The organism is Kitasatospora sp. NPDC058048, assembly GCF_042885555.1.
Lineage (GTDB): Bacteria > Actinomycetota > Actinomycetes > Streptomycetales > Streptomycetaceae > Kitasatospora > Kitasatospora lactacystinica.
This window is the reverse complement of the sequence record NZ_JBHVRT010000053.1, coordinates 1-57,671: the sequence shown is the minus strand read 5'-3', so window position 1 is coordinate 57,671 and position 57,671 is coordinate 1. Positions and strand designations below refer to the sequence as shown.

General features: G+C 75.4%; 42 protein-coding genes and 1 pseudogene. 18 read left to right on the top strand and 25 right to left on the bottom strand.

The features are described 5' to 3' along the window. The first annotated feature begins 140 nt into the window (after positions 1-140). From ACFVVA_RS37370 to ACFVVA_RS37355, 4 genes are all read left to right on the top strand, one after another. Entirely contained in the window at positions 141-1,634 is a 1,494-nt protein-coding gene (locus ACFVVA_RS37370) for an SDR family oxidoreductase (protein ID WP_387695160.1), read from the top strand. Between the two features lie 203 nt (positions 1,635-1,837). Beyond that, on the top strand, positions 1,838-2,257 hold the full coding sequence (locus ACFVVA_RS37365) for a YciI family protein (protein ID WP_380552160.1): 420 nt from the start codon (positions 1,838-1,840) through the stop codon (positions 2,255-2,257). Next, a complete protein-coding gene (locus ACFVVA_RS37360; protein WP_387695159.1) occupies positions 2,230-3,561 on the top strand; it encodes an RNA polymerase sigma factor in 1,332 nt (443 codons plus the stop codon). The genes ACFVVA_RS37365 and ACFVVA_RS37360 overlap by 28 nt, the downstream gene beginning before the upstream one ends. A 143-nt stretch (positions 3,562-3,704) precedes the next feature. After that, on the top strand, positions 3,705-4,787 hold the full coding sequence (locus tag ACFVVA_RS37355; protein WP_387695158.1) for a hypothetical protein: 1,083 nt from the start codon (positions 3,705-3,707) through the stop codon (positions 4,785-4,787). A 128-nt stretch (positions 4,788-4,915) separates the two neighbouring features. Here the strand turns inward: ACFVVA_RS37355 and ACFVVA_RS37350 are convergent, their stop codons facing one another. The 5 genes from ACFVVA_RS37350 to ACFVVA_RS37330 form a co-directional block, all read right to left on the bottom strand. After that, complete coding sequence (locus tag ACFVVA_RS37350) at positions 4,916-7,264, bottom strand: FtsX-like permease family protein (RefSeq protein WP_387695157.1); 2,349 nt, start codon at positions 7,262-7,264, stop codon at positions 4,916-4,918. Then, positions 7,261-7,947 (bottom strand): ABC transporter ATP-binding protein, encoded by a 687-nt coding sequence (locus tag ACFVVA_RS37345; RefSeq protein WP_387695156.1) that lies wholly within the window; start codon positions 7,945-7,947, stop codon positions 7,261-7,263. The genes ACFVVA_RS37350 and ACFVVA_RS37345 overlap by 4 nt, the downstream gene beginning before the upstream one ends. Then, positions 7,944-8,477: a PadR family transcriptional regulator gene (locus tag ACFVVA_RS37340; RefSeq protein ID WP_387695155.1), complete on the bottom strand. Its 534-nt coding sequence runs from the start codon at positions 8,475-8,477 to the stop codon at positions 7,944-7,946. The genes ACFVVA_RS37345 and ACFVVA_RS37340 overlap by 4 nt, the downstream gene beginning before the upstream one ends. 144 nt (positions 8,478-8,621) lie before the next feature. Continuing rightward, positions 8,622-9,131, bottom strand: a complete 510-nt coding sequence (locus ACFVVA_RS37335) for a hypothetical protein (RefSeq protein ID WP_387695154.1) — start codon at positions 9,129-9,131, stop codon at positions 8,622-8,624. A 155-nt stretch (positions 9,132-9,286) separates the two neighbouring features. Continuing rightward, complete coding sequence (locus ACFVVA_RS37330; protein ID WP_387695153.1) at positions 9,287-9,988, bottom strand: aspartate/glutamate racemase family protein; 702 nt, start codon at positions 9,986-9,988, stop codon at positions 9,287-9,289. Between the two features lie 134 nt (positions 9,989-10,122). Between ACFVVA_RS37330 and ACFVVA_RS37325 the strand changes: the two genes are divergently transcribed. After that, a complete protein-coding gene (locus tag ACFVVA_RS37325) occupies positions 10,123-10,425 on the top strand; it encodes a hypothetical protein (RefSeq protein WP_387695152.1) in 303 nt (100 codons plus the stop codon). Here the strand turns inward: ACFVVA_RS37325 and ACFVVA_RS37320 are convergent. The 4 genes from ACFVVA_RS37320 to ACFVVA_RS37305 all read right to left on the bottom strand — a co-directional run bounded on the left by ACFVVA_RS37320 (position 10,412) and on the right by ACFVVA_RS37305 (position 18,740). Beyond that, positions 10,412-11,224, bottom strand: a complete 813-nt coding sequence (locus tag ACFVVA_RS37320; RefSeq protein ID WP_387695151.1) for a maleylpyruvate isomerase family mycothiol-dependent enzyme — start codon at positions 11,222-11,224, stop codon at positions 10,412-10,414. The two genes, ACFVVA_RS37325 and ACFVVA_RS37320, sit on opposite strands and share 14 nt — an antisense overlap. Positions 11,225-11,363: 139 nt before the next feature. Further along, positions 11,364-12,275, bottom strand: a complete 912-nt coding sequence (locus ACFVVA_RS37315) for an ABC transporter ATP-binding protein (protein ID WP_387695173.1) — start codon at positions 12,273-12,275, stop codon at positions 11,364-11,366. A 44-nt stretch (positions 12,276-12,319) separates the two neighbouring features. After that, a complete protein-coding gene (locus ACFVVA_RS37310) occupies positions 12,320-15,154 on the bottom strand; it encodes a hypothetical protein (protein WP_387695150.1) in 2,835 nt (944 codons plus the stop codon). Between the two features lie 139 nt (positions 15,155-15,293). Continuing rightward, entirely contained in the window at positions 15,294-18,740 is a 3,447-nt protein-coding gene (locus ACFVVA_RS37305) for an FtsX-like permease family protein (RefSeq protein WP_387695149.1), read from the bottom strand. A 298-nt stretch (positions 18,741-19,038) separates the two neighbouring features. Here ACFVVA_RS37305 and ACFVVA_RS37300 point away from each other — a divergent pair, with 298 nt between their 5' ends. Continuing rightward, positions 19,039-20,067: a helix-turn-helix domain-containing protein gene (locus ACFVVA_RS37300; protein WP_387695148.1), complete on the top strand. Its 1,029-nt coding sequence runs from the start codon at positions 19,039-19,041 to the stop codon at positions 20,065-20,067. Between the two features lie 264 nt (positions 20,068-20,331). On the opposite strand, the gene ACFVVA_RS37295 is transcribed toward ACFVVA_RS37300, so the two are convergent. Then, entirely contained in the window at positions 20,332-20,634 is a 303-nt protein-coding gene (locus ACFVVA_RS37295) for a hypothetical protein (protein WP_387695147.1), read from the bottom strand. Positions 20,635-21,283: 649 nt separating this feature from the next. Here ACFVVA_RS37295 and ACFVVA_RS37290 point away from each other — a divergent pair. Together ACFVVA_RS37290 and ACFVVA_RS37285 are read left to right on the top strand one after the other, a co-directional pair. Beyond that, positions 21,284-21,541: a hypothetical protein gene (locus tag ACFVVA_RS37290; RefSeq protein WP_380357037.1), complete on the top strand. Its 258-nt coding sequence runs from the start codon at positions 21,284-21,286 to the stop codon at positions 21,539-21,541. A gap of 391 nt (positions 21,542-21,932) precedes the next feature. Then, the gene (locus ACFVVA_RS37285; protein WP_387695146.1) at positions 21,933-22,718 is read left to right on the top strand and encodes an MHYT domain-containing protein; all 786 of its coding nucleotides are present in this window, start codon (positions 21,933-21,935) and stop codon (positions 22,716-22,718) included. Between the two features lie 245 nt (positions 22,719-22,963). Here ACFVVA_RS37285 and ACFVVA_RS37280 read toward each other — a convergent pair whose 3' ends face one another. Continuing rightward, positions 22,964-25,000 (bottom strand): M4 family metallopeptidase, encoded by a 2,037-nt coding sequence (locus tag ACFVVA_RS37280; protein ID WP_387695145.1) that lies wholly within the window; start codon positions 24,998-25,000, stop codon positions 22,964-22,966. A 288-nt stretch (positions 25,001-25,288) separates the two neighbouring features. Next, on the bottom strand, positions 25,289-27,085 hold the full coding sequence (locus ACFVVA_RS37275) for a hypothetical protein (protein ID WP_387695144.1): 1,797 nt from the start codon (positions 27,083-27,085) through the stop codon (positions 25,289-25,291). A 669-nt stretch (positions 27,086-27,754) separates the two neighbouring features. On the opposite strand from ACFVVA_RS37275, the gene ACFVVA_RS37270 reads away from it, so the two are divergent. From ACFVVA_RS37270 to ACFVVA_RS37240, 7 genes are all read left to right on the top strand, one after another. Then, positions 27,755-29,140 carry a PLP-dependent aminotransferase family protein gene (locus tag ACFVVA_RS37270; RefSeq protein WP_387695143.1) on the top strand — a complete coding sequence of 462 codons (1,386 nt, stop codon included), beginning with the start codon at positions 27,755-27,757 and terminating at the stop codon, positions 29,138-29,140. Next, positions 29,137-30,252, top strand: coding sequence for a 3,5-dihydroxyphenylacetyl-CoA synthase DpgA (gene dpgA / locus ACFVVA_RS37265; protein ID WP_387695142.1), 1,116 nt, complete (start codon positions 29,137-29,139; stop codon positions 30,250-30,252). Before ACFVVA_RS37270 ends, dpgA begins: the two co-directional genes overlap by 4 nt. Positions 30,253-30,273: 21 nt before the next feature. Next, positions 30,274-30,957: an enoyl-CoA-hydratase DpgB gene (dpgB, locus tag ACFVVA_RS37260; RefSeq protein WP_380550554.1), complete on the top strand. Its 684-nt coding sequence runs from the start codon at positions 30,274-30,276 to the stop codon at positions 30,955-30,957. After that, positions 30,954-32,255 (top strand): (3,5-dihydroxyphenyl)acetyl-CoA 1,2-dioxygenase DpgC, encoded by a 1,302-nt coding sequence (gene dpgC, locus ACFVVA_RS37255; RefSeq protein WP_387695141.1) that lies wholly within the window; start codon positions 30,954-30,956, stop codon positions 32,253-32,255. Before dpgB ends, dpgC begins: the two co-directional genes overlap by 4 nt. Before the next feature lie 62 nt (positions 32,256-32,317). Beyond that, positions 32,318-32,545 carry an MbtH family protein gene (locus ACFVVA_RS37250; protein WP_387695140.1) on the top strand — a complete coding sequence of 76 codons (228 nt, stop codon included), beginning with the start codon at positions 32,318-32,320 and terminating at the stop codon, positions 32,543-32,545. Further along, positions 32,542-34,572: an ABC transporter ATP-binding protein gene (locus ACFVVA_RS37245; protein WP_387695139.1), complete on the top strand. Its 2,031-nt coding sequence runs from the start codon at positions 32,542-32,544 to the stop codon at positions 34,570-34,572. The genes ACFVVA_RS37250 and ACFVVA_RS37245 overlap by 4 nt, the downstream gene beginning before the upstream one ends. Next, positions 34,569-39,587 carry an amino acid adenylation domain-containing protein gene (locus ACFVVA_RS37240; RefSeq protein ID WP_387695138.1) on the top strand — a complete coding sequence of 1,673 codons (5,019 nt, stop codon included), beginning with the start codon at positions 34,569-34,571 and terminating at the stop codon, positions 39,585-39,587. The genes ACFVVA_RS37245 and ACFVVA_RS37240 overlap by 4 nt, the downstream gene beginning before the upstream one ends. A 48-nt stretch (positions 39,588-39,635) precedes the next feature. Here the strand turns inward: ACFVVA_RS37240 and dpgD are convergent, their stop codons facing one another. The 5 genes from dpgD to ACFVVA_RS37215 all read right to left on the bottom strand — a co-directional run bounded on the left by dpgD (position 39,636) and on the right by ACFVVA_RS37215 (position 46,416). After that, the gene (gene dpgD / locus ACFVVA_RS37235) at positions 39,636-40,502 is read right to left on the bottom strand and encodes an enoyl-CoA-hydratase DpgD (protein WP_387695137.1); all 867 of its coding nucleotides are present in this window, start codon (positions 40,500-40,502) and stop codon (positions 39,636-39,638) included. 64 nt (positions 40,503-40,566) lie between these two features. Beyond that, on the bottom strand, positions 40,567-42,117 hold the full coding sequence (locus ACFVVA_RS37230; protein WP_387695136.1) for a hypothetical protein: 1,551 nt from the start codon (positions 42,115-42,117) through the stop codon (positions 40,567-40,569). A gap of 14 nt (positions 42,118-42,131) precedes the next feature. Further along, positions 42,132-44,219 carry a hypothetical protein gene (locus tag ACFVVA_RS37225; RefSeq protein ID WP_387695135.1) on the bottom strand — a complete coding sequence of 696 codons (2,088 nt, stop codon included), beginning with the start codon at positions 44,217-44,219 and terminating at the stop codon, positions 42,132-42,134. A 225-nt stretch (positions 44,220-44,444) separates the two neighbouring features. After that, positions 44,445-45,476 (bottom strand): DUF4190 domain-containing protein, encoded by a 1,032-nt coding sequence (locus ACFVVA_RS37220; RefSeq protein ID WP_387695134.1) that lies wholly within the window; start codon positions 45,474-45,476, stop codon positions 44,445-44,447. A gap of 295 nt (positions 45,477-45,771) precedes the next feature. Then, complete coding sequence (locus tag ACFVVA_RS37215) at positions 45,772-46,416, bottom strand: hypothetical protein (RefSeq protein WP_387695133.1); 645 nt, start codon at positions 46,414-46,416, stop codon at positions 45,772-45,774. A gap of 182 nt (positions 46,417-46,598) precedes the next feature. Between ACFVVA_RS37215 and ACFVVA_RS37210 the strand changes: the two genes are divergently transcribed. Continuing rightward, positions 46,599-47,069: a helix-turn-helix domain-containing protein gene (locus tag ACFVVA_RS37210; protein ID WP_387695132.1), complete on the top strand. Its 471-nt coding sequence runs from the start codon at positions 46,599-46,601 to the stop codon at positions 47,067-47,069. Between the two features lie 72 nt (positions 47,070-47,141). Here ACFVVA_RS37210 and ACFVVA_RS37205 read toward each other — a convergent pair whose 3' ends face one another. From ACFVVA_RS37205 to ACFVVA_RS37190, 4 genes are all read right to left on the bottom strand, one after another. Further along, positions 47,142-47,744, bottom strand: a complete 603-nt coding sequence (locus tag ACFVVA_RS37205; RefSeq protein WP_387695131.1) for a ClpP family protease — start codon at positions 47,742-47,744, stop codon at positions 47,142-47,144. Position 47,745: 1 nt separating this feature from the next. Then, on the bottom strand, positions 47,746-48,384 hold the full coding sequence (locus ACFVVA_RS37200; protein WP_387695130.1) for an ATP-dependent Clp protease proteolytic subunit: 639 nt from the start codon (positions 48,382-48,384) through the stop codon (positions 47,746-47,748). A 156-nt stretch (positions 48,385-48,540) separates the two neighbouring features. Then, positions 48,541-49,557 (bottom strand): LD-carboxypeptidase, encoded by a 1,017-nt coding sequence (locus tag ACFVVA_RS37195; protein WP_387695129.1) that lies wholly within the window; start codon positions 49,555-49,557, stop codon positions 48,541-48,543. Between the two features lie 204 nt (positions 49,558-49,761). After that, positions 49,762-50,601, bottom strand: coding sequence for an arylamine N-acetyltransferase (locus ACFVVA_RS37190; RefSeq protein ID WP_387695128.1), 840 nt, complete (start codon positions 50,599-50,601; stop codon positions 49,762-49,764). Between the two features lie 215 nt (positions 50,602-50,816). Between ACFVVA_RS37190 and ACFVVA_RS37185 the strand changes: the two genes are divergently transcribed. Next, a complete protein-coding gene (locus tag ACFVVA_RS37185; RefSeq protein WP_387695127.1) occupies positions 50,817-51,788 on the top strand; it encodes a hypothetical protein in 972 nt (323 codons plus the stop codon). Between the two features lie 191 nt (positions 51,789-51,979). On the opposite strand, the gene ACFVVA_RS37180 is transcribed toward ACFVVA_RS37185, so the two are convergent. Both ACFVVA_RS37180 and ligA read right to left on the bottom strand, forming a co-directional pair. Then, a complete protein-coding gene (locus tag ACFVVA_RS37180; protein ID WP_387695126.1) occupies positions 51,980-52,993 on the bottom strand; it encodes a hypothetical protein in 1,014 nt (337 codons plus the stop codon). 197 nt (positions 52,994-53,190) lie between these two features. Further along, on the bottom strand, positions 53,191-55,257 hold the full coding sequence (gene ligA / locus ACFVVA_RS37175; protein WP_387695125.1) for an NAD-dependent DNA ligase LigA: 2,067 nt from the start codon (positions 55,255-55,257) through the stop codon (positions 53,191-53,193). Positions 55,258-55,658: 401 nt separating this feature from the next. On the opposite strand from ligA, the gene ACFVVA_RS37170 reads away from it, so the two are divergent. Further along, the gene (locus ACFVVA_RS37170; RefSeq protein ID WP_387695124.1) at positions 55,659-56,504 is read left to right on the top strand and encodes a TIGR04222 domain-containing membrane protein; all 846 of its coding nucleotides are present in this window, start codon (positions 55,659-55,661) and stop codon (positions 56,502-56,504) included. A gap of 81 nt (positions 56,505-56,585) precedes the next feature. Here the strand turns inward: ACFVVA_RS37170 and ACFVVA_RS37165 are convergent. Both ACFVVA_RS37165 and ACFVVA_RS37160 read right to left on the bottom strand, forming a co-directional pair. After that, a pseudogene (locus tag ACFVVA_RS37165) lies at positions 56,586-56,714 on the bottom strand (IS630 family transposase); the annotation flags it as partial. Positions 56,715-56,832: 118 nt separating this feature from the next. After that, the gene (locus tag ACFVVA_RS37160) at positions 56,833-57,345 is read right to left on the bottom strand and encodes a DinB family protein (RefSeq protein ID WP_387695123.1); all 513 of its coding nucleotides are present in this window, start codon (positions 57,343-57,345) and stop codon (positions 56,833-56,835) included. Between the last annotated feature and the right edge of the window lie 326 nt (positions 57,346-57,671).

Sequence of the window (57,671 nt, the reverse complement as noted above, 5' to 3'; positions counted from 1 at the left end):
AGGCCCGGCCGTGGCCCGGCTCGGGCGACCGCGGGCGCGGCAGCGGGCGCGCCGGGCCTTCCGGTGCGGGAACGTGGAACCGGACGAGGGCTTCCCGGCCCGGCGGAAGCCGCGGGTGCTGCTTCCGGAGAGGAGTCGACATGGATCCGCTGCGGCCCGGCCCGCTGCGCTGCCTGGTGACCGGGGCGACCGGCTACATCGGCGGCCGGCTCGTGCCCGAACTGCTCGCCCGCGGGCACACCGTGCGCTGCCTGGTGCGCGATCCCCGGCGGCTGCGCGACCAGCCCTGGCGGGCCCGGGTGGAGACCGCCACCGGTGACGTCACCCGCCCCGCCACCCTCGCCGGGGCCTTCGACGGCGTCGACGTCGCCTACTACCTCGTCCACTCGCTCGGCACCGGGCCGTCCTTCGAGGCGACCGACCGCGACGCCGCCCGCGCCTTCGCGGCAGCCGCGGCGGCCGCCGGCGTCACCCGGATCGTCTACCTCGGCGGCCTCGTCCCCGCCGGGGTGCCCGAGGCGGACCTCTCCCCCCACCTGCGCTCGCGCGCCGAGGTCGGCCGTGTCCTGCGCGCCGGCGGTGTCCCGACGGCCGAACTGCGCGCCGCCGTGATCATCGGCTCCGGCAGCGCCTCCTTCGAGATGCTGCGCCACCTCACCGAACGCCTGCCCGCGATGGTCACCCCGCGCTGGGTGTCCACCCGGATCCAGCCGATCGCCGTCCGGGACGTCCTGCGCTTCCTGGTCGGCGCCGCCCACCTGCCGCCCGGGCTGAACCGCACCTTCGACATCGGCGGCCCCGACGTCCTCACCTACGAGCAGATGATGCAGCGCTACGCCAGCGTCGCCGGGCTGCGCCGGCGCCTCGTCGTCCCCGTGCCGGTCCTCACCCCCCGCCTCTCCAGCTACTGGGTCGGTCTGGTGACCCCGGTGCCGGGGTCCATCGCCCGCCCCCTCGTCGAGTCCCTGCGCCACGAGGTCGTCTGCGGCGAGCACGACATCGCCCGCTGGGTGCCCGACCCGCCGGAGGGCCTGACCGGCTTCGACCGGGCCGTCACGCTCGCCCTGCGCCGGATCAAGGACGCCGACGTCGCCACCCGCTGGTCCTCCGCCTCGCTGCCCGGTGTGCCCAGCGACCCGTTGCCCACCGATCCCGACTGGGCCGGCGGCAGCCTCTACCAGGACGTCCGGGAACGCGTCGTGGCCGCGCCGCCCGCCGCCGTCTGGCGGGTGATCGAGAGCATCGGCGGCGACAACGGCTGGTACTCCTTCCCGCTCGCCTGGGCCGTGCGCGGCCGGCTGGACCGCCTGGTCGGCGGCGTCGGACTGCGCCGGGGCCGCCGCGACCCGGCCCGGCTGCGGGTCGGGGACTCCCTGGACTTCTGGCGCGTCGAGGAGATCGAACCCGGCCGGCTGCTGCGCCTGCGGGCCGAGATGCGCCTGCCCGGACCGGCCTGGCTCGAACTCTCCGTCGCACCGGACGGGGACCGCGGGACCCGGTACCGGCAGCGGGCCCTGTTCCACCCGCACGGCCTGGCCGGACACGCGTACTGGTGGGCCGCCGCGCCGTTCCACACCGTGGTGTTCGGGGGCATGGCCCGCAACATCACCGAACGCGCCCGCCGGCAGCCCTGATCCGGCCGGACGCCGGCCGGGCCCCGGCTCCCCTGCTCCCCTGCTCCCCTGCTCCCCTGCGTGCGACGCGGGCCCCCGTCGCGGGGAACACGAAGAACACGAAGAAAATGATCCGGGTCCGCCCACCGTGTCGATCCGCGACCGCGCCGTTCGACCTGGGACCGGAAGGGTCGAGAGGCGACCCCCGAACGAGGAGGCCGGAGATGGCGAAGTACATGCTGATCATGCGGGGCACCGACGAGTCCGTCGCGAAGATGATGGAGACGCCCTTCGAGGAGATGCTCGAAACGGTCGGCCGTTTCAACGAGGAGCTGATCCGGGCGGGCGTGCTCGTCGCCGCCGAGGGGCTGGACGACCCCTCGCAGGGCGTGGTGGTGGACTTCGGCGGGGAGACCCCGGTGGTCACCGACGGACCGTACGGCGAGACGAAGGAGCTGTTCGGCGGCTTCTACGTGATCGACGTCGCCTCGAAGGAGGAGGCCGTCGAGTGGGCCAAGCGCCTCCCGGCGCTGCCCGGCTCGAAGTGCGAGGTCCGCCGCGTGCCGGGCATCGAGGAGTTCCCGCAGGACAACGAGTGGATCGTCAAGGAGCGGGCGTGGCGCGAGAGGACCGGCCAGCTGTGACAGCCGGGGCCACCGACGGCCCGCCGGTCGCCGAGTCGGCGCGGCGGGCCGTCGAGGCCGTCTGGCGGATCGAGTCGGCACGGATCGTCGGGGCGCTGGCCCGCTACACCGGGGACTTCGCGCTGGCCGAGGACGTCGCGCAGGAGGCGCTGGCGGAGGCACTCGTCACCTGGACGCGCGACGGTGCGCCGGCCAACCCGGTGGGCTGGCTGCTGGCGACCGCGCGGCGGCGGGCCGTCGACGCCTTCCGCCGCAGGTCGGCCCGCGACGAGCGGTACGCCGCGCTCGCCGGCCGGCTCGCCGACGGCCAGTCCAGCTCGGGCGCGGCCGACCCGCCCGCGCCGCCCGACGATCTGCCGTGGGACCCGGACCGGGTCGACGACGACGTCCTGTCCCTCATGTTCGTCGCGTGCCACCCGGTGCTGTCGCCCGAGGCCCGGGTGGCACTCACGCTGCGCGTGGTGGGCGGCCTGTCCAGCGAGGAGATCGCCCGCGCCTTCCTCGTGCCGGTACCGACCGTGCAGGCCCGCATCACCCGGGCCAAGAAGACGATCGCCGCCGCCCACGTGCCGTTCGAGCTGCCGCCGCCCGAGGAACGGCCGGCGCGGCTCGGCGCCGTCCTGAGCGTCCTGTACGTGGTCTTCACGGAGGGCTCGACGGCGACGGCCGGCGACCACCTGCTGCGCCCCGACCTCGCCTACGAAGCCGTACGGCTGGCCCGGGTCCTGGCCGCCCTGCTGCCCGGGGAGCCCGAGGTGCACGGCCAGCTCGCGCTGTTCGAGCTCACCGCCGCGCGCTTCCCGGCCCGCACCGGGCCCGACGGCGAGGCGGTGCTCCTGGAGGACCAGGACCGGCGCCGGTGGGACCGCTCCGCGATCCGGCGCGGTCTGGCCGCGCTCGGCCGCGCCGCCGCCCTCGGGCGGGGCCTCGGACCGTACGGTCTGCAGGCCTCGATCGCCGCCTGCCACGCGACGGCGCCCTCGGTGCCGGAGACCGACTGGGACCGCATCGTGCTCCTGTACGAGGCGCTCGGCCGAGTGGCCCCCTCCCCCGTCGTCGACCTCAACCGCGCGGTGGCCGTCGCGATGGCGGGCGGACCGCGGGAGGCGCTGTCCATCGTCGACGACCTGGCCGCCTCCGGCCGCCTGTCCGGGTCGCACCTGCTCCCCGGTGTGCGCGGCGAACTGCTGCTCCGCCTCGACCGCACCGCCGAGGCCCGTGCCGAGCTGGAACTCGCCGCCCGCCTGTGCCGCAACTCCCGCGAGCGGTCGGTGCTGCTGCGCAAGGCGGCCGCGCTGGGGTGACGTCCGCCGGCCCGGCCGCCCGCGCCCGCCACCGCCACCGCCAGCGACCGCGGCCGGCGGAATTTCCGCTTCCCCCTGCTCTCCTGGCTCTGGTATGACAGCACCTGGCCCGATCGGGGCCACCTGAACAGGGGGATGTTGTCGTGCTGAGGACCACCCGCCGACGCCGGGTACGCGTCGCTTCGATGCTGGCCGCCTCGGTGGCGCTCGCCACCGTGATGACGGCCGCGCCGGCCGGGGCCGCGCCCCGCTCGACCGGGAGCGACGCCGCCCCGACGGCCGGGCTGAACCTGATGCTGCGCGCCGATCCGTGGAAGGTCGTCCAGACCCGCCGGGCACCGGACGGCACCTGGGACGCCGCCAGGGAGATCCCGCAGTTCGGCGGCTTCCGGTACTGGACGACCGTCGTCGACTCCGGGCGGCTGCGGCTGTTCGGGCTCCGGAGCTCCGGCCCGATGAGCGTGCAGTTCGTCCAGTCGACGCAGCAGCCCGACGGCAGCTGGTCCGCCCCGACCCCGATGCGGGGCCTGGCGGAACTGCCCGTCTCCAGCGAGTACTTCCAGCTGGGCACGGCCGGCGCGGCCATCGTGGACGGCCGGGTCCAGCTGGCGGCGGTCGACCCCGCGGGCCGGCTCGTCCACACCGTCGAGAACCCGGACGGGAGCTGGCAGCCCTGGGGAGCGATCAGCGCCCCTCCGGGACTCGGCTCGGACAAATACTTCAGCCTGGCGACGGCCGAGGTGAACGGCGAACTGCACATCGTGGCCACCATGTGGAACGACGGCAGCGTGCTCCACACCATCCGGCACGCGGACGGCACCTGGGCCGGCTGGGGCAACATCATGGGCGCGGCCGGGACCCCCTCCCCCTGGGGCTGGCCGCACGACGTGGTCGCGGTGGGCATCAACGGCGCGCTGCAGGTCGCCGTGGTGAACAACAGCCAGATCGCCGTCTACCACACGATCCGCAACTCCGACGGGAACTGGGCCGGTTGGGGGCCCATCGGCCAGCAGATCCTCACCCAGCCCTTCTACGTGTGCGGCGCCGACGGCGCCAATGTGAACAACGAGCTGCAGCTGCTCTTCGAGACCTGCGCCAACAACGGCTCGCTCTACCACACCATCCGTCACGCGAACGGCAGTTGGGACCGGGCCGGCTACGTCCAGAGCGCCGTCGACCTCTCCCCCTGGCGGCCCGTCGCGGACGGGTCGGCCGTCGGCGGCTGATCCCCCGGGCCGCCTCCCCGGCCGGCTCCCGTACCGCCGCCCCCAAGCCGCCGTCTCCCGCCCCGGCGCGGGAGACGGCCCCCGCGGGGACCGGCCGGGGTGCGTCGGGGCGCCGCGCGGGATCCGGGCTACTCGTAGCGCAGCGCGTCGGGCCGCATCAGCCGCAGGAGGCGCGGCAGTCCGAGGGCGGTGGTGAGGAGGACCGCGCCGGCCGCGATTCCCGACATGGCCAGCATCGAGCCCCAGTCCACGTTCCACGGGACGCCCGCCGCGTACTGCAGCACCGTTCCCATCAGCAGGCCGCCGACGGCCGCCAGCACCAGGCCCAGGGCCATCGGGAGCAGCGTCTGCCACAGCACCGACAGGCCCAGGACGCGGCGGCGGGTGCCGACGGCGTTCAGCACGCCGAGCACCCGGCGCTGTTCCCGGAAGCGCTCCAGCTGGCCGACCAGCAGGCTGAGGGAGACCAGCAGGAGGGTGATCGCCGATCCCGCCGTCAGCAGGCGCTTGACCGCGAGGTAGGTGGGGTCGAGCGTGTTGTCGAGCGGGAACCCGGTGCGGGCCTGCGGGTCGATCGCCATCACGGCTGTGGTCAGCTGCTCCTTGGGGTCCGTCAGGCCGTCGGCGAGCGACACCAGGACGGTCGCCGGCTGTCCGCGCAGCGCCTCGGCCGGCACGGCGGCGGGGGTGAGCAGCAGCAGGCCGGATCCGAGCCGCCCGTTGGGGTCCGCGCCCTCGACGGCGGTGACGGTGGCCGTCACGGCGGGCAGCGGGAAGGGGGCCGGCTCGCCGGTGCCCCGGAAGTAGGCGGCGTGGACGGTCGTCCCGGGCCGGACCGGTTCGGCGTCCGGCCGCCCGGCCGGTCCCTGGACCGCGAAGGCGTCGCCGTCCTTGCAGTCGGGCAGGGTCGCGAAGCCGCGCAGCACCGTGCAGGAGGCGATCCGGACCGAGGGCAGCTGCCAGGACCTGGCCGTCCCGCTCTCCAGGGAGAACTCGGTGTACGCCGCGGTGGCCTTGACCGCGGCGCTGTGCGCCAGGCGTTCGGCGATGCCGTCGGCGGTGGGCGCGCCGCCGGGGAAGGACACCGACTGCTGGTACGGCCCGGCGGCGGGCACGCCCCGGGTGTTGCCCTCGTACTGTGTGCTGATGCCGAGGAAGAGCGTCTGCAGGGCGATCGCCCCGGCGATCGCCACCACGACGCCGCTGACCGCCGCGGCGGCCGGTCCCGAGCCCAACTGCAGGCGGCGGGTGGCCAGTTGCCAGGAAAGCCCGCCGCCGCCGGCCCGTCGGGTGACGGCCTCCACCAGCCACGGCAGGAGGGTGCAGAGGCCGATCAGCGTCAGCATCACGCCGACGGCCACGAGGAGCGATCCGTGTGTGCCGTTCCCCGGGTCGAAGAGCGCGAGGGCGAACACCGTCAGGGCCAGGCCGGCCAGCGGCAGCATCAGGCGCCATCCGATCCGGCGCCGGCCGGGGCCGGAGCGGCGGACCACGCCGAGCGGGTCGACGGTCGCCCGGCGCATCGCGAGCAGGGTGACGCCGATGCCCATGAGCGGCACGATCACGGCGATCGCGGCAGCGACGGCGGGCTGCGGTGCGACGTCCTCGGGGTAGAAGCTGAATCCGGCGAGCCGGATCCGTCCGATCGCCTGTCGGCCGATCAGGAAGAGCGCCGCCCCGGCGGCCAGGCCCAGCACCGCGCCCACCAGGGACTCCCCGGCGGCGATCCGGGCGGTCATCCGGTGGTCCGCGCCGCCGAGCCGCAGGGCGGCGAGGCGGCGGTCGCGCCGTTCGCCGCCGAAGCGCGCGGCGGCGGCGAGGAAGACCCCGACCGGGGCCAGCATCACCGTCAGGCCCACGGCGTTGAGCAGGATCAGCTTCGGGTCCATGGATTTGGGCGGTGAGAAGTGGCCGAACTCGGTGATCCGGACGGCGCCGGTGTCCACCGAGAGGCGGTCGCCGCCGAGCACGAAGTCGGCCTGGCCGGGTCCGAGCAGTCCGGCCGGGCCGATGGTGCCGACCACGGGGTGGGGCAGGCGCTCGCGCAGCAGCTGGTTGGCGGGGTCCTTCAGCAGGTCGGCCAGGGCCGGGGAGACGGCCATCTCGCCGGGCTTCGGGTAGGCGGCCACCCCGGGCGGCAGCGCCGCGTTCGGGCCCTCGGGCTGGACGATCCGGCCGCGGACGGGCGTGCCGTGGAAGGTGGTGTCGGCGACGGCCACCAGGACCGTCCGGTCGCCGGGGGTGGGCAGGTCCTCGTCCTGGAAGGTGTCGTTCTGCGTGTACAGGCGCTGGTCGCGGTGGTGCACGATGCCGGGGAAGGAGGCGGTGAAGAGCAGCAGGGCCACTCCCAGGCCGACGCCGCAGGCGGTGAGCAGCAGCCGGCCCCAGCCGTCCTGTCCGCTGGTGACGGCCAGTCGGGCGCCGAGGGCGAGCTGGTCCAGGGCCGGCCGGCGGACCTTCGGGTCGGCGGCGCTCACCGGGCGGCCGCCAGGTCGCGGGTGCGGCCGTCGCGGACGACGACCTCGCGGTCCGCGTAGGCGGCGACCCGCGTCTCGTGGGTGACCAGGACGACGGCCGCGCCGGTCTCCCGCGCGGCGACGGTCAGCAGCTTCATGACGCGTTCGCCGTTGAGGGTGTCGAGGGCGCCGGTCGGCTCGTCGGCGAACACCGCCTTGGGGCCGGTGATCAGGGCGCGGGCGGCCCCCACCCGCTGGCCCTGGCCGCCGGACACCTCGCCGGGGCGCTTGGCGGCGACGTCGGCGACCTCCAGTCGTTCCAGCCACTCGCCGGCGCGGGCCTCGGCGGCCTTGCGGCGCATGCCGTTCAGGCGCAGCGGCAGCGCGACGTTCTCCAGGCAGGAGAGTTCCGGGACGAGCTGGCCGAACTGGAACAGGAAGCCGAACTCGGTGCGCCGCAGGGCGCTGAGCTCGGCGTCGGTGCAGGTGGTGAGGTCGCGGCCCCGGTAGCCGATGGTGCCGCGGTCGGGGCGGGTGATGCCGGCGAGGCAGTGCAGCAGGGTGGACTTCCCGGAGCCGGAGGGGCCCATGACGGCGACGAGTTCGCCGGCGGCGACGGTGAGCGAGGCGCCGGCGAGGGCCGGGGTGAGGCCGAAGGACTTGTGCAGGTCCTGGGCGGTGAGCAGGGGTCCGGCGCTGGTCAACGTGGGGTCTCCGTGAGGCGGGCGGTGAGGTCGTCGAGGCGGGCGGCGGTCAGTTCCAGCCAGCGCAGGTCGGCCTCCAGGTGGAACAGCGCGTGGTCGCAGATCAGTTCGTCGGCGAGGTCGCCGGCGAGCTTGCGGCGGGTCAGTTCGCGCATGGTCCGCAGGTGTTCGGCCCGCTGGGTGTCCAGGACGTCGGCGGCGGAGCGTCCGGTCAGGATGGCGAGCACGACCTTGTGGTAGAGGGTGCTCTGCAGGTACGGCTGCGGGTCCTCCGGCTGGTTGAGCCAGTCGGCGAGGTCGGTGACTCCGGCGTCGGTGATGGCGTACCGCTTGCGGTCCGGGCCGTCGCCGGCCTCCACACCCTCCACGACGACCAGGCCGTTCTTCAGCAGCCGGGAGAGCGTCGCGTACACCTGCCCGTAGTGCAGGGACCGGTCGCGCCCGAAGTGCTCGTCGTAGAGGCGTTTGATGTCGTATCCGTGGCGGGGCTGGGCTTCCAGGAACCCGAGGAGCATCTGTCCGAGTGACATGATCAAGGACTATACACATCATGTATACATGGCATGTATAGCGAGGCGGGCCCCGGCGGTGGGGCCGGCCCGCACCCGCTCCGTACGCCCGCCGGCCGCACCCGCGAGGGCTGCGGCCGGCGAGCGGTTCCCGCCCCGGGTCGGTCAGGCGTCCGGCTGGGTGACCGCCAGCCCCCAGTGCACGTCGGGGGCCGACGCCCTCACCCCGACGTGGAAGGACCGGCCCTGCTCGGCCGTCACCACCGCCGAGCCCCTGTCGACGGCCTCGGCCGGACAGGGCACGGTGAACTCCACCGGGGTGGTGTCGCCGTAGTACGGCGTGAAGGTGACCCGCACCTCGCCCGCGCCGCCGCTGCCGCCCCGGCAGCCGACCGTGACGGTGACGGGCGGACCGGCCGTGTAGGCGCCGCCGGTGACCGCCCCGCCGTCACCGATCCAGTCCGGGATCCAGATCAGGCCCTCCGGCCCGGGGTAGGGCAGGATCTCGCCCGTCCCCGGCGTCCCGTGCCCGGGCTCCCCGGACTCCCCGGGCTCCCCGGCCTGTCCTGCCTGTCCGGCCTGTCCGGCGGACGCCGGGGCGGCCGTCACCGCGACCGCCGCCATTGCCGCCATCGCCGCGACCGCCGTCGTCCAGGCGAAACTCGCACGCCTCATGGTCATCCCCTCCGTGGTGCCGGGCCCGGGCGTCCCGACGTACCCGCACACTGTCATCCGGCACCGACAGCGCCGCCTGAGTACGGATGCTCAAGCGGCCCGGTGCTCCCCGCCGCGGCGGGAGGGCGGTACGTCCTCGGCCGGGCGGCACTGCCCTACGCGGGCCCGCCGTCCGCCGGTGCGGCCCCCGCCGCGGGGCGTGCCACCGCGGCGGCGGCAGCGGCGGCGCGCAGCCCGAGGGCCGGGCTGGACAGGACCGGCACCGCGGTCGCGGTCCGCTGCGCGGCGTCCGCCATGGACGCCTGGGCGAGGACGACGGCGTCCGCGTCGTCCACGGCCTCGACGGCGGCCGCGATCGCCGTCAGGTAGCCGGCGCGGTCACCGCTCTCGAACCGGTCCCAGGCGCCGTCGACCACCGCGGCCGTCACCGTGACCGGCCGGCCGGATCGGGCGGCCTCCTCGTCGACGAGGGCCGTGGTCGGACCCAGAGTGCCGGCCAGTGCGGCGATCACGGCGATGCGTGTCACGGCTCGGCCGCCGCCGGGTGCGACGGCGACGGCGGCCGCCGCCATCGGACGGTCGACGCGCAGCACGGGCACTCCCAGCGCCGCGGCCCGGGCCTCCGCGACGCCCCCGATCGTCGAACAGGTGCACAGCACCGCCGCGGCCCCGGCGGCGATCGCCGGGGCGAGAGCCCGGTCGATGTCCCCCGCGACGGCCTCGGGCCCCTCGGCCAGGGCCCTGGCCAGCAACCCCTCCGACACGACGTGCCGCAGGGACAGCCCGGGGTGCTCGCGGTCCCGGAGCGCGTCGAAGACGGGGACGTGGACCGGGGAGGTGTGGAGCAGCGCCAGCATGCGCGCGATGCTAGCGGCCCCGGCCGGACCCCGTCGCCGGGAGGGCGCCGGGGCGGGGTGTCAGGGGTGGGGGTGGCTGGGCCGGATGCCACGGTGCGGGTGCAGCGGACGGGTCGGGCGGCGAGGTTGTGGAGATGGACACCGTCATCGTGCTCGAACCCGATACGCCGACCAATGTGCGGATCCTCGGCCCCGACCGCGGGCCGGCGGGCCCCGGGGACCCGGTGCGTCTGGCGCACTGCGCCCCCGCGGAGGCCTCCGGCGCCTGCGGCCCCCTGACGCTGTGCGGCCTGAGCACCTCCGACATGACCCTGGCCCCTCGCCGCTCCCCCGCGCCCGGCGGGCCCCAGTGGAACGCCTGCGGGGCGTGCCGTGAGGCCGAGGGGGGCGCCGCGGGCGATGGCGCCGGGCCGGCGCGCGGGTTCAGGGGGCTGTGAACAGTCCGGGGAAGGACGGGGCCAGCCAGGGCCGGCGGCCCCAGGCGAGCACCTTGCCGCGGGCGATGGCGCCGGTGGTGGAGCAGCGGCCCAGGGCGAGGAGGAAGAACGCCACCGGCTCGACGAGGATCGTGCAGTCGGGGCGGCGGGGCGGCTCCTGGCTGACCGCGACGGCGCCGTCGGTGAAGGTGACCGCGAATCCGCCCGCGCCGCGCAGTCGCAGCCGGTAGCAGGCGCTGTGGCCGGCCGCGGTGCGGGCGTCCGCCACCAGGGGCATGGCCGTTCGCAGGAACGGCATGGTCAGCCCGACGCGTTGCCGGTCGATCGGGTGGGGCCGGCCGAGCGCGACGGCGACGTCGTAGAGGTGGGCCAGCATGTGGGTCAGCAGGTAAGCGCCGAGGGTGTCCAGGTCCATCGGGCCGAGCGGGGTCAGCATCGGCTCGGTGCCGGTGCGCGGGCCGGCCGCTGCCGCGAACTCCCCTGCCTGGCGGGCGATTTGCTCGGCGAGTACGGCCGGGTCGCGTTCGGGTCGCGCGGCCAGCGAGACCTCGTTGGCCGCGGCCAGCGCGCCCGGGGTGCCGTCCCCGTACGGGCGTTCCTCCCCGGCGGCGAGGGCGGCCATCAGTTCGTTGGCCATCGCGAGGTGGGCGGCGGCCTCGGCGACCGTCCACTCGGCGCCGGGGATGCGGATGTCGCCGCGGCAGTCGGCGAGCAGGGGGACGGCTTCGTCGCCGACCGCGGTGACGGCCTGGAGGAGCGCTGTGCGTGTGGCGGAGGGAGAGTGTTGGGGGAACGTCATGGTGGTGAGACTGGTCGACTCCCGCACCGCTGTCCAGTTCCCTGACAGGGCCGGGAGAACGGGTGTTCCTGTCGGTCGGCGGGCGGGCGGACGGCGGGTCGGGCGGCGGACGGACGGCGCGTCGGGCGGCGGGCGGAGGTCAGCCGCCGTCCGCGGCGGGTCCGGCGCCCGGCGGGCGGTCGCGGTCGGGCCACACGGTGATGTGGTCGTGTTCGAGGACCAGCCGAACGCGGTGCGCCAGGCCGAGGGATTCCGTGAAGTCGCGAGGCAGTTGGAGCCGGCCGACCCGGTCCAGCACCGTGTACTCGACGGGTGCGCCGTCGCCGTCGCCATCACCGTCGGCGGCCGCGGGGCCCCGCAGCACTTCGGTGGAGGTGCGCCCGTCGCGGATCCGTACCGTGCGGCGGACCTGGTCGGCCACCAGGGCGTCGTGGGTGACGATCAGGACGGTGGTGCCCAGTTCGCTGTTGGCGGTGCGCAGGGCGGTGAAGATCTCCTGCGAGGTGGCGGTGTCCAGTTCGCCGGTGGGTTCGTCGGCGAGCAGCAGGCGGGGTTCGTTGGCGAGGGCGACGGCGATGGCGACCCGCTGCTGTTCGCCGCCGGAGAGCGCGGCGGGGGTGCGGTCGCCCGCCTGGGCGATGCCCATCAGGTCGAGCAGTTCGGTGGCCCGGGCGGCGCGGCGGCGGCGCGGTACGCCGGCGTAGCCCATGGGCAGTTGGACGTTCTCGCGGGCGGTCAGGTAGGGCAGCAGGTTGGCGGCGGTCTGCTGCTGGATCGTTCCGACGGTGCGGCGGCGGTAGGCGGTGCGTTCGCGCCGCTTGAGCGCGCCCAGGTCGGTGCCGTCGACGGTGGCGGTGCCGGCGCTGGGGGTGTCCAGGCCGGCGAGGATGCCGAGCAGGGTGGATTTGCCGGAGCCGGAGGCCCCGACCAGGGCGGTCAGTTCGCCCTCGCGCACGGTCAGGTCGAGTCCCTGCAGGGCCTGGACCTCGACGCCGCCGCGGGCGGTGGTGCCGGTGCGGTAGATCCGTACGAGGCTCTCGCAGTGGACCATGGGCCGGTCGGTCCCGGCGGCGGGTCGTTCGTTCTCACGGGTGGTCACAGGGCCTCCCCCAGTCGTAGGACGGCGCCCAGGGCGCGGCGGCGGGCGATCGCGGTCTCCAGGGCGCCGGCCGCCGTCACCAGCACGGTCAGGGCGAGGCCGAGCGCCGTGGTGGTGGTCCAGTCGGTGTGTGCGGCGGGTTCGAAGGGCGCTCCGGTGAGCGCCTGCAGCCGCAGGCCGGGGCCGAGCGCCCCGGGCAGCAGCAGGCCCAGGGCGGTTCCGCCGGCCGCGGCGGTCAGCAGCAGTGGCAGCGGGTGCAGCAGTTGCAGGGCGAGTACCGAGCGGCCGGTGAGCCCCAGGGTGCGCAGGTAGGAGGTGACGCGGGCGCGTTCGGTGGCGCTGAGGAGGAGGTCCAGGACGAAGGCGCCGAGGGCGAGCAGCAGGGCGAGTGCGGTGGTGACCTGGAAGGCGAGCTGGACCGAGCGGACCAGTCCGTCGGTGCGCAGGGCCTCGAACTCCGCGGCGTGGTCGAGCAGTTCGACCCGCGGGCCGGTCCTGCCGGTGGGGGCGAGCTGCGGGGTGGCCGCGGTGCGCACGGCGGCCCGGTCCAGCGGCGGGGCGCCGGCGGCGGGGTGGAGCAGGAGTGCGGAGGGGTGGCCGGGCTGTGCGGGCAGGCGTTGTGCGGAGGGGCCGGTGAACAGCAGCAGGGCGCCGGGGCGCGGCCCGTTGCCGAGGACCGGTCCGAGGACCGGGTCGCGCAGGGCGTCCTCGGGCAGGGCGCCGATCACGTGGACCAGGACGCGGCTGGTGCCCAGGGCGGACAGTTCGAAGGTGCCGTCGGGGAAGCGGGCGGCCAGGGCGGGGTCGGCCAGGGCGGTGAGCAGCGGTTCGGCGCCGTTCTCGCCGGTCTGCCGCACCGGCGCGTCGGCCCCGTCGGCGGCCAGCAGGGCGCGGGCGACCGGGGAGGAGGGGCGGGCGGCGGACAGGGCGGCGGCGTCCAGTCCGACGAGCTGGGCGCCGGGGAAGGTGGTGCCGTCGTCCTGCGAGGTGAGTTCGCCGCTCGCGCCGGTGACGGTCACCTGGTGGCCGACGGTGGGGACGTGGGAGAGGTCCTCGGGCAGCCGGTCGCGCGGTCCGACCAGGGCGAGCGGTGCTCCGCCGGTGCGCCAGTCGGCGCTCCGGGCGCGGCTGTCGGTGACGGTGCGCGAGATCCCGGCGCCGAAGACGCCGTAGCCCATGGCCAGCGTCAGGACCAGCAGGGCGAGTGCGGCCGTGCCGGTGTGCCGGCCGGCCTGGGCGAGTGCCACCAGCGGGACCGGGCCGCGCGAGCGGCGCGCCCAGTGGGCGGCCCGGCGCAGCAGCGGGGGCAGCAGGCGGAGCAGGACGAGCGCCGCGACCAGGGCCAGCAGGACCGGGGTCAGGGCGAGCGGGAGGTCGAGGCCGGAGCCGGCGAGGGCGCCGCGGGTGCGCAGCGCGGTCAGTGCGCCCGCGGCGAGCAGCAGGGCCAGGGCTTCCAGGACGAGGCGGCGCGCGCGTGCCGGGGGCCGGGTGCGCGGGGCGGTGGTGAGCAGGGTGGCGGCCGGGGCGCACCAGACCAGCAGGGCGGCGACGGCCGCCGGCAGGGCGGACCCCAGGGCGGTGCCCTGGGGCGTGGTGGCGCGGGCGATCGCCCAGCCCGCGGCGGCGCCGGCGCCGACCGCGACCGCGGCCTCGGCCAGCAGGCGGCCGGCGATCCCGGCGGTCCCGGCGCCGCGGGAGAGCTGGAGGGCGAAGGCGCCGGCCCGGCGGCGGGCGCCGAGCCGTGCGGTGGCGACGGCGGTGGCCACGACCACGGCGAGCAGTCCGACGAGCGCGAAGCCCTGGAGCTGTTGGGCGCGTCCTCGTTGGGCGGCGTAGGCGTCCAGTTCGGGCGTGAGCCGGTCGGTGACGGCGATCTTGGGCACGATCTGGCCGGCCAGTGTGCAGAGGCCGCCGGATTCGTCCCCGCAGCGCTGGGCGGTGTCGGCGGCGCGCAGCCCGGCGAGGGCGGCGCGCAGTTCGGCGGTCCCGGTGGCGGTGGCGGCGGGCCCGGACCGGTCGGTGGCCACGGGCAGGTCCCAGGCCAGTTCGAGCGGTACGGTGCCGCGGCCCGCGACCTGTTCGATCCCTTCGGCGCTGGTGAGGAGTTGGCCGACCAGTTGCTGGCCGGTCTCGGCCGGGACGGTCCAGGGGGCGACGAGCATCGGGAACTGCTGCCAGAGGCGGTCGGCGCCGTGGTCGGTGCGGAAGACGCCGACCAGGAGCACCGGGGTGGACCAGCCGGTGCCGGCCAGGCCGAATCGCTGACCCGTCGTCAGGCCGAGGCGGTCCCTGGTGGTTTCGGAGACGGCGACCTCGACGGCGGGCGGCTGTCCGGGCGGGTCGGTCGGGTCGGGTGCGGGTTGCCGGGGTGCGCGGCCCTGGACGTACTCGACCGGGCCGTGGGCGTCGTCGGGCTGGGCGTGGACCAGGCTGAGCCCCGGGGGCCGGCCGTAGGGGGTGGGGACTCCGGGCCCTTCCGCCACCGCGGAGGGGGCGCTCACGCGGCCATTCGGTGTGCCGAGCGCGGCGGCCAGTCGCGGGCCGGCGGCGGCGCGCACCGCGTGGCCGGCCCGGTCGAGGTCGCGGTCGAGGGCGCCGGGGGTGATCCGGGGCCTGGACGGCAGCGGGACGGTGGTGGACGTGGCGGTGATCAGCGGGCCGGACAGCTGGGCGCGGGCGACCCGGTCCGCGAGCGCGCCGGCGGCGAGGCGGTCGAAGCGCGGCGGCCAGCTCAGCGGGATCGCCGTGAGCAGGACGGAGAGCAGCGCCAGCCCGGCCGCCACCGGCCAGGCGATCCGCGCCTCTCGTCGGATCAGGCGCAGTGTCAGCATGCGGGGCTCCCGCCGTCGAAGCGTCCGTTGCGGGGCAGGGTGCCGGGCGCGGTGCCGGACGCGGTGCCGGGCCCGGGGGCGCGCCCGCTGCCGGGCGCGAGGCCGGACCCCGTCCCGGGCCGCCGTCCTGGCGTCGGGCTCATCCGTCCTCCCCCGCGCGCAGGGCCCGGACCAGGTCGACCCTGGCCAGCAGCCGGGTGAGGACCAGGACCGTGAGGGCCAGCAGCAGGCCGCTGGCGAGCGTGGTGAGCGCGGCGGCCGGCCGGCCCGGGGCGGTGGCCAGGGCCGGGAAGACCGGGCCGGAGCTGTCGTCCAGCACGGTGAGCGGCAGCAGCAGGGCCGTCAGCAGCAGGCCCAGCAGGCCGCCGAGCAGCACCGGGGGCACCGTCACCGCCACCTGTTCGGCGCGCAGCATCGCCGTCAGTTCGCCGGTCCGTGCGCCCAGTGCGCGCAGCACGGCGAACTCCCGTTGCCGGGAGCGGGCCGCGCCGACGGCGTGCAGGGTCAGGGCGGTCACCGCGAAGAGCGGGGCGGTGGCCATGACCAGCAGCCAGGCGCAGCGCAGTCCGGCCCGGAACGGGTCGTCGGCCAGGTCGTCGGCGAGCCGCTGTGCGCTCTGGGCGCGGCCGAACGCGCTGTGGCCGTCGACGGCGGCCCAGGTGGCGGCGGGGTCGTCGCTGGCCAGCCACCAGTGGGTGTCGACGGGCGGCGGCGCGCCGGTGAGCGCGTGGTTGGCGGCGAGCGCGGGCAGGTCCAGCAGCAGGTGGCCCTGGCCGCGGCCGTAGCCGGGCAGGGCGTCGACCTCCCCGGTGATGCGGACCTTCTGGTCGCTGTCGCGGTCGCGGTCCCAGGTGAGCCGGATGGTGTCGCCGACCTTGGCGTTCACCGCGTCGAGCAGGGTGCGGTCGGCGATCGCGGACAGGACGGGCGGGGCGCTCCCGTCCGGGGTGCCGGTCGGGGGGCCGGTCGGGGTGCCGGTCGGGGGGCGCACGGCGAAGTACGTGTCCAGGGCGGCCGGGTCCAGGGCGTTCGCGGGATTCTGGGAGCGCAGCACCGCGTGCAGGAGGCCGGGCCCGCGGCTGTGCCAGGTGCAGGCGGTGGCCCGGTCGTCCTGGGCGCCGCCGTCGAGCACCGAGGCGGGCCGGGCGTCCGGGGCCGGGTCGCCGGCGGGGCAGCCGAGTGCGGTGGGGCTGACGAAGGGCGCGCCGGAGCGGACCCAGGACCGGTCCGGTCCGAGGGCGAGGTCGGTTCGCCGGTCGCCGGTGACGGCGCTGATCCGCGGCAGGTCCAGGTCCAGGGTGGTGCGCCGGGCCAGCGGGCCGGGGAAGCGGACGCCGACGCGGGCGAGGGTCAGCGGGTAGCTGCGCCGGCCGCCGTCGGCCAGGTTCACGGTCAGCGGGTGGGGGCGGCCGTCGGCCGTCAGCGGGAGCGTCAGCTGCTCGGTCAGCCCGTCGGCGTCCTGGATCCACAGCAGCAGGCTCGGGCCCCGGTCCGGCGGTGCGGGGTCGGCGGTGGCCTGGACGGTCAGCTCCAGGGCGGTCGGCTCGCCGGGGATCGCGAGCCCCTGGGCGGGCGCGGCGGTCAGCGGGGCCAGCAGCGCCGGTGCCGGGCGGTCGGCCTGGTCGGGGCGCAGGGCCGGCAGGGCGCCGGAGGCCGCGGCGGCGGCGGTGTCGACGGCGACGGTCCGGATCACGGCGCTGCCCACGTAGGCCGACTGGTCGGCGACCGGGGTGAGGGCCGTGACGCCCGGCAGCGCGGCCAGCGCGCTGTGCCGCTGCGCCGCCGCGCCGGTCACCCCGGACAGCCGCAGGTCGGCGCCGACGGTGAAGGCGGCCCGATCGCGGTCGCCGGCCGGCAGTGCGGCCAGGACCCCGGCGGCCAGGCCGGCGCAGGCCACGGCCAGGAGCGTGACCAGGACCGGGACCGCCTGGCGGCCGGCGTCGCGGCTCAGCCGCCAGGCGCCCAGTGGCGCGACCAGTCCGCGGGAGCGGGCGGCCGCCCGTTCCAGCAGCCGTCCGGCCGGCGGCAGCACCCGCAGCGCCAGCACCGCGCCGGCCACCGCCATCGCCGCCGGGGCGAGCACCAGGACCGGGTCGACTCCGGTGTCGAAGCCCGCACCCTCATCGGGCACCACCACGCCCTGGTAGTGGCGCAGTTGGAGGAAGCCGAGGACCGCCACGGCGAGCAGCGCCAGGTCCGCTCCGGCCCGCTGCAGGCCCGGCCGAAGCGGGCGGCGCCGGCGCAGCGCCTGCCGGGCGTGCGGGTCCCAGGCCTGCCGGGCGAGCGGCAGCAGCAGGGCCGCGCCGTGCACCGCGAGCGCGAACCCGGCGGCCCACCAGGCGGTTCGGCCGTCGGCCGCGGTCAGGCCGTGCGCCCCGGCGCCGCGCAGGACGGCGGCGAGCAGCGGCTCGACCAGCAGCAGCCCGCAGGCCGCCGCCGGCACGGCGGCCACCGCCCACTCGCCGGCCGCCACCGCGAGCAGCCGCGCCAGGCCGGCTCCCCGGGAGCGCTGGAGCGCCTGCTCGACGGCGATCGCGTCGGCCAGCCGACGGGCCGTCAGAATCAGGACCACCGAGGCGAGTACGGCGAGCAGGGCGAGCGGAACGGCGATCTCGGCCCTGGCGGCCAGGGCCGGCACCGCCTGGCCGTCGACCGCGGCGGGCAGCGCGCTGCGCACCCTGGTGTCGGCCAGGGGCGGGGCTGCGCCGCGGTAGACCGAGCGGGCGGTGTCGGAGCCGGCGAGGACGGCCACCCGGTCGCGCAGCGCGGCGAGTTCGGGCAGGCTCGACCGGCCGGTGTCGGGCAGGGCCAGCCAGACGGCCTGGGTGCGGCTGCCGAACGTGGGCAGGGCCGTCAGCTGGGCGCCGTCGGCCAGCAGCAGGACGCGGTCCGCGCCGTCGGCGCCGGCCAGGCCGCTCCAGAAGGCGTCGGCGCCGGCCAGGCCGCTCCAGAAGGCGTCGGCGGCCGGGTCGGGGCGGTAGACGCCGGTCACGGTGAGCGTGAGCGGGCCGCCGGTGGCGGGGTCCGGGACGACCGCGGTGCTGCCGCTCGCCAGGCCGAGGCGGTCGGCGACGGTCTCGGGGAGGGCGACGCGCAGGGCGTTCCCGGGGGCGTCGGCAGGGGCGGCGGAGGACGCCGGGGCGGGGGCGGGGGCGGGGGCGGCGTCCGGCCAACTGCCGCTGCTCAGCCGGGCGTAGCGGCCCGGGTCGGGCAGTGCCACCGGGAGCCCGGGCAGCCCGGTCTCGGTGGCCTGCCGGCGCGCGGCGAGCGGCAGCGGCAGGTCCACGGCGATACCGGCCCGCAGCGCGGTCTCGGAGCGGAAGGGGACGCCGGCCATCGCCCGGACCAGTGCCGTGTGCACCGCCCGGTCGGCCGCGGGCAGGCCCTGCGCCGTCCAGCGCGCGGACACCTCCACCGAGCGGCCGGCGTCGGCGGCGAGGCGCTGGCGCACCCCGGCCGCGGCGGCCGACTGCGCCAGCCCGGCCACCGCGGACAGCACCGCCGTCGCCACCAGGATGCTCACGGCCACGGCCGCCAGCACCGCGCCGTGCCGCCCGATCCGGCGCCCGACCCCCGCCAGCACCATCCGCCACTCCCCTCGGCGCCCTTCGCTCGGCTCCGGGGCGCACGTCACGGGACCACTTGCGGCCCAGAGCTGAGGTTCTATCACAACGAACCAGCAGTGGTCTGTACCAATCAGATCACGGTCCTTCCCGTACAACCCGAACCGCCCCCGCCGTGTCGAACTGCCGCGAGGAGGAGGAACGACGGGGCAGGGCGGCGGCCACGCCGCCGGACTCCGAGGAGTCCGTCAAGGGCGGGGCCACGGGGAGGACCTGCCGGCCCGGCCCGGGGAAATCGCTTGAGAAGGGGCGGAGTTGTCCGTGGGGGTGGAAGTGTCCGTGGGGGTGAAGGGCGTGGCCGGAGGCGACGGTCCGTCGGCGGAGGAGCGTTTCGAGCACTGGCGGGACCTGGTCGGACGGACGCGGGTCTGCGACGCGACCAGCGCCCATGTCGACAGCTTCACGGCGCAGGTGCGTCGGGTCGAGCTGGGGCCGGTGGCGCTGCTGGGGACGTCGTTCCCGTCGGCGAGGTTCCGGCGGACCGAGCGCATGGTGCGCCAGTCGGACGAGGAGCTGTACCACCTGACGCTGCTGACGGCCGGCGGCCAGGCCCTGAGCCGCGCCGGCGACCAGCGGGAGACGATCGGGGTCGGGGACCTGACGATCGTCGACAGCTCGCACCCGTACGACGTGCGGTGCTTCGGCGCCGGCGACCCCGGCCAGGAGCGGTTCGGGGCCGCCGGCGTGGGCGTCGACCTGCCCGCCTCGCTGCTGCCGGTGCCCCCGGACCGGCTGCGCGACCTGCTCGGGCGCAGGCTGTCCCGGCGAGAGGGGACGGGGGCGCTGCTGGCGGAGTTCCTCCTCGGCCTGGACCGCCGGGCCGCCGCCCTGCAGCCGGCCGAGACGTGCCGCCTCGGGACGGTCGTGGTCGACCTGGTGGGGGCCTGGATCGCCGGGGAGCTCGACGCCGTGAACGCGCTGCCGCCGGACGCCCGGCAGCGGACCGTGGTGGAGAGCGTCCGGGCCTTCGTCCGGCACCACCTCCACGACCCCGGCCTGACCCCGCCGGTGGTCGCCGCCGCCCACCACATCTCCGTCAGCCACCTGCACCGGCTGTTCACCCGGCACTCCCAGGGCGAGACCCTCGCCGCGTTCATCCGCGGCCAGCGGCTGCGGAAGGCCCACCGCGACCTCGCCGACCCTGCCCTGCGCGCCCTGTCGATCCAGGGCGTCGCCGCACGCTGCGGCATCCCCGGCGCCTCCGAGTTCAGCCGCGCGTTCAAGGCGGCGTACGGCCTCTCGCCCCGCGAGCACCGGCAGCGGGCGTTGTCGGGGGCGGCGCGGGAGTAGCCGCGGGGCGCGGGACGGATCCCGGCCCGCGGCGGCGACCGCTGCCGGGCGGCACGGCCCGGTCGCCGAACTCTCCCCGGACTCCGCCGAGTTCGGGGAGAGTTCGGGCGACCGGGGATCATGGGCCGCGCACGTCGGCGGCTCTCGACGCGGACTGCCGGGATCCCCGCACGACGGGAATCCCGGCAGTCCTCCAGGGCTCCCTGGTGGCTGGGGGCGGCTTCTCGGCCTGCGGGCCACTCAGGGGCGAACGGTCCGGCCCGGTCAGGCCAGGGAAACCGACCCGCGGTAGAGCGAGGAACCCACGCTGGTGCAGTACGCGTAGCTCCAGGATCCGCCACCGACCCGGCGCAGGTCTCCGTACACGGTCTGGCCGCTGTTGCACAGGGCGACGGCCCGGAAGTAGGTGGCGCCCTCGGAGCAGTACGCACCGAACGTGTTGCTGTCGCTCCAGGTGGAACAGGAAGTGTTCGTCGTGGTCGCCGACGCCGGCGTGGCGGCAGCGATTCCGAGCGTGAGCGAGGCCGCGGCGACGGCCGTTGCCGCGAATTTGCGTATCTTGAGCATCGAATTCCCCTCCCGGACAGGGCAGTCCGCTTTCGGGTGAAGGCGGCTGCGTCGTGCACGAGGCTAGAACGGAACCATCCCCGGGCGGCGGTTCCTCGCGGGCCGGCGGACGCGGTGCCAAGAGCCTGCGACGCTGTGCACAGTCACGGACGGAATCCCCCCGGCGGCCTGGTCGGGGGCGCGCGGGCCGCCACCGTGCACCGGCTCGGCGCGCCCGGCAGCACCCTCGCCTACGAGCTCAAGGACGTGGCCGCCGAGCCGCCGGCCGTGCGCACGTCCCCCGTGTACGTCGCGGCCCGGCAGCGGCTCGGCATCGATCCGCGCGCGCTCTTCGACGCCGATCCCCGCCCCGACTCCGCCGCCCGACTCGCCCGCCGGGGCTGGACGGTGACCGTGCGCAGCCCGTACGACTTCACCGCCGTGCACGGCCGCGGCCCGCTGCCGGAGCCGAACGACGCGCCGGCGGCCAACCGCTGGGTCTTCGCCGCCCGCCCGGGGCCGTCGGAAGGCGGGGAGGCCCCGGGCGCCGGTCCGCGCCGGCGGACGCCGGTTCCGGGGCCCCGGCAGGGGCGGGCCTTCGAACGCCGCCGCGGGCCCGTGCGGGCCCGCCGGCGCGGACCGCCCGGGCCCGCACGGGAGAATGGGCCGGGTGACCAGCACTCAGCCGCTCCCCCGGGGCCTCACCGCCCTGATCCCCGTCGCCCCCGCACCGGCCACGCCCGGTGAGCGGGCGGCCTCCCAGCTCCTCCATCTGCGCAGTGTGGAGGTGCCCCTGCCGCTCCTGGTGGCCGCCGCGGAGCTGATCGCCCCGCAGCTGGAGAGCGAGGACCCGGTCACCCGGGAGGCCGCCGAGGCCGTTCAGGCCCGTCTGCGGGCCGTCATCGCGCAGGCCGCGCTCGGGCGGTAGCGGGCGGCCCGTCCCCGGTGTGCCGCGGGCCGGCTTTTCCGCGCGGGTGAATTCCGCGGCGTTTTCCGTGCCCCCGCCGTTCGGCGGGGGCACCCCCGCCGTCGGACGGAATTGTTCAAGGTGTTTCACAAAAGGGAAATTGACGTCCCCGTCGCGAGAACGACCTGCCCCGGCGCAATGTCGATCATGAACCGCCGCCCTCGGCGGATTCCCCTGAAAACCCCTCAGCAATTCCGTCGGCCGCCGATTTCGCGGAATCAAATTGATCGCTATACGATCCATCGGGAATCGGATCCTGATCCCCCGCCGGAACGGCAACCCCACAGTCGCCGCCCCGCCCCGGACAGGAGAGCGCTCCGCCCCCCTCCGCAAGAACGCACCCCAGGTGGCCATGCATCCCCACACCGCCCACATCGACGGGTTCCACTACGGCTGGATCAACCCGCTCCTGTCCTACCTCATCGCCTGCACCGGCGCGGCGCTCGGACTGCGCTGCACCGTACGGGCCCTGACCCTGCCGCCGGCCCGCCGCCTGGGGTGGCTGCTGCTGTCCGCGGTCGAACTCGGCTGCGGCATCTGGACCATGCACTTCATGGCGATGATGGGCTTCGCCGTCACCGGCTCGACCGTCGTCTACCGCGTCCCCGAGACCCTCGGCAGCCTGCTGCTGGCCGTCGTGGTCGTCGGCGCCGGCGTCCTGTACGTCGGCTACCGCCGCAGGACGACAACATCCCTGCTGATCGGCGGCACCGTCACCGGCTGCGGTGTCGCGGCCATGCACTACCTCGGCATGTCCGCCATGCAGGTCGAGGGCGAGGTCTCCTACGACCCCGTGCTGGTGGCCGTCTCCATCGCCATCGCCGTGGCCGCCGCCACCGCGGCGCTGTGGATGACCCTCAACATCACCGGCTTCGCGGCCTCGCTGGCCGCCTCCCTCGTCGCCGGGGTCGCGGTCACCGCCATGCACTACACCGGGATGGCCGCCGTCTCCGTCCGACTGGACGAGCGGTTCCGGGCCGACGGCCTGCCCGCCTCCCAGTTCGTCGTGCCGCTCGCCGTCGCCATCATGGCCGTCATCGCGATCGGCGGGTTCGTCCTCACCCTGTCCCCGCCGGAACCGGTCGACACCCCGGCCCGGGAGCCGCTGCGCGTCAAGCTCTTCGACCGCAGCACCTGACCACCGCAGCACCTGACCGACCGCAGCAACCGACCGACCGCCGCGCCGTGGGCACGGCGCGCCGACGCGCCCCGGGGGCGGCCCACTGTCCAGGCCGCCCCCGGGGCTTCGGTGCGCACCGCGGCATCCCGGGGCCCTCTCCCCGGGACCCCTCCGGCATCCGTCGGCGCGCACGGCCGCGCCGCGGTCCGTCCCCCTCGACGGGCCGCGGCGCAGCGGCTTCACGGGGTGTCAGCGCGAGCCGGTCACACCTGCTGCCAGAGCGCGGGGACGTTCGGCGGCTCCCAGCCGACCAGGGCGGTGTGGCCCTGGAGGCAGCGGTAGCTGACACCGTTGTAGGTCACGATGTCGCCGGCCTGGTAGGTGGTGCCGGCGGTCCAGGTGCCGCCGGGGTTGGGCGAGTCCTTGCCCACCGTCAGGCTGTACTGGGCGGTGTGGGTGGTGGTGCCGGCGGTGCCGGTGACGGTGATCTGGTAGGTCCCGTTCGCCGCGCCGGAGGAGGCGGTCAGGGTCAGGGTGGCGGAGGAGCCGGCCTGGACCGAGGAGGGGTTGAAGCTCGCGGTGACGCCGGCGGGGAGGCCGGAGGCGGTCAGGGCGACGGTCTGGGCGGTGCCGGAGGTCACCGCGGTGCTCACCGTGGCCGTGGTGGAGGCGCCGGGCTGGACGGAGCCGGAGGCCGGGCCGAGGGAGAGCGAGAAGTCGTTGCTGCCGTTGTTGGAGCAGGTGGGGTCGCCGGTCTGGGCGGGGACGCTGACGGCGTCCCAGGCGGCCTTGGCCCGGTTGAAGAAGGTGCAGGTCGGGTCGATGCTCTTGGCGGCGGTCAGGGTGGCGGTGCGGTAGCGCTTGTAGGTCATGCCGCTGGTCTTGAGGAGCATGCCGCCGTAGAAGACCCGGCCGGCGTCCTTGATGCCGATGCCGGTGACGGAGGAGTTGTTGCAGGTGGGGCTGGTGGGCTTGCCGCCGCCGGGGTTGGAGCCCTCGGCGAGCAGGTAGAACCAGTGGTTCAGCGGGCCGGCCGCGGCGTGCTCCTCGGTGTTCGGGATGGACGCCGAGTAGCAGTTGGGGTTGTTGCTCACCAGGGAGGGGTTGTACATGTTGCGGATCGGGCCGTTGCCGACCAGGTTGATCATCTCGCCGACGGTGTAGTCCGGGGTGTCGTACGGCGAGGGCTCGTTGGCGTAGGCCTCGGTGAGGGCGCCCATGATGTCGCCGGTGGCCTCGCCCAGGCCGGACTCGTTGTTGGCGCCGCCGGGGGTGTACTGGTCGATGCCGTGGCCGAACTCGTGGCCGACGACGTCGATGGAGGCGATCCACTTGTTGGCCTGGCTGTGGCCGATGGATATCGTGCTGCCGTCCCAGTAGGCGTTGACGTCACTGAGGCCGACCTTGACCGGCCAGCTGCCGCCGTTGCCGTTGTGGCCGTTGCGCCCGAGCCAGTCGCGGAGCATGTCCCATTCCTTCTGGGCCGCGAACATCGCGTCGCCGCAGCCGGTCTCCTTGCTGGAGGCGCTGCCGTTGCCCCAGGAGTCGCTCGACTTGGAGAAGACCTGGCCGGTGCCGTAGTCGGCGCAGGAGAGGCCGGGGCGGTTCGGGTCGCGCAGCGAGTAGGAGCCGCCCGAGGCGGTGGTGGCGATCGTCGGGGAGGGGCCGTTCCACTCGCTGTTCAGGGTGCCCGCGTGGACGTCGTCGTAGCTGTCGACGATTTCGCCGGTGGTGGCGTCGACGAAGACGTGCAGGCGGCTGGGGGCGGCTCCCTTGTGACCGGCCAGGACGGTCTCCCAGGCCAGGCGGCTGGTGCCGTCCTTGACCCGCACGACCAGGCGGCGGGACTCCACGGAGTCCACCGAGGCCGCCTTGGTGCGGGCGGTCCGCTCCGCCTGTTCGGCGCCGATCCGTGCGGTGGTGGAGGTGCCGACGGGGCCGGTGGCGGCGGACTGCAGGGCGCGGACCGTGCCCCGGGAGTCGGCGAGGACGACGGCGTCGCCGCCGACCACGGGCAGCCCGCGGTAGCTGCGCTCGTAGGCGACGGAGTAGAGGCCGTCCACCCAGGGGGTGACGGCCTTGCGCTCGTAGGTCTCGTCGCTGCCCTTGGCCAGTGCGTCCAGGCCGGCCGTCACGGCGGCGTCGGCGGCGCGCACCGCCGCGGCCTGCCCGTTGGGCGGGGCCGGGGTGGTGTCGGGTGCGGCGGTGGCCGGCCCCGCGGTGGCGGCGATCATGCCGGCCAGCACGGTCAGGGTGGTCGCCGCGGTCAGCAACCTTCCTGCGGAAATCCTGCGTTGCATCGGGGCTCCTCGCGTGTGGGGGTCCTCGACCGCGGACGGCAGGCTGGGGAGGCGTCGCGGGGCCGCCTCTGGAGGGGACGGCCGTGCGGGCCGTCCGCGCTCGGGTGCCCGAACCCTCACACGGCGTCATGGCCGGGTCAATGGCTGGTGCGCGTGAGGCGCCGGGTTGGCAAATTCCGTCAAGCCCGCAGGGGCGGGTCTGCGTCGAGCTGGGCTTTTCCCGAGGTGGTTGAGACCACGTCAGGGGTGACGGAGAGCGATCGGACGGGCGGTGGCGGGGCCCGGCCGTCAGGGCCGGGCGGGTGCCGGGTCCTGGACGCGCCCCTGCAGGGCCTTGGACAGTTCGGCGACGCAGGAGGCGAGTTGTCCGGTCGTCAGCTGCCCCGGGTCGCCGCCGCAGCCGGCCGCCGGTGCGGCCGGTGTCGGGGCCGCTGTCGGGGCCGGGGCCGGGCGTCCGCCGGGTGCGGTGATGTCGCCGCTCAGCGAGACCAGGTTGGGGGTCACCGTGGCGTCGCCCGACAGGTCGATGTAGTCCTGGGTCTGCCCGTTGAAGTCCACGAAGCCGCGCCACATGTCCCGGCCGAAGGGGACGATCTCCTGCAGCGCGCCGCCCTGCCCGGCGCTGATGGTGATCGAGGTCTGCTGCGCCATGTACGACACCATCCGGCTGGCCAGCACGTCCAGGTTCACCGACGGGCTGTCGTCGCCGCGCACGTACACGTGCAGGTCGTTGAGGCCGCCGCCGACCCGGTCGGCCTGCAGGACGGCGAAGGCCACCACCAGTTGCGAGGAGCTCTCCCGCGGCACCAGCGGCGTCACGTAGTACAGGTGGCCGTCCGCCCTGGAGCGCAGCAGGAACTCGCCCGGGTTGACGGCGTTGGTCGACGCCGAGGTGTGCGCGTAGCCGAAGCCGCGGTCGTCCTTCGCGCCGCGGCCGCCGAGCCACTGGATCTCGTGGATCTGCGAGCGGACCACCGAGGCCGGGTAGACGGCCCCCGGCAATTCGCCCGGGGCCACGTCCGCCCGGTACGTCATGCTCGGGCGGCCGTCGGGCGAGCCGCGCAGCACCAGCACCCCGGCGGGTTCCAGGACGGTGCGCTGGCGCCAGCCGGTCTGCCGGGCCACCGAGATCACCACCACCGGCTGGGCGGTGCGGGGGTCGGTGCCGTCGCAGTAGCCCCAGATGTCCTGGTCGCTGTGGACGAGGTCCGGGAAGCGCTCGGCGAGCAGGTTGCGCAGGCTGACGGCCCCGGTGCCGGCGAAGGCCCGGCCGAAGGCGTGCTCGCCGCGGAAGGCGCAGGTGGTGACGGAGTTGGAGCGGCCGTCCCAGACGGCGACGCCCTCCATCGGCTGCTCGCCGGAGCCGTCCAGGACGGCCGTCCAGACGCCGCCGCCCGGTGAGGCGTCGGGCAGGTAGTGCAGGCTGTGGCCCATCAGGTGGACCCCGGAGGTCAGGCCGGCACTGTCGGTGAGCGCCTTGGTGGCCGCCGCGTAGGAGGCGGTGCGGGCCTCGAAGTCGAAGTCCGGCATCAGCGCGGTCTTCACGCAGGCCGGCACGTCGGCGGTGCCGACCAGGTCGCAGCGGGTGCCGTCGCCCGCGCGGGTGTGCTCGGTCACCGGCAGGACCGAGCGCGGTGTGCCGGCCCCGCCGGCGGGGACGTCGAGCACGGTGGCCGCCGCGTAGAAGCGGCCCGCGTCCTTGTCGTCGTCCCACAGTCCGGTGCCCGTACGCACCAGCGAGCCGGCCACCGCCAGCAGCACCGCCGCCAGTGCCAGGCGCACCCGCCACCCGCCGTAGCCGGCCCCGGACTCCTGCGCGACGTACGCGACCACGCCCACCGTGCCGCACAGCCCGATCGCGACCCAGAGCCAGAACAGCGGCGCCGCGTCCAGCACGCCGCCGTGCGGGAGGAACTCCCGCTCGATCAGCAGCACGTAGCTCTGGTCCTGCTGCCCGAACCCGCCGAACACGGTGTGCTTGACCAGCCGTACCAGCAGTGCGACCAGCGGCATCCACAGCCACCAGACGGCCAGCGCCGTCAGCCCGCGCCGCACCACGCCCCGCCGGGCATCACTCTTCGTCACACGCCACCCCTGTCCCCGCCCCGGCCGGCCGCTGCCCCGCGCGCCGGTCCGCGACCTGACGGCGGGCGTCCGATGGTACGCGCCGCACCGCCCCGGCCGCCGGGATATCGCCCGGCCAACCCTGCGCCCGCCCAAGGGGTTTGCCGTCCGGCGGCCTCTCCCGGGCCGCGCTCCCGCAGCCGCCGCCGGGCCCGCCGGTAGCGGACCGTGACGGGAGGGAAACCCTCAGCACTTGACAGTCTCTTGCCCCGAGGCGCGTACTGGAACAAGGACAAACAGCAGACAGGGCCCTGTGCTCCAGGATTCCGTTCGATCTCCGCGGCCGGTGCGAAGCGGCGACAGGGCGTCGGGATGCTCCGCACCCCCGCGTCGTGCTCGGCCCGGTGCCTTCGACGGGCCCTTTCGTGTGCCGGTACCGCGCCCGCACCACCGGACGGTGCACGGGCGGTGACGCCGCCGGGGGCCGGAGCCCGTGGGCCGGGTCCGAGGGGCCGCCATGAGGTTGAAGTCGAAAACGGCCGATGTTCGAACGCGGGAGGACGCCACCGGCGCACCGCCGGTGGGACGCCGCCGCATCGCCGCTCTGCCGCGCGTCCTTCACGCGAGCCCCGGCATCCGCCCTTCCGACGGACTGCCGTCCTGCGGCTCGTCGACGGAAAGGCGGGCACCATGGTGCTCGATTCGACAACTCTGCACTCGAGCATCGAGGACCCGGTTCTCGACCGGATGACCTTCCTGAACGAGATCACGTCCAGCTATCCGGACGCGGTGTCCTTCGCGCCGGGGCGGCCCTATGACGGCTTCTTCGAGGTCGAGGAGATCCACGCCCACCTGCGCCGGTACGCGAAGTACCTGGAGAGCCGGGGCGCGGGGCCGGCCGAAGTGCGCGACGGCTTCTACCAGTACGGGCCGGCCGCGGGGCGGATCCGCGAGCTGATCGCGTACTGGCTGCGGCAGGACGAGGGGCTGGAGGTCGCGCCCGAGGCGATCGTGGTGACGGTCGGTGCGCAGGAGGCGATGTTCCTGGTGCTGCGCGCGCTGTTCGCGACGCCCGAGGACGTCCTGCTGCTGGTGACCCCCTGTTATGTCGGGATCATCGGGGCCGCGCGGCTGCTGGACATCCCGGTGGTCGCGGTGCCGGAGCGTGACGGGCGGCTGGTGGTGGCCGACGTGGACGGGGCGGTGCGGGCGCAGCGTGCGGCGGGCCGGCGGCCACGGGCGGTGTACGTGGTGCCGGACCACGCCAATCCGAGCGGGTCCACGCTGGACCTGGCGACGCGGACCGCGCTGCTGGAGCTGGCCGAGCGCCACGGGCTGCTCGTCCTGGAGGACAGTCCCTACCGGCTGAGCGGCCCGGTTCCGCGGCAGCCGATGCTCAAGGCGCTCGACCGGTCGAGGAGCGTCGTCCAGCTCGGCAGCTTCTCCAAGACGCTGTTCCCCGGCGCGCGGATCGGCTATGTCGTGGCCGACCAGGAGGTGCGGGGCGGGCGCGGCGGGGTGCGGCTGCTCGCGCGGGACCTGGCGAGGGTGAAGAGCATGGTCACGGTGAACACGTCCTCGCTCAGCCAGGCGGCCGCGGCGGGTGCGCTGCTGGGTGCGGACGGCCGGCTCTCCGTGCTGAACGCCCGGGCCGCCGAGCACTACCGCCGCAGCATGGCTTCGACGCTGGCGCAGTTGGAGCGGCGGCTGCCCGCAGGGCGGCGCCGGGAGCTGGGGGTGGGGTGGAACCGTCCCGAGGGCGGGTTCTTCCTCACGCTGCGCACCGGTTTCCGGACCGGCGCCGCGGCCCTGGAGCGTTCGGCCCGGGACTTCGGTGTGATCTGGACGCCGATGGAGTTCTTCCACCCGTACGGCGGGGGCGAGCAGGACATCCGGCTCTCGATCAGTTGTCTGACGCCCGGGCAGGTGACCGAGGGCGTCGAGCGGCTCGCGCGGTTCGTGGAGGCGCTCAGCGGCGAGCGGCGCCCGGACGGCACGCGCGGAGCCGGAGCCCGCAGAGCCGGGAGGCACGGCGGCGACGCGCCCGGCACCGGAACGGAGAGTGACGCATCATGACCGCGGCCCTGGAGCGAGCGACGGTCGTCACGGCCCCGCGCATCCTGAGCGTGGGCACTGCCGTGCCGCCCGAGCACTATTCCCAGGAGGAGCTGCTCGACCTGTTCGGGATCACCGACCGCAAGGTGCGCTCGGTCTTCCTGCTGGGCTCCATCCGGCAGCGTTCGCTGGTGCTGCCCCCGGCGGCGCCCGACGGCACGCGGGTGCGCGAGAGCCAGGGCGACCTCCTGGACAAGCACAGGACGTGGGCCGTGAGCATGGGGTCGGACGCGATGTCGGTGTGCCTCAAGCGGATCGGGGCCGACCTGTCCGAGGTGGGCTACCTGTGCTGCGTGACGTCGACCGGCTTCCTCACCCCGGGTCTGAGCGCGCTGCTGATCCGCGAGCTCGGCATGGACTGGCACACGGCGCGGGCCGACATCGTCGGCATGGGCTGCAACGCGGGGCTCAACGCGCTGGCCGTGGTGGGCAACTGGGCCGCGGCCAATCCGGGCCGGCTGGCCGTGATGGTCTGCTCGGAGGCCTGCTCGGCCGCGTACACGATGGACTCCACGATGCGCACGGCCGTGGTCAACAGCCTCTTCGGCGACGGCGCGGCGGCGGTGGCGGTGATGGCCGACCCGCGGGGCGGCGAGGGGGCCGAGGAGGAGGGGTCCGGCCCGCGCCCGGAGGGCCCGCGGATCCTGCGGACGGCGAGCGTCACGATCGTCGACGCCATCGACGCGATGCGCTACGACTGGGACCGCGACCAGGACCGCTTCAGCTTCTTCCTGGATCCGCAGATCCCCTACCTGGTGGGCGCGCACGTGGAGGGCGTCGTCGACCGGCTGCTGGCCGGCACGTCGCTGCGCCGCGACGACGTGGCGCACTGGCTGGTGCACTCGGGCGGCAAGAAGGTCATCGACGCGGTCGCCGTCAACCTCGGGCTGACCCGCCACGACCTGCGCCACACCATCACCGTGCTGCGCGACTTCGGCAACGTCTCCAGCGGCTCGTTCCTCTTCTCCTACGACCGGCTCCTGCAGGAGGGCGTGGTCCGCGACGGCGACTACGGCGTGCTCATGACCATGGGGCCGGGTTCGACGATCGAATCCGCGCTCATCCAGTGGTGAACCGACGCGAGGGAGACCGCGATGCCCGTCAACGCCCTGCCCGAAGGCCCCGTGCTGCACGTGGACGGCGGCCGGGAGATCTCGGCCGAACTGACCGAGGCCGTCGGCGCGCTGTGCGACGAGGCGGAGTCCGCCGGAGCCGACTTCGCGACCCTGTACCTCTCCGGCGCCCCGACGGGCGAGGCGGTGGCGAAGCCCGCCGACGTGGCCACCGTGACGAAGTGGGAGCGGGCCGTACGGCGCTTCGAACGGCTGCGGCTGCCCACGCTGGCGGCGGCGAGCGGGGAGTGCGGCGGCGCGGCGCTGGACCTGCTGCTCGCCACCGACGTGCGGGTGGCGGCACCCGACCTGCGGCTGCAGGTGGCCTTCCACGGGCAGGCCGTGTGGCCCGGCATGGCCGGCTTCCGGCTGGTCCAGCAGCTCGGGCCGGCCCCGGCGCGCCGCACGGTGCTCTTCGGGATGCCGATCACCGCCCGTGAGGCCCTGGAGCACTGCCTGGTGGACCGGGTGAGCACCGACCCCGGGCGCACCCTGGCGGCCGCGGCCCGGCTGCTGCGCCGGCTGTCCGGCCCCGAACTCGCGATCCGCCGCCAACTGGCCTTCGACGCCCAGTGGATGAGCTTCGAGGACGCGCTCGGCCCGCACCTGGCCGCCTGCGACCGCTCGCTGCGGCGCGCCCGGGCGGCGGACGGGGTGACGGCGTGAGCACCCCGAACGGGCGGGCACCCGCCGCCGTACGGGAGCGCCCCGCGGACGGCTTCGACCGGGCGGCCCGGCAGCTGCCGCCGTTCCCCGGGCCCGGGCCGCGCACCGGCGGCCCGCCCGCCGGCACCGAGCGGGCGCTGGAGGACGGCCGCGCCCGGCGCACCGCCTTCCTGGACCTGCACGCCGAGGCGCTGTACGACCGGCTCACCGAGGGCCGCACGCTGCGCCCGCGGCTGGAGGCCCTGGTGGAGGGCGCCGCACTCGCCGTTCCCCACCTGGTGCCCACGCCCGCGCAGCTGCGGGCGGAACGGGCCCTGCCGGTCGCACGGCGCCTGGGCTACGAGATCGACCTGGGCGTCCTCCTGCGCGGGCTGCTGCGCTGCCCGGCCGCCGGCCACCACCTGATGGACTCCATGCTGCGGCCCACCGGGCGCGCGCTGGCCCTGCTCGGGGAGTTCCGGGCCACCGGGGTGGTGCGGATGGAGAGCACCCGGCTGGAGCGGCGCGCGGGGGTGGCCCGGATCACCATGTGCGCCGGGGACCGCCTCAACGCCGAGGACGAGCAGCAGGTCGACGACATGGAGACCGCGGTCGACCTCGCGCTGCTGGACGGGCAGTGCGAGATCGGGCTCATCCGGGGCGGCGAGATGACGCACCCGCGCTACGCGGGCCGCCGGGTGTTCAGCGCCGGGATCAACCTCAAGCGCCTGCACGCGGGCGAGATCACGCTAGTCGGCTTCCTGCTGCGCCGCGAGCTCGGCTATCTCAGGAAGCTGCTGCTCGGGCTGCGCACGGACGAGGCGTCCTGGCGCTACCCGCTCACCGACATGCCGTGGGTGGCCGCGGTGGACGGCTTCGCGATCGGCGGCGGCATGCAGCTGCTGCTCGCGGTGGACCACGTCCTGGCGGCCTCCGACGCCTATCTGAGCCTGCCGGCCGCACAGGAGGGGATCGTCCCGGGCGCGGCGGACTTCCGCCTGCCCGCGGTGACCGGACCGCGGCTGGCCCGGCAGATCATCCTCGGCGGGCGGCGGGTGCGCGCGAGCGATCCGGAGGCCCGCACGCTCGTCGACCGGGTCGTCGACCCGGCGGAGCTCGACGGGGCCGTCGAGCACGCCGTGCGGCTGCTGCGCGACCCGGCCGTCACCGCCAACCGCCGCATGGTGAACCTCGCCCTGGAGCCGGCGGACGGCTTCCGCGCGTACATGGCGGAGTTCGCCGTCCAGCAGGCGCTGCGCGTCCACGCGGCGGACGTGCTCGGCAAGGCGGGCCGCTTCACGGCCCGGCCGCCCGGCTGAGGCCCCCGGGCCCCTCCCCCGCCGCCCCGGCGGGCGGCCCCCGAACGATTGAGGAGACCGAGATGACCAGCCCCTTCGACGACCCCGACGCCTCCTACCTCGTCCTGGTCAACCCCCTGGGCCAGTACTCGCTGTGGCCGGCGTTCGCGCGGACACCCGCCGGGTGGCGGATCGCCCACGGCCCGGGCGCGCGCGACGAGTGCCTGGAGTACATCGACCGGGTCTGGAGCGACCAGCGGCCGCCGGGCCCGGTCACGGCCACGAACGGCAAGGAGGTCGCCGCGCCATGATGGCCGGCCCGGGCCCGCTGATCACGGTACGGGCCACCGGTGGCGACGGGCCCGACCCGGCCCGGGGCCGGGTCAGGCCCGGCACCGCCCGGCGGATCCGGCCCTACCTGCGGCCCTACCGCCGGCAGATCGCCGCGCTGCTGAGCCTGACCGTGGTCGACGCCGTCATCACCGTCTCCACGCCGCTGCTGTTCAAGGTGCTCATCGACCACGGCATCGTGCCCCACGACCGGGGCGTGGTGGCGGCCGCCGCCGCCGCGGTGGCGGGCCTGGCGCTGCTGCAGGCGCTGGTGGGCTTCTTCGTCAGCCGCAGTTCGGCGCGCATCGGCGAGGGGCTCGTCTACGACCTGCGCACCGAGGTCTTCCGGCACGTGCAGCGCCAGCCGCTGGCGTTCTTCACCCGCACCCAGACCGGTTCGCTGGTGAGCCGGCTCAACACCGACGTGATGGAGGCCCAGCAGGCGGTGACCGTGCTGCTGTCCAACGTGCTCTCCAGCCTGGTGGTGCTGGGCCTGGTGCTCGTCACGATCTTCCTCCTGTCCTGGTTCGTGGGCCTGGTCGTCCTCGTCACGGTGCCCCTGTTCGTGCTGCCCGGCCGCGTCGTGGGGCGCCGGCTGCAGCGCAACCTGCGCACGTCGATGCAACTGGACGCCGAACTCGGCTCGTTCATGCAGGAGCGCTTCAACGTGGCCGGCGCGCTGCTGGTCAAGCTCTACGGCCGGCCGAAGGGCGAGGCCCGGCGGTTCGCCGGCACCGCGGCGCGGGTGCGGGACGTCGGCGTGGTCACCTCCGTCTACTCGCGGATGCTGCTGGTGACGGTGACGCTGCTGGCCTCGCTCGCCACCGCGGTGGTCTACGGCGTCGGCGGCGAACTGGTGATCGACGGGGCCATCCAGATCGGCTCGCTGGTGGCCCTGGCCACCCTGCTGGCACGGCTCTTCGGCCCGATCAACCAGCTCTCCAACCTGCAGTCGAACTACCTCACCGCCCTCGTCTCCTTCGACCGGCTCTTCGAGGTGCTGGATCTCGAACCGCTGATCGTGGAACGGCCCGACCCGGTCGTGCTGCCCGCCGCGGCCCGGTCCCCGGCCCCGGAGGTCGAGTTCGAGGACGTCTCCTTCCGCTACCCCTCCGCGAAGGACGTCTCCCTCCCCTCGCTGGAGACGCTGTCGCTGCCGGCCCCGGAACGCTCCGGCGACGCCGCGGCGCTGCGCGGGGTGAGCTTCCGCGCCCCGGCGGGCCGGCTGACCGCGCTCGTCGGGCCCTCCGGCGCCGGCAAGACCACGATCAGCCAGCTGGTCGCGCGGCTCTACGAACCCACCGCGGGCACCGTGCGGATCGGCGGCCACGACGTGCGCGACCTGTCCCTGGCCTCGCTGCACGACACCGTCGGCATGGTGACCCAGGACGCGCACATGTTCCACGACACCATCCGCGCCAACCTGCTCTACGCCGAACCGGACGCCACCGAGACGCAGCTCGTCGAGGCCTGCCGGGCCGCGCAGGTCTGGGACCTGGTCTCCGCGCTGCCCGACGGGCTCGACACCGTCGTGGGCGACCGCGGCTACCGCTTCTCCGGCGGCGAGAAGCAGCGCCTGTCGATCGCCCGGCTGCTGCTCAAGAAACCGACCGTGGTCGTGCTCGACGAGGCCACCGCCCACCTGGACTCCGAGTCCGAGGCGGCCCTGCAGAAGGCGCTGTGGACCGCCCTGGCCGGCCGCACCGCCCTGGTGATCGCCCACCGCCTGTCCACCGTCCGCGAGGCCGACCAGATCCTCGTGGTCCAGGACGGGCGCGTGGTCGAACGCGGCCGGCACACCGACCTCGTCGACGCCGACGGCCTGTACGCGGAGCTCTACCGCACCCAGTTCGCCGAACCGCCCGCGCCGCGCCCGGAGGCCGAGCAGCACTCGGCGAACGGCTACGGCGACCTGCCCCCGCTGCCGCGCGGCGGAGGGCCCCTGCGCCGGCTGCCGCCGCCCCAGACGGCGCCCGAGCCCGGCCGACCCGAACGGAGAGCACGATGAGCCAGTTGACGGTCGAGGACGTGTGGCCGCTTTCCCCGCTGCAGGAGGGACTGCTGTTCCACGCCTCGTACGACCAGGACGCGCCCCGGGATGTGTACGTGGGGCAGCGGATCCTCAACCTCGACGGGGACCTGCGCCCCGAGGTGCTGGAGGCGTCCTGGCAGGCGGTGCTGGACCGGCACGCGAGCCTGCGCGCCGCCTTCCGCTCGCGCGCGTCCGGCGACACCGTCCAGGTGATCGCCAGGGGCGTGCGGATCCCCTGGACGTACGCCGACCTCGGCGGGCTGGGCGCGGAGGAGGCCGAGCGGGAGGCCGCGCGCCTGGCCGCGGTCGACGCGCGGCGCTTCGACCTCGGCGTGCCGCCGCTGCTGCGGGTGCTGCTGCTGCGCGCCGGCCCCGGCCGCCACCGGATGGTGGTGACGATGCACCACATCCTGATGGACGGCTGGTCGCTGCCGATCCTGTTCGGCGAGCTGTGGGAGGTCTACGGCAACGGCGGCGACGCCTCGGTGCTCCCCAAGGTGCCGCAGTACCGCGACTACCTCGCCTGGCTGGTGCGCCGGGACACCGACGCCTCGCGCGCGGCCTGGCGCGCGATGCTGGCCGGGACGGAGGAGCCCACCCTGGTGGGCCCGGCCGACCGCGGCGGCCCGCCGGTGATGCTGCGGCACGTGGTCGAGCGGCTCGGCGACGACCTCGCCGAGCGGCTGCGGGAGACGGCGCGCTCCGCCGGGGTCACCTTCAACCGGGTCTTCCAGGTCGCCTGGGCGCTGCTGGTGGGCAAGCTGTCCGGCCGGCTGGACACCGTCTTCGGCGCGACCGTCTCCGGCCGGCCCGCCGAGGTGCCGCAGTCGGACCGCATGGTCGGGCTGTTCATCAACACCGTGCCGGTGCGGGTGCCGCTGGACCCGGCCCTGCCCTTCCGCCGGGCCATGGCGGCGCTGCAGGACCAGCAGACCGCCCTGCTCGACCACCAGCAGCTGAGCCTGCCGGAGATCCAGCGCGCCGGCGGTCCCGGCGCGGTCTTCGACACCCTGATGGTCTTCCAGAACTACCCGCGCGGGCCGATGGCGGCGCCCTCGGCCGGACCGGCGGCGCCCGCCGGGCCGGGCCGGGCGCCGCGGCCCGCCGAGGGCTCGCCCCCGGGCGAGGGCCTGGGCGGCACGGCGCTGCGCAGCGGGGAGCAGGCCGGCGGCCCGCTGGGGCCGCCGCCCGGCGACGGGCGGGAGCCTCCGGGGCCGCCTCCGGGCGACGGGCGGGAGCCTCCGGGCGGTCCGTCCGGGATCGGCCTGCGGGGCCCGGCCGGCATCCGGGTCTCGGCCGGCGGCGGCGAGGAGGCCGCCCACTACCCGCTGACCATCGTGGTCACGCCGACCGACGACATCGAGGTCCGGCTGGACTACCGGCCCGACCTGTTCGACGAGCGCACCGCCCGGGGCCTGGTCGACCGGATGCTCCTGGTGCTGCGCCAGGTCGCGGACGACCCGGACGTGCCCCTGGGCCGGCTCGACGTGCTGACCGGCGAGGAGCGGCACGAACTGGACGGCTCCGGGTACCGGACCCGCCGCGAGCTGCCCGGCGCGACGCTCGCCGAGCTCTTCGAGCAGCAGGCGCGCCGCACCCCCGGGGCCGTGGCCGTGGTCGCCGGGGACACCGAGCTGACGTACGCCGGGCTGGACCGGCGGGCGAACCGGCTGGCGCGCCGGCTGGCCGCGCTCGGCGTGCGCCCGGAGACGGTGGTGGGCGTGGTCGCCGAGCGTTCGCCCGAGCTGATCGCCGCGCTGCTGGCGGTGGTGAAGGCCGGTGCGGCGTACCTGCCGATGGACGGCCGGCACCCGGCCGCCCGGCTCGCCGCGACGGCGGCGCAGGCGGGTGCGGCCGTCGTCCTGGTCGACGGGCCGAACGCGCGCCGGGGCCTGGCCGACGCCGCGCTGTTCGAGGGCGCCGAGGTGCTCCTCCTGGAGCCGGCCCCCGCGGACCCGGACTCCCCCGGCCCGCCCGGCTCCCCCGGCCCGCCCGCCGCGAACGGGGACGGCGCGGCCTTCCCCGCCGTGCCGGTGCGGCCGGAGAACCTCATGTACGTCGTCTACACCTCGGGTTCCACCGGCCTGCCCAAGGGCGTCGCGGTGACGTACGGCAGCGTCCTGGCGTTCTGCCTGGACGGGTGCTGGTCGGCCGAGACCCTCGAACGGGTGCTGGTGCAGGCCAACCACGCCTTCGACGCCTCCACCTACGAGATCTGGACGACGCTGCTGCACGGCGGCCGGCTGGTGCTGGTGCCGCCCGGGGACATCGACACGGTCGAGCGCGGCCGGCTGATCGCGGACCAGAAGGTGACCAGCGTGCACGCCACGGCCGGGCACTTCCGGGTGCTCGCGGAGCAGGCCCCGCACATCTTCGCCGGGGTGCGCGAGGTGTCCACCGGCGGCGACGTGGTCTCCGCGCACGCCGTACGGACGCTGCTGCGCTCCCACCCGGGCCTGGTGGTGCGCACCACCTACGGCCCGACCGAGTCCACCGCCTTCGCCACCCAGCTGCCCTTCACCGACCCGGACGCGGTGCCCGACGCGGTGCCGCTGGGCCTGCCGATGGACAACACCAGGGCGTTCGTCCTGGACGCGTTCCTGCGGCCCGTGCCGGTCGGCATGACGGGCGAGCTCTACCTCGCCGGGGCCGGGCTGGCGCGCGGCTACCTGGGGCGCGCCTCGCTCACCGCGGAGCGCTTCGTCGCCTGCCCCTTCCCCGCCGAGGGCGAGCCCGAGGGCGCGCGGATGTACCGCACCGGCGACCTGGCGCAGTGGACCCGGGACGGGCAGCTGCTCTTCCTCGGCCGCGCCGACAAGCAGCTCAAGATCCGCGGGTTCCGCGTCGAGCCGGCCGAGATCGAGGCCGTGCTCGCCGCCCACCCGGGCGTCGCGCAGGCGCTGGTGGTCGCGGTCGAGGACGCGGACGGCCGCAAGCGGCTGGCCGGGTACGCGGTGCCGGCCGGCGGCCGGGAGGCACCGCCCGAGCCGCGGGCGCTGGTGGAGTACCTCGCCGGGAAGCTGCCCGACTACCTGGTCCCGGCCTCGGTGACCGTGCTGGAGGCTTTGCCGGTGACGGCGAACGGCAAGGTCGACCGGGCGGCCCTGCCGCGGCCCGTCTTCGCCGGTCCGGCGCAGGGGCGCGCCGCGGCCACCGACGCGGAGGAGCTGCTGTGCCGGCTCTTCGCCGAGGTGCTGAACCTGGAGCGGGTGGGCGCGGAGGACTCGTTCTTCGGCCTCGGCGGCGACTCGATCACCTCGATGCTGCTGGCGGGGCGGGCCCGCAAGGCCGGGCTGGCGATCACGCCGCGCCAGGTCTTCGAGCTGCGCACGCCCGCGGAGCTCGCGCGGGTGGCCGAGCCGGTCGACGCCGAGCGGGCGGCGCGCCCCGAGGACGTCCCCTGGGGCCCGGTGCCGCTGACCCCGGTGATGCACGAGATCGCGGCCCGCACGGGTTCGCCCGCGCGCGCGGGCAGCCAGTCGATGGTGCTGACCGCCCCGCCCGGTCTGACGCCCCCGCTGCTGGCCGCCGTGCTGCGGGCCGTCCTCGACCGGCACGACGTGCTGCGGGCGCGGCTGGAGGAGGCGGATGGTCGGCTGGTGGTCCCGGAGCCCGGCGCGGCCCCGGCCGTCGCCGCGGCGGACCTGGTGACCCGGGTGGAGGCGGCGGGCCTGGACGGGGCGCGGCTGGACGCGCTGCTCGACGAGCAGGCGGCGGCCGCCGAGGCCGCGCTCGCGCCGCGGGACGGCGTGATGCTGCGGGCCGTGCTCGTCGAGCGCGGCGCCGCGCAGGACGCCCTGGTGCTGCTGACGGCCCACCACCTGGTGATCGACGGGGTCTCCTGGCGGGTGCTGATGCCCGATCTGGCGCTCGCCCACACGGCCCTGGCCGCCGGGGGCGCGGACGCGGCGCGGGCGGCCGTCGCCCCCGAGCCGACCTCGTTCCGCCGCTGGGCGGGCGCCCTGGCGGAGCGGGCCAGGGCGCAGCGGACGGTGGACGAGCTGCCGGCCTGGCGGCGGATGCTCGACCGGGTCGAGCCGCCGATCGCCGGGCGTGCGCCGGACCCGCGGACCGACACCGTGGGGGGCGGGGTGTCCCGCGCCGAGCTGACCGTTCCGGCGCCGATGGCGGGAGCGCTGCTGGCGGCCCTGCCCGCGGCCTACCACGCGGGGGTCGACGACGTGCTGCTGTCCGGGCTGGCGGCGGCGCTCGACGAGTGGCTGCGGGCGCGCGGCGGGCGGGCCCCGGAGGGCTTCCTGATCGACCGGGAGGCGCACGGCCGGGTGCCGCTGGCCGAGGACATGGACCTGACGCGCACGGTCGGCTGGTTCACCGCCGTCCATCCGGTGCGGCTGGAGCCCGGGCCGGTCGACACGGCCGAGGTCCGGGCGGGCGGGGCGGACGCGGCGCGGCTGATCAAGCGGGTCAAGGAGCAGCTGCGGCAGGTGCCGGGCGACGGTCTGGGGTACGGGCTGCTGCGGTACGTGAACCCGGCCACGCGGGCGGTGCTGGAGCCGCTGGCGCGGCCGCAGATCGGGTTCAACTACCTGGGCCGGTTCGGCGGGGCCGGCGGGGAGGCGGACGTCCCCGGTGCCGACGGGGTGCCGGCCGGGGTGTCCGCGCGGGCGTGGACGCCGGCGGGTGAGCGCCCGGTGCCCGACGGCGGCGTGGACCCGTCGACGCCGCTGCGGCACGTGCTGGAGATCAACGGTTCGGCGCGGGACCTGCCCGGGGGGCCCGAGCTGGGCTTCGTCCTGGAGTCGCCGGGCGGGCTGCTCACCGGGGCGGAGCTGGGCGATCTCGCCGGGCGCTGGCGGGCGGTGCTGGAGGGCCTGGTGCGGCACGCCGCCGAGGGGTCCGGGGGCCACACCCCGTCGGACTTCTCGCTGATCTCGCTGGGGCAGGAGGACATCGACGAGTTCGAGTCGGCCTTCGGCGGTGAGGGCGAAGGCGAAGGCCGGGACGAGGGCCGGGGCGGGGGCGGGGGCTGAGCGGGTCGCGCCGGCGCGGGCGTCGGAGCGGCCCCGGAGGGGGCCGGTTCAGCGCCCGCGCCACACGGGTGCGCGTTTCTCGGCGAAGGCGCGCGGCCCCTCCCGGGCGTCCTCGCTGGCCCGGCGGACCTGCTCCCAGTGGTAGCGGGTGGTGAAGGCCTGCTCCAGCGGCAGGTCGACCGAGCGCAGCACGGCCTCCTTCAGGGCGCGTTGGGACAGGGGGGCGCAGCGCAGCAGGTCGGCCGTCCACCGCTCGACGCAGGCGTCCAGCCGGTCGTCCGGGACGACCTCGTTGACCAGTCCGAGGGCCAGCGCCTCGTGGGCCGACATCCGGCGCCCGGTCAGCAGGTAGCCCATCGCGGCCTTGAGCGGGATCTGCCGGGCCAGCCGGAAGGCCCCGCCCGCGCCGGGGATCAGGCCGAGGGCGGCTTCGGGCAGGGCGAAGACGGCGCTCTGTGCGGCGATCACCAGGTCGCAGGCGAGGACAAGTTCGAAGCCGCCGCCGAGGGCGTGGCCGCGGACCCGGGCCAGGACGGGTTTGGACAGCGTGAAGCGGTCGGTCAGGCGGGGCGAGCCCGGCTGGCCCCGGGAGCCGAAGCTCGTCGGCGGGTGTCCCTCGCGGTCGAGCCGGGCCCGTTCCTTGAGGTCCTGTCCGACGGAGAAGGCGCGCTCGCCCGCGCCGGTCAGCACGACCAGCCGCACCTCGTCGTCGCGTTCGACCTCGTCCCAGACCGCGCCGAGTTCGGCGTGCATCCGCTGGTCCATCGCGTTGAGCACGTGGGGGCGGTTCAGGGTGACGCGTGCGACGTGGCCGGCCCGCTCGTAGAGCACGGGCCGGTCCGTCGCGGGCTGCGGTGCCGCGGGCTGTGGTGCTGCGGGCTGTGGTGCTGCGGGTGGCGGCGTCGCGGGGTCCACGCGGGCAGGCTACCGGTGGGCCAGGGCCGCCGGGCGCAGGCCGGGCCGCGGCGCCGCAGCCCGGTCAGCCGTCGCTGCCGATCGAGCAGTTGGGGTCGGGGGCGTGGCCGAGGGGCCAGGCGAGGGCGTCCAGGACGGCGTTCCTGGTGACCGGGTCGAGGTGGACGACGGGCACGGCCTTGTTGTACGGGTTGCCGTACTGGTCGAGGCAGATCCAGCCGCTCGCGCCGTCGACCCGGTTGTCGCCGTGCAGCCGTCGCCAGCTCTGGACGACGTCGTCCGTCGAGGGCGTTTTCACGTTCCCCACCGTCTGGTTGCGGATGCCCGCGACGGCGGTGGAGACCGAGTCGTAGGTGATGATCACGCGGCCGTCGCGCAGGTCGGCGGGGCCGATCGCGTCGGGTGCCTTGGTGTCGGGCTCGCCCAGCAGGTCGGCCAGTTCCTTCGAGACGGCCTTGGAGCCGCCGGGGCCCTCGGTGCTCTTCTCCCCGAAGGTGTCGGGGTGGGCGAGGGCGGTGTAGCGCACGGTGATGCCGGCGCCGGTGCTGAGGGCGTCCCACTTGTCGGCGAACTTCTCGTCGACCATCAGGGTGGAGGCGTGCGAGCCGGTGATGACCGTGTAGTGCTTGTTGCACTTCCGGTTGCCCAGTTCGACCAGGAACTGGCGCAGTTGGACCGGGCGGCCGGCGAAGTAGAGGGTCGTGGCGGCGGAGGTGCAGATGCTCGGCACCATCTGGTGGAAGTCGTTGGCGAGGTTGCCCTCGTCGTTGAAGTCGGGCGGCGACTGGTAGGTCTCCGGGGCGTTGGGGGCGCCCTTGGTGAGCTTCTCGAAGGTCTGGCGCAGGGTGGCGAGGTAGTTGTCGTTGTCGCGGGTGTCCTCGATCACCAGGGCCTCTTCGGGCTTGATGGCCGCCCCGTACGAGGTGAGGGCGCCGGCCTGGTCGGCGTTGCCGGGGGCGATGCGCGCCAGTCCCGGGTAGCGGCGCGGGTCGGCGGCGGTGTTCTTGATGTCGTCCGCGGTCATGGGGCCGGCGACGACCGGGATGTGCTTGTCCGCGGTGAGGTAGCGCACGGCCTGTTCGGTCTCGGCGATGCTGATGTTGATGCCCGTGACGGCCCGCAGGTTCTGCTTCCCGTCGGTCGCGGCCTGCGCCAGCTGGTCGGCGACGGCGCGCCACTGCAGGTAGCCGCGGCCGGGGTTGGCCAGCACCAGCCGGATCGGGGGCTGCCGCTTGTTCTTGTTCCGGTCGTCGTTGGCCCAGTGCTGGGCCAGGTAGGCGCCCTGCACCTGTTCGACCAGTTCGCGCCGTTCGGCGGGCGCGGCGGAGGTCATCGGGATCATCAGGGCGACGGTGACGGGCGAGCTGTCGGCCACGCGGTCGTTCTCGGCCTTGATGCGGGCGGTGACCTGCTTCAGCTCGTCGGTGAAGACGTAGGCGCCGTCGGTGACGCCGACGCACTCGTGCCGGTCCCCGCGCCGCTCCACGCCGGGGGCGCAGGAGGGGTCGTCGACCAGCAGGTACTCGTATCCCAGATAGCCCCCTGCGGCCAGGACGGCGGCGGCGAGGACGGCCGCCAGCGCGCGGTTCAGGGGGCCGTCGGGCAGAACGCTCATGGTCGGGGGTCTCCTCAGATCGGGAGGTGGGGGGCCTGGACCCAGCGCCGCAGGAGCTGCGGCCAGGTCTCGTACGCGTGGAAGAACACCGTCTGGTGGGCGGCCCCGGCGAGCTGGGCCAGGGTGAGCAGCTGCAGCTGGACGCTTCCGATCAGCCGCTCGTCGGGCGGTGCGAGCGGGTGCGACTGCTGCCACAGCGCGTCGACGAGGAACTCGACCGCCTGGTGCACGGGGGTGCCGGCGCCCCCGCAGGCCGGGCAGTCCTCGGGCCGGGCCGCGAGGGCGGTCAGGTTCCGGGGCGGGTGCGGCGCGGCGCAGACCAGGTTGAGGGCGGTGAGCCAGCCGGCCGTGTCGTGGTCGGCCAGGCGCCGGTGGAGGGCGCGCGCGACGGTGCCCGTGTCGAGGACGGCGAGGGAGTGGTGCAGGAAGCGGTCGTCGGGCGGGGCGGCGGCGGCCTGCGGGGCCGCGGTCTGCGGGGCGTAGCGGTCGCAGAGGGTCTCGTGGATGTCGTGCCACCGCTCGGCCCCGGGGGTCGCGTCGAGCGCGGTGACCAGGCGGTGGCCGAGCAGGGCGCGCAGGGTGGGGTCGCCGACGAACGGCGCGCCGATGCCCGGCCACGGGTGGGCGCCCCAGTGGTCGCGCTGCAGCAGCCCTCTGCTCGTCTGGACGCGCAGGGTCCCGTTGTCGCCGGGCGGGTAGTGGGCGTCGAGCGCGTGGGCGGCGTCCTCGTCGAGCGCCGGGGCGAAGTTGGTCAGGCGCTCCCGGGCGATGTCGTCGGGGACCAGCAGGCGCAGCAGCCGCTCGTGCGCCGGTGTGCCGGGTTCGTCCTCGGCGGGCAGGTCGAACAGGGTGCGCGGGTCGGGGTTCTGCCCGAGGCGCACGGCCCGTCGGGCGGCCTGGACCAGGGCGTGGGCGATTCCGGCCCGGCCCGCGCTGAGGCGGTGGATCAACTGGGCGGTGTCGGGCCCGGGGTGGTCCGTGCCGAACATCCACGTGACCTCGTCGAGGGTCAGCTGGGCCAGCGGCAGCCGCAGGGTCCAGTCGGCCGGTGTCTGCGGCCGGTCCTCGCGCCAGAACGGGCCGGTGGCGTTGCGTGTCGTCGCGGTGGTGCCCTCGGGGTCGGGGGTGGCCGGTTCCGGTGCCAGGACGGTGACGACCACGCCCGGCCGCGTCCGGACCGTCTCCTCGTGCCAGACCCGGGTCAGCGTGTCCAGGACCGGGCGGCCGAGCGGGGAGTGGGCGTTGTCCAGGAGCAGCAGGGGGCGCGGCACCCGGTTCTTCAGGCGCACCCAGGTGTAGTGGTCGTCGATGTCCGCCAGGAGGGCGGCCATCAGGTGGCGCTCGGCGCGCTCGCGGTCGTGCGCGTTGCCGCGGAAGCCGCGGGCGAGCTCGGAGAGCTGGACGTTCGCCTCGCCCTGGGCGCTGACCCGCCGTTCGGCCCACCAGCGCAGGCCGTGCGTGTTGGCGCGGGCGCCGAGCAGTTCGGTGGCGACGATGTCGGCGAGCGAGGCGACGAGTTCGTTGACCCCGGGGCCCAGCCCGGCCGCGCTGCCGAGGTTCGGGGCGACCTGTCTGATCCATTTCGCCACCTTGTCCCGGCGCACCTGGGCGTCGGGCTGGCTCTCGCGCAGCAGGCTCTCCAGGCGCCGGCCGGCGGCCTCCAGTTCGCCGAGTCCGACGGTCTGCCAGCTGGTGACCGCCAGCAGGCCCTGGGTGAGCCGGGGGAAGGACAGGCCCGCGCCGAACCTGTTCGCCCGCCGGCTCAGCTCGTACCGCAGGTGGAAGAGCAGGTCCGAGGTGTGGGAGGCGTTGCTCAGCCGGGGCGCCTCGTTCTCGGCGGGCAGGGCGAGGCCGGGGCGGCCGAAGTCCGCGCGCCCGAGGTCCGCGTAGGCCTGGGGCAGGCGCTCGGCGTACCGCACCTCCAGGGTCTTCAGGAGGGTGGTCCTGCCGGTCAGGCGCCCGCCGGAGCACTCGATGAGCAGGGGTATCCCGGCCGGGACGCGCAGCCGGGTGCCGCCCCCGGGTTCGGGCCCCGACAGTTCGAGGCCGACCAGCGAGGGAACGACGTCCTTGAAAACTGCCGCCCGTCCGTCCAGAACCACCGCGCCCCCCTGTCCTCCGGCGCGGCGGGAGTGCGCCGCGCCGGATGGAGAATAGGGGAACCGGTCGGTCCGCCACAGGTGTATCGCCGCGGACCGGCCCTCGGTTGCCAATTCGTGACTCGCCTGACATATCGTCAGACTGCCTGCGGGGGCTGGCCGGTGGGAACCGTGTTTCCCGTGGTGCCGGTGGGGCTGGTGGGGCCGGTGGGACGGGGCGGCGCCGGGTCAGCCGGTGGGACCGGTCCAGGCGACGGTCTTGCGCTGGAGCAGGAGCCCGTAGGTGAACTCGACCGAGATCCGGTCCGTGCCGTTCGGCAGGGCGTACGCGTACACGCCGGTGGCCTCCTGGCCCGGGGCCAGCGAGCCGGTGATGAGCTTCAGCCTGCTGCTCCCGTCGCTCAGCGAGAAGAGCAGGGCACCCTTGGCGTCCCTGACCGTGGGCAGTCCCGATCCGTTGAGCGGGAGCTCCTGGGACCCGGTGTTGACGACGGTGATCCTCAGCTGGACGATCGTGGCGTCCTTGGGCGGCTGGTACACGGTCAGGAGCGGGGAGTACGGCTCCGGCGCGGCCGTCGTGACCTTCAGCCCGTCCCCGTAGGTGTAGGTCTGGCCGAACGACAGGTGCCGGGCCCGCTCCTCCGCGGCCGCCTTCTCCTTCTCGGCCTCGATCCGCTTCAGCTCGGCGTCGATCCGCTGCTTCTCCTGGGCGGCCTTGGTCGCGGCCTCGGAGCGGGCGCGCGCGGCGTCCGCCTCGGCCCGCCGCTCCTCGTTGACCGCCTGCACCCGGGAGACGACGAACACCCCGGCGCCGACCGAGACCAGCAGGCCGGTGACGCCCAGGATCACGCCCGCCAGGGCCATCCCCCGGTTGGTCGCCGTGCCCTTGCGCACGTAGCCCAGGCCGATGGCTCCGAACACGACGGCGAGCAGGGCCGGCAGCCAGGACAGCCAGAACAGGATGACGACCAGACCGAGGACGACACCGACGATTCCGAGCACCAGGGCGGCGATGCCCAGGCCGTTGCGGGGCTGCGGGGCGGGCATCGGCATCGGGTACGGCGGCCAGTACGGCACGCCGGGCGCGGGCAACGCGCCCGGGGCGGGCGGCATGCCGGGTGCCCCCGCGGGGGCGGGAGCGGTGACGGACGCGGGGGCCGCGGTCTCGCCCTGACCCGGGGTCGGCGGCGCCCACGGGTCGGTGGCAGCCGGTTCCTCGGCGGACTGCGGGCTGCTGTCGGGCGGGACGGGAACGGTCATGCGGGATCCTTCGGAAACGTCGGGACGATGAGCTGCTGCCGTCCGGCACCGGGGCGGGGTCCTTCCCGGGTGCCTCCGGGTCGCTCCCGGGTCGTTCCGGGTTCCTCCGGGTCGTTCCCGGCTCCCCGGCGGCGGCGACCCGCCCCGCGCGAAACGGCCGCCACCTCGTGCCGGGCCCGCGCGTCAACCCCCTGGGACGGGACACCGACAGGATCGGCGAGTGATCAACATACAGGGGCCCGCCCCGGGCCCCGACGCCGCGGTCCACGGGCGGATCCGGGCCCGGGACGACGCCTCAGGACCCGTCCCGGTCGTCCCGGAGCTCCGGGCTGAACAGGTGCGCCTGCCGCACCCCGGCCCTGCGCAGCTCGTCCGCGACGATGCGCAGGACGGTGCGGGCCATGTGCGGGAAGATCAGGCCCTTGCAGTCCATCCATACGTACGGGATCGAGGCGTCGACGGCGGCGTAGTTGGGGCTGTAGGGCGGCATCTCCTCGTCCCAGGCGTCCTCGGCCTCCTCCGGCGAGAGTTCGCGGCCGTCCTCGAAGACCAGCATGAGCCGGGGCTCGGCGGCGGTGAGCGCCGCGACCGCGCGCGCCGGGTCGTCGGACCTGACGGCCACTCCGAAGGCCTGGCAGGGAACAGCGCCGGGGCGGGCCCGCCCGATGGGCAGCGTGTGCGGATCCACCGTGATGCCGCCCGGCTCGCTCTCCGAGACGGCCGCCCGCCGCATCCAGAACGCGGCCTCGTCGCTCTCGCCGCAGGCCTCGACCACGTGCCACAGCAACTGCGGCCCCGCGCCGCGGACCGCCTCCTCGAACAGGTCGCGGGCGCGCTCCCACTCCCCCTCGTCCGCGGCCTCGCGGCCGCGCCCGAACGCGGCTTCGGCGGCGGGAGACAGGGGCGGCAGGGGCAGCGGCGACGGCTCCGTGGTGTCCACGGCCCCATGGTTACCACGGGCCTGCGACAGTCCGGTGTCCTGCGGGTGGGCACCCGGCCGCCAGGCGGCGCCCGGGCGGGCGGGGACGGGCGGGCGGGGACGCGCGGGCGGGGACGCGCGGATTCACCCAGGGCAGAACGCCGTGCTCTTCCCCCCGGGCCCCCGGTCCCTAGGCTGAAGGGGTGAGCACTCAAGCGCCGAACGAAGCCCGCGTCATCCCCCTGCGCCCGCACGCCTCGCCGCCCGCGTCCGGCGGGGAGTCCCGCCCCCCGCGGACGCCCGCGCGCCGGGAGCCGCTGTGGCGCGACGTCGTCGGCGACGTGCTGCGGCGCGAGCGGCTCGCCCAGGAACGCACGCTGAAGGACGTCGCGGAGGCGGCCCGGATCTCGATGCCGTACCTGTCGGAGCTGGAGCGCGGGCGCAAGGAGGCCTCCTCCGAGGTGCTCGCGGCGGCCGCCCGGGCGCTGGGGCTCGGCCTCGCGGACCTGCTCTCGCTCGCCCAGGACGAACTGGCCCGCTACGCCCCGAGCCGGGTCGGCCAGGGCCTGGCGGACCGGAACCGGGCGGGCCGGGGACTCGCGGGCCAGGGCCTGGCGGGCCGGGGCCGCACCTCGCCCACGGGGCGGTACGACGGACTCTGCCTCGTCGCCTGACCTCGGCGCGGCACGGCGGCGGCCGGGTGACGGCAGGGGCTCGCCCCCCTGCCTCGCCCGGCCGCGCGCGGCTCACCCGGACGCGAAGCGCCGGCTCAGCACCTGGTCGGCGATCCCGTAGGCGACGGCCTCCTCGGCGGAGAGCACCTTGTCCCGGTCCATGTCCGCGCGCAGCGTCGCCACGTCGTGGTGGGTGTGCCGGGACAGGACCTCCTCCACCTGCGCGCGGATGCGGACCATCTCCTTGGCCGCGAGGCTGAGGTCGGAGACCGTCCCCCGCCGGCCGCCGCTGGCCGGCTGACCGAGCAGCACCCGGGCGTGCCGGAGCACGAACCGCCGCCCCGGGTCCCCGCCGGCCAGCAGCACCGCCGCCGTGGAGGCGGCCTGGCCGACGCAGAAGGTGGAGATCGGCGCCTGCACGAAGGTCATCGTGTCGTAGATCGCCATCAGTGAAGTGAACGATCCGCCGGGCGAGTTGAGGTAGATCGAGATCTCCCGCTCCGGATTCTCCGACTCCAGGTGCAGGAGTTGGGCGATGACCACGTTGGCGACCGAGTCGTCGATCTCGGTGCCGAGGAAGACGATCCGCTCGTTCAGCAGCCGGCTGAAGACGTCGTAGGTGCGTTCGCCCTGCGCGGTGCGCTCGATGACGTAGGGAACCGTGTACGAGCCCATGTCACAGTCCGATCCGTCGGCGGGAGGCGGCCGGGCGGATGTCGGCGACCGACTCCACCACCCGGTCCACGAGCCCGTACTCCCTGGCCTGCTCGGCGGTGAACCAGCGGTCCCGGTCGCCGTCGCGCGCGATGCTCTCCTCGCTCTGCCCGGTGTGCTCGGCGGTGATCCGCTCGATGGCCCGCTTGGTGAACTGGAGGTTCTCCGCCTGGATCTCGATGTCCGCGGCGGTGCCGCCGATGCCCGCCGAGGGCTGGTGCATCATGATCCGCGCGTTCGGCAGGGCGAAGCGCTTGCCGGGCGCCCCCACCGTGAGCAGGAACTGGCCCATGCTGGCGGCGAAGCCCATCGCCAGCGTCGAGACGTCGTTCGGGATGAGCCGCATGGTGTCGTAGACGGCCAGACCCGCGGTGACCGAGCCGCCGGGGCTGTTGATGTACAGGCTGATGTCGGTGCGCGGGTCCTCCGCCGACAGCAGCAGCAGCTGCGCGCACACCCGGTTCGCCGACACGTCGTCGACCTGCGTGCCGAGCAGCACGATCCGCTGGGCGAGCAGCTGCGCCGCGAGGTGGTCGTCGAAGGCGCTGGGCGGGGTGTCGCCCTCCGCCGCGCGGGGCGGGGGCGTGGTGAGCGGGGCCATCGGGTCTCCTTGTCGAGGCGGGAGGGCGGAACTCGCCGTCCACTCCACTCTCGTCCCGGGAGGGCCCCCGAATGCGGCCGCTCTGCCCGCGGCGGATTCGCCGAGGGCAGAGCGGGCCGACGCCCTGCGCCGGTGGGCGCGTTCGGCCCGCGGGGGTCAGCGGACCGCCGGGGTGAGCAGGGTGAGGGTGCGGGCGGTGGCGTCGGCCTCGGCCCGCACGCCGAGGGGCAGCGGGAGGTTGGGGCCCGCGTGGCCGAGGTCCACGCCGGCGAGGACGGGCAGCGGGCGGGGGCCGAGCACGTCCAGGACCACCTCGCGCAGCGACGGCTCCGTCCCGTCGGCGGCGCCGACCCGGTGCGGGGTGCCGACCACCATCGCCGCGATCCGGTCCAGGACGCCGGACAGCCGCAGCGCGTGCAGGTCGCTCCAGACCGCGGACAGCGGCCGGTCCACTTCCTCCCAGAAGAGCACCGCGCCGTCGAAGCGGCCTGCGGGGACGGCGTACGGGGTGGCCTGGAGGGCGACGAGCCGGTTGAGCAGACCGCCGATCAGCGGGCCCCGGGCGCGGCCGGCGCGCCAGCACTGCCAGGGCGAGAGCGCCGGCAGCGCCCCGGGCGGGACGGGGGCGGTGAGCACCCGCAGGTACGCCTCGCGCAGGGCCCGGCGCGCGCCGTCCTCCTCGGGGCGCTGCCCGGGCCCGCCCGCGAAGCGCTCGCTCCACGAGCCGCCGAGGCCGTAGGTGGCCATGTCGGCGTGCACGCCCACCAGTCCGGTGCGGGCGTGCAGGGCCAGCAGCAGTTGGGAGACGTCGCTGCAGCCCAGCACCGGCTTGGGATCGGCGCGTACGGCGTCCAGGTCCACCTGGTCCAGCCAGCCGGTCACCGCCTGCCCGCCGGTGTGCGCGACGACCGCCCGCACCTCGGGGTCGCGCAGCAGCGCGTTGAACTCGGCCGCCTGCTCGGCGGGACGGGCCGCGGCCCACCAGTGCCGGCGCCCCTCGGCGACCGACGGGCACACCCGCACCCGGAAGCCGAGTTCCTCCAGGACGGCGGTGCCGCGGGCCAGGAAGGGCCGGGCGTCGGTGTCCAGCGGACCGGACGGCGCGGCCACCGCCACCAGGTCGCCGGGGCGCAGGGCGCGCGGAAGGAGCAGGGCGGTGGGTGCGGTGGACACGTGGGCGACCCCGGTTTCGCAGGTGGGCGGATCCGGCCGGGCCGGACGGGCGGGACACCCCCGGCGGCCGCACCGGCCGGGCAGGTCGGACCGCAGTCTCGCCGCCGGCCGGCCCGGTGGCAACCGGTTTTCGCCCGCCCCGGAACCGGGCGGCTCCGGGCGGCTCCGGGACGGGCGGGCGCCGGCGCGGCGGCCGCCGAGCGCTCAGCCCGAGGGGACGGGGATGACCGGGATGACCGGCAGGGCCGGGAGTCGGTCCAGCGCGATCCCGAAGCGGGTGCGGTAGGCGGCGAGGGCCTCGTCGTCGGCGAGGGTCCGCTCGGTGCGCCCGCCGTCCGGGGCGGTGGTGATCAGGCGGTTGCCGCTGATGGTCACCCGGCCGCCGTCCGCGGTGAGCAGCGAGCAGGTCGTCGAGCGGGTGAAGTGGGAGTGCGGCGAGGTGGCCTGCCACCAGCAGGTCGGGGCGAAGTCGGCGAGTTCGTGCGGGCGCGGGCCCAGGCGGTACTGCGGCGCGCCGTCCAGCAGGACGTCCAGGTCGCCGTGCCCGCCGGTCGGGACGAGGGTGAACGTGCCCTCGGCGTCGGCCTGTTCGCCGCGCTCGTCCAGGCGCAGCGGGTGGCGGCTGAAGCGGCCGAAGCCGACGTCGACCAGCCACGGCTCGTCGAGGTCCACCCGCAGGGCGAGGTGGTCGAGCGGCGGGCCGAGCCGTTCGCCGTCGAAGACGCGGGCGGCCAGCAGGCCGACCCGGTAGCCGAGTGAGGTGAGCAACGCGGCGAAGGAGCCGTTGAGTTCGTAGCAGAAGCCGCCTCGGCGGCGGGTCACGACCTTGGTCCGCAGGGCGGCGGGGTCGAGGTCGACGCCCTCGCCGAGGTGGATGCTCAGGTTCTCGAACGGGACGGTGCGCAGGTGCGCGAGCTGGAGCCGGGCGAGGGCCTGCGGGGAGGGCGCTCCGGGGTCGGGGAGGGCGATGCGGTCGAGGTAGGCGGACCGCTGGGCGGCGGTGAGGCCGGCGGGGGGCTGGTCGGGGTGTGGCGCGTGATCCATCCGGCCATTCCACCGGGGTGCGGGGCGCGAGGGCATCGGCTTTTGGTCCTACGTCCCCCGGACGGCCGGACGGCCGGACGGCCGTGCGCGGCCACGGGTCGGCATCGCCCCCGGGCGCTGCCCCCGCGCTGCCCTTTCGGCCCTCGTGGATGCCCGCGCGGGGCCGTAGTCTCGACGGCTGGGGGCCGGACGGCGGAACGGGAGGGCCGGGAAGCGTGCGCAAGGCCGTGACACACTCGGTGCCGCCGGTGCCCGGGGCCGCGCCGAGGAGGCGTACGACGCCGGGCCCGGCCGCGCTGCCCGCCGCCCCCGGCAGGGCGCCGCACCCGGCCGAACTCGCCGCCCTCCAGCGGACGGTGGGCAACGCGGCCGTGACGCGCCGGCTGCAGCGCCAGGAGGCCCCCGGGGTCAGGGAGCAGGCGCGGCGCGACGCCGCCGACCCGACCGGGCACGGCGAGTGGGGCACGTTCCGCGAGGACATGGCCCGGGCGGGCTTCTCCGGGGACGTCACGGAGATCGCCTGGCAGCTCGTCCTCGGCGGCATCGCCGACCAGGGACGGCTCAACGACGAGGCCATGGCGCGGTTCACCGAGCGCCAGGACCAGCGCGACCACCGCGCGTCGAACAGCTGGTACCAGGAGCTGGTGAAGGTGGTCGGCGACCATCTGGAGATCGACACGCCGACGCTGGCCCTGTGGTCGGGCGGCCGGGAGATCAGCGACTACGCCCTCGCCAAGGGCCACACCCCGCTGGAGGCCACCGCCTTCGGCGGCGTGGTCGACCGGCTGGCCCTGACTCCGGACTGGATGCTCAAGACGCCGATGTGGAACGTCCTGTCCAAGGCCTTCGTGAGCCGCGCCCGCGGCCCCGTCCACATCTTCCTGCGGGCCTACGACCCCGAGAGCGTCCTCATCGCGCAGGAGGTGCCGCAGCTGCGGGTGGTCATGGCGCTCGACCCGGCGGTGCGGCTCGTCTGGCACCCGGTGTACGCCGCGGCCGACGGCCGGCTGATGGAGATCACCAGGGGCCTCGACCTGGTCCCGGACGCGCCCTGCTCCACCCGCGACGCGTGCGTGGGGATCCTCTACGACTACCTGCGCCTCGTCCACGACCCGGCCAACACCCGCTCCGAGCGCGCCCACGCGGACATGAGCGCCCGCCTCGCCGCCAACGGCAACCCCCCGTAGCGCCGGCGGGCCGTCGCCGCTGCCCCGCGCCGCCCGTGCGCCGCCCGTGCGTCACTCCCCCGCGAACGACGCCGCCCCCGGCGGGTCCTGGGCGAGGACCCGCCGGGGGCGGTGGCGGGAGGGGGCCGTTCGGGGCCCGGGTGCCGGTCGGACGGTGGTCGGGCGGTGGTCAGGCGGTGGTCAGGTGGTGGTCAGGCGTACCACTTGTGCGCGACGGACTTCTGGGCGCCGAAGGTGAACAGGTCGATGCGGCCGGGGCCCCAGGAGACGGCGCCCACCGCCGGCGGGAAGTCGACCGCGCCGACGTCGCCCCACTGGCTCCAGGCGCCGTCGTAGGAGTCGTGCCAGATGTGGTTGCCGGGGCCCCAGGCGAAGACGTCCAGTCGGCCGGGGCCCCGGGAGGAGATCGCCGGGGTGCCGGTGATCTGCGCGGGGAGCGTCTCCCAGCCGTTCCAGGAGCCGTTGCCGTACCAGGTGTGGCGGAGCCCGCCGTCCTGCGCCCGGCCGACGACGTCGACGCGGCCGGGGCCCCAGGAGACGGCGGCGGCGTTGCTGTACAGGTCCCCGCCGAGGTTCTCCCAACCCGTCCAGGCGCCGTTGCCGTACGAGCGGTGGTGGAGGTCCTTGCCGACCGGGAGGAAGAGGTCCAGCCTGCCGAGCCCCTGGGAGGAGATCACGGGGCTGACGGACGTGAGGCCGGCGCTCAGGTCCTCCCAGTTGTACCAGGTGCCGTTGTCGTACCAGCGGTGGGTGAGGCCGCCGTTGACCGCGTCGGTGCCGACCACGTCGATCCGACCCAGCCCCCAGGAGACGGCGGAGATGTTGCCGGTCAGCTTGCCGCCGAGGGACTCCCAGGCGTACCAGGTGCCGTTGTCGTACCAGCGGTGCCACAGGGCGTTGTCGCCGCCGACGACGAACAGGTCGAGCCGGCCGGCGGCCCAGGAGGACGCGACCGGGGCACTGATCGCCGAGCCGCCGAGGGACTCCCAGTCCGACCAGCCGGCCGCCAGGGCGGGGTTCGCGGCGGGGTTCGCGGCGGGGTTCGCGGCGGGGTTCGCGGCGGGGTCGGCGTCGATGCGGACGGCCGGCGCGCCGGCTGCGGCCGGGACCTCGGCGGGCGCGGCCTGCGCCGCGACCGGGAGGAGGACCGCGCCGAGCAGGGCGAGTACGGCGGCGAGGGGAACGGGCAGTGAGCGTCGTGTCATCGTTCGGTTTCCTCACTGTGGTGTGCGGTCAACTGCTTCCGGGATCGGCCTGGTTGGCGACCGTTCAGCAAGCTAGCAGGGTGACCGCCCCGCAGACCGAGGAAGAGGGGGGCGCAGTCGGAAGGCACCCCGCTGCCGGAGGACGGGGAGGGCCGGCACCGGCCGTCGGCACCGGTGGTGGTCAGGCCGGCAGGTGGTCAGGCCGGGAGGTGGGTGGCCACCAGGGTGGCGAACTCCTCGGGGGTGAGGATGCGGATGCCGAGCTCCTCGGCCTTGGCGCGCTTGGAGCCGGCCTTCTCGCCCGCGACCAGGAGGGTGGTGCGCTTGGAGACCGAGGAGGAGGCCTTGCCCCCGGCGCGTTCGATCAGTTCGTTCATCTGGTTGCGGGAGAGGTCGGCGAGGGCACCGGTCATGCTGCCGGTGACGACGACGGCCTCGCCGGCCAGCGGTCCGCCGTCGCTCCCGTCGGTGGCGCCGCTCCCCTCTCCCGTACCGCTCTCCCCCGCCGCGGCGGCGGGGGCGGTCGGGGCGGTGACGGCGGTGCCCACGCCGAGGGCGGCGAGGCGGTCCAGCAGCGGGGCGAGGTCGGCGAGTTCGGCGGCGACGACACGGGCCTTCTCGGTGCCGATGCCGTCGACGCCGGCCAGGGTCTCGGCATCGGCGGCGCGGATCGCCGCCATCGAACCGAAGTGCGCGGCGATCCGGCGGGACATGGTCCGTCCGGTGCCTCGGATGCCGAGGGCGCAGAAGACCCGGTTGAGCGACTGGGTACGGGCGGTGGCGATCGCGGCGAGCAGGTTGACGGCGCTGGTCTCCCCCATCCGCTCCAGGGTGAGCAGTTGCTCGCGGGTGAGGGTGAACAGGTCGGCGAGGTCGGCGACCAGGCCGGCTTCGACGAGCTGGACGGCGCGGGTGCCGCCGAGGCCCTCGATGTCGAGCTGGTCGCGTCCGGCCGCGTAGAGGACGGAGGCGACGGCCTGGCAGTTGCGGCCGCGGGTGCAGCGCCAGCGCTGTTCGGTGGTGTCGATGGCGTCGCCGCAGCGCGGGCACGCCTGGGGGAAGGCGATCGGCTGCTCGGCGCCGGTGCGGGCGTCGAGCACCGGGGCCTCCACCCGGGGGATCACGTCGCCGGCGCGGTAGACGAAGACCTGGTCGCCGATCATCAGCCCGCGCCGTTCGATGTCGGCGGGGTTGTGGAGGGTGGCGAAGGTGACGGTGACGCCGTCGATGACGACGGGTTCGAGGACCGCACGCGGGGCGATGATCCCGGTGCGGCCGACGTTCCACTCCACCCCGAGCAGCCGGGTGACCTTGTGCTGGGCGGCCAGTTTGCGGGCCACCGCCCAGCGCGGGGCGCGCGAGCCCAGGCCGGCCTCGGCGCGGTCGGCGGCCAGGTCGGCCTTGACCACCACGCCGTCGATCCCGAAGGGCAGTTCGGCGCGCAGCGCGGCGATCTCCTCGATGCGCTGCTGGACCTCGGTGATGCCCGCGCAGTGCCGCGGGCGGGCGTCGGTGGTGGCGGCGGTGTTGGCGCCAAGGGCGGCGAGGTGGTCCAGCAGGGCGCTGTGGTCGAGGCCCTCGGGGCCGACGGCGTCGTAGGCGAAGAAGGTCAGTTCGATCCGGTAGGGGCGGTCCTTGGCCCGCAGGGTGCCGGCGGCGCCGCTGCGGGGGTGGGCGAAGGGGGTGGCGCCGTGCTCGGCGCGCACCCGGTTGGCGTGCTCGAACTGCTCCTGGGTGAGCAGGACTTCGCCGCGCAGTTCGATGTCGGCGGGCTCGGTGAGCTCGGCGGGCAGGCCGAGGACGGCGTCGGCGGCGTGGGTGATGTCCTCGCCGGCGAGGCCGTCGCCGCGGGTGATCAGCTGCTGCAGGCGCCCGGCGCGGTAGCGGGCGGCTATGGCGAGGCCGTCGAGCTTGGGCTCCACACACCAGGCGGCGACCGGCCGGCCCAGGCGCCGTTCGAGGCCGGCGGCCCAGGACTCCAGTTCCTCGGCGGAGAATACGTTGTCCAGGGAGAGCATCGGCGCGCTGTGCGGGACGTCGCCGGTGGCGGCGCCGCCGGCCACCTTTCCGGTCGGCGAGTCGGGCAGGGCCTGGCCGGGGTGGGCGCTCTCGTAGGCGGCGATGGCCCGCAGCAGGGCGTCGTACTCGTCGTCCCCGAGCGGGGTGGAGCCGTCGCCGTAGTACGCGGCGGCGGCCCGGACGGCGGTGGCGACGGCGTCGGCGTACGCGGACGGGGAGGAGAGCGGGGCTGCGGTCTCGATCATGCGGGAATCATGACGGCCGGCACTGACATCGGCGCCCGGAGCCCAGCAGACCCGGCACCCCACCCGCGGTTTCCAGCAGACCTCAGGGGGTTCTACGTCCACCCCGGACCTGGGCCGCCCGCCCAGTGCGGTCCTGCCGTGCCCACCACACCGACCGGCTGCACCACGGCACCGCCCTCCACACCCTGTCCTGCGGCGGTCGTCGCTTCGTCACCCTCTGACGGCCCCTCCCCCGCCCGACCACGCGCCCGGGCTCCGTCGCTTCCCTGCCCGCCGGGCGGGCAGGGAAGCGCCAGATCAGGGCCAACTCCCGTTCTGCATAACACACTTGCCACTTGCCCGACGGTCTTCGCGGGCCACACACTGGGGCTGGCTCGACGGGAAGAGGGGACGTCATGTGGGTGGTCCTGGTGCTTCTGCTGGGAGTGTCGGCGGCGGTGGCCGTGGCCGCCGTGCGCTGCTACGCCGGGCTGCGGGAGCTGCGCCGGGCGGAACAGCTGGCGACCGGGCGGGAGTTCGACCCGACACGGGTCGACCTCGCCTTCCTGGCCGGGAACCTGGGGGTGATGACCGTGACGGAGATGTACGAGCGCGGCCGATTGGTTGCCTCCCGCTCCGGTGACGTCACGCTGACCACGCCCGCCGCAGCCGGCACCGGCGCGGGAGCGGAGGACGGTGCCGGAGACGAGTTCGAGGCGGCGGCCGTGCGCTCACTCGGGTCCGCGCGCACCGGCGATCTCACCACGCTGCGCTGGGCGGTGGAGAAGTCCCCGGAGGCGAAGGCCCTGCGCGCGCGGCTCGCGGCGCGGGGCCTGGCCGACGACGAGGACCTCGTCGAACGCGTATGCCGGGTGAACCGGTGGATGGAGGTGCTGATCGGCGCGGTGTTCCTCGCGTTCTTGGTCGCAGGGGCGTGGACGGGCGCGCACCGAGGGCTCTGGCCCGTCCCGCTGGCGGCCTTCCTGCTGGCGGCCTTCCTGCTGCCCTTCGCGGCCGCGCTGTGGATCAACCACGTATCGCTTCCGCCGCTACGCAACGCCACCGGGACGGGAGCCCGGGTACTGAAAGCCGCCCGAGCGGCCGAACCCCACAGCGGGACGGCAGCCGTGGCCCTGCGGGGACTCACCGCCCTGCCCGCCGACCACGAACTGCGCATCTGCGACGCCGCCTCCGACCGCCGGATCGCCGCCCAGGTGGAAGCCTCGATGCAGCAGCGCCTCTACACGTGCTCCGGCGAGGGGGGTTAGTGCCGCATCAGGCAACGTTCGGTGGGTGCGCCGCTCGATGGGCCGAGCGCGGCGGCGAGCACAAGGACCCCGACCGCGAGCCGCGCAGAGGTGCTCGACGCGGGCCTTCTCGGCCGCGTAGTCCGGGTCGCGGGAGGTCTTCCAGGTCTTCGGGCGTTGAAAGGAGACGCCTTCCTCGCGGAGCAGGATGCGCAGGCCCTCGTCGTCATCGATCTCGCGCACGCTCACACGTTCAGCCACCCGAGCACCCTGACACGACGCGCCGCCCGGCACGGAACCCGGCGGCGCGTCGTGTCACAACAGGGCGGCGGCCCTGCCTGATCCGGCGTCATACACCAGTGGTGCCGTCAATGCGCTCCCGGAGCAGGTCGGCGTGGCCATTGTGGCGGGCGTACTCCTCGATCATGTGGACGTAGATCCAGCGGAGGCTGACGTCCTGCTCCATGAAACGGCCGGTGTCGGTCAGAGCGCGGCCGGCGCAGAGCTCGCGGGCGCGGGCGATCTCCGCATGCCAGGTGGCAAGGGCGTCGTGCAGTGTGGCGCCCTCGGCCAGTTCGAAGCCGCCGTCGGGGGCAGACGGGTCGGCCTGCGGGTCGTAGATGGGCGGGGCCTGTTCTCCGGCGAACACTCGGCGGAACCAGTTCCGCTCCACCTCCGCCATGTGCTGGACGAGGCCGGTCAAGGTGAAGCCGGACGGTGGCACGGACGCGACAGCGGCCTGCTCATCGTCCAGGCCCTCGCACTTCACGGCGAGGGTGACGCGGTGAAAGTCAAGCCAGCTTTCGAGCGTGGTGCTCTCGTCGGCGTTCAGGGGCGGCAAAGGACGTTCGATGGCACTCATCGGACGATTATCGCCAGCGGCCGAAGCCATCGACAGGCAGGACCTCCGACAGGGCGAACGTTGCCTGATGCGGCATCGGCTACGGGGCCTACCCGGCCGACCGCGTTCCCTTCTTGAGGAACCCGGTGTCGTCCACGATCAGCACGCCACCGGGATCGGACATGTCCCCACCCGTGAACAGCCCAGCGAGCGAACCCAACAACCGTCACGGTAAGCACCGTTGCCGTACTAACGACCTGGTGCGTGATTGCGGCGGCGATGTGACCAGCAGTGTTACGGGCGGCATCATTTGACGATGTGACGATCAAGTTGAACCATGCGGTCCT

Coding starts and splice junctions, on each gene's coding strand:
- ACFVVA_RS37325 (WP_387695152.1), top strand. CDS start 10,123: ATGGACACCGTCATCGTGCTCGAACCCGATACGCCGACCAATGTGCGG.
- ACFVVA_RS37190 (WP_387695128.1), bottom strand. CDS start 50,601: ATGGATCACGCGCCACACCCCGACCAGCCCCCCGCCGGCCTCACCGCC.
- ACFVVA_RS37200 (WP_387695130.1), bottom strand. CDS start 48,384: ATGGCCCCGCTCACCACGCCCCCGCCCCGCGCGGCGGAGGGCGACACC.
- ACFVVA_RS37285 (WP_387695146.1), top strand. CDS start 21,933: ATGCATCCCCACACCGCCCACATCGACGGGTTCCACTACGGCTGGATC.
- ACFVVA_RS37330 (WP_387695153.1), bottom strand. CDS start 9,988: ATGCTGGCGCTGCTCCACACCTCCCCGGTCCACGTCCCCGTCTTCGAC.
- ACFVVA_RS37160 (WP_387695123.1), bottom strand. CDS start 57,345: ATGAGTGCCATCGAACGTCCTTTGCCGCCCCTGAACGCCGACGAGAGC.
- ligA (WP_387695125.1), bottom strand. CDS start 55,257: ATGATCGAGACCGCAGCCCCGCTCTCCTCCCCGTCCGCGTACGCCGAC.
- ACFVVA_RS37320 (WP_387695151.1), bottom strand. CDS start 11,224: ATGACGTTCCCCCAACACTCTCCCTCCGCCACACGCACAGCGCTCCTC.
- ACFVVA_RS37245 (WP_387695139.1), top strand. CDS start 32,542: ATGATGGCCGGCCCGGGCCCGCTGATCACGGTACGGGCCACCGGTGGC.
- ACFVVA_RS37335 (WP_387695154.1), bottom strand. CDS start 9,131: ATGAGGCGTGCGAGTTTCGCCTGGACGACGGCGGTCGCGGCGATGGCG.
- ACFVVA_RS37180 (WP_387695126.1), bottom strand. CDS start 52,993: ATGACACGACGCTCACTGCCCGTTCCCCTCGCCGCCGTACTCGCCCTG.
- ACFVVA_RS37250 (WP_387695140.1), top strand. CDS start 32,318: ATGACCAGCCCCTTCGACGACCCCGACGCCTCCTACCTCGTCCTGGTC.
- ACFVVA_RS37340 (WP_387695155.1), bottom strand. CDS start 8,477: ATGTCACTCGGACAGATGCTCCTCGGGTTCCTGGAAGCCCAGCCCCGC.
- ACFVVA_RS37220 (WP_387695134.1), bottom strand. CDS start 45,476: ATGACCGTTCCCGTCCCGCCCGACAGCAGCCCGCAGTCCGCCGAGGAA.
- ACFVVA_RS37205 (WP_387695131.1), bottom strand. CDS start 47,744: ATGGGCTCGTACACGGTTCCCTACGTCATCGAGCGCACCGCGCAGGGC.
- ACFVVA_RS37280 (WP_387695145.1), bottom strand. CDS start 25,000: ATGCAACGCAGGATTTCCGCAGGAAGGTTGCTGACCGCGGCGACCACC.
- ACFVVA_RS37270 (WP_387695143.1), top strand. CDS start 27,755: ATGGTGCTCGATTCGACAACTCTGCACTCGAGCATCGAGGACCCGGTT.
- ACFVVA_RS37230 (WP_387695136.1), bottom strand. CDS start 42,117: ATGAGCGTTCTGCCCGACGGCCCCCTGAACCGCGCGCTGGCGGCCGTC.
- ACFVVA_RS37240 (WP_387695138.1), top strand. CDS start 34,569: ATGAGCCAGTTGACGGTCGAGGACGTGTGGCCGCTTTCCCCGCTGCAG.
- ACFVVA_RS37295 (WP_387695147.1), bottom strand. CDS start 20,634: ATGCTCAAGATACGCAAATTCGCGGCAACGGCCGTCGCCGCGGCCTCG.
- ACFVVA_RS37365 (WP_380552160.1), top strand. CDS start 1,838: ATGGCGAAGTACATGCTGATCATGCGGGGCACCGACGAGTCCGTCGCG.
- ACFVVA_RS37315 (WP_387695173.1), bottom strand. CDS start 12,275: ATGGTCCACTGCGAGAGCCTCGTACGGATCTACCGCACCGGCACCACC.
- dpgB (WP_380550554.1), top strand. CDS start 30,274: ATGCCCGTCAACGCCCTGCCCGAAGGCCCCGTGCTGCACGTGGACGGC.
- ACFVVA_RS37305 (WP_387695149.1), bottom strand. CDS start 18,740: ATGGTGCTGGCGGGGGTCGGGCGCCGGATCGGGCGGCACGGCGCGGTG.
- dpgA (WP_387695142.1), top strand. CDS start 29,137: ATGACCGCGGCCCTGGAGCGAGCGACGGTCGTCACGGCCCCGCGCATC.
- ACFVVA_RS37310 (WP_387695150.1), bottom strand. CDS start 15,154: ATGCTGACACTGCGCCTGATCCGACGAGAGGCGCGGATCGCCTGGCCG.
- ACFVVA_RS37370 (WP_387695160.1), top strand. CDS start 141: ATGGATCCGCTGCGGCCCGGCCCGCTGCGCTGCCTGGTGACCGGGGCG.